Origin of the sequence: Pseudomonas sp. GZD-222 (assembly GCF_049310525.1) — a bacterium.
Taxonomy (GTDB): domain Bacteria; phylum Pseudomonadota; class Gammaproteobacteria; order Pseudomonadales; family Pseudomonadaceae; genus Aquipseudomonas.
Genome location: NZ_JBMOWO010000122.1, coordinates 1 through 57,334 on the forward strand (window position 1 = coordinate 1; position 57,334 = coordinate 57,334).

General features: G+C 59.9%; 47 protein-coding genes, 2 tRNA genes and 4 pseudogenes (1 of these 53 cut by a window edge). 19 read left to right on the forward strand and 34 right to left on the reverse strand.

The window, feature by feature from the left end; genetic code table 11:
• Window positions 1-70 precede the first annotated feature (70 nt).
• The 12 genes from ACO6VD_RS23300 to ACO6VD_RS23355 all read right to left on the reverse strand — a co-directional run bounded on the left by ACO6VD_RS23300 (window position 71) and on the right by ACO6VD_RS23355 (window position 11,919).
• Entirely contained in the window at window positions 71-1,909 is a 1,839-nt protein-coding gene (locus ACO6VD_RS23300) for a prolyl oligopeptidase family serine peptidase (RefSeq protein WP_422422343.1), read from the reverse strand.
• Window positions 1,875-3,035 (reverse strand): pyrroloquinoline quinone biosynthesis protein PqqE, encoded by a 1,161-nt coding sequence (pqqE, locus tag ACO6VD_RS23305; RefSeq protein WP_422422344.1) that lies wholly within the window; start codon window positions 3,033-3,035, stop codon window positions 1,875-1,877. Before pqqE ends, ACO6VD_RS23300 begins: the two co-directional genes overlap by 35 nt.
• Window positions 3,007-3,282, reverse strand: a complete 276-nt coding sequence (gene pqqD, locus ACO6VD_RS23310; protein WP_422422345.1) for a pyrroloquinoline quinone biosynthesis peptide chaperone PqqD — start codon at window positions 3,280-3,282, stop codon at window positions 3,007-3,009. Before pqqD ends, pqqE begins: the two co-directional genes overlap by 29 nt.
• Window positions 3,279-4,034, reverse strand: a complete 756-nt coding sequence (gene pqqC / locus ACO6VD_RS23315) for a pyrroloquinoline-quinone synthase PqqC (RefSeq protein WP_400171041.1) — start codon at window positions 4,032-4,034, stop codon at window positions 3,279-3,281. Before pqqC ends, pqqD begins: the two co-directional genes overlap by 4 nt.
• A gap of 11 nt (window positions 4,035-4,045) precedes the next feature.
• A complete protein-coding gene (gene pqqB, locus ACO6VD_RS23320; RefSeq protein ID WP_422422346.1) occupies window positions 4,046-4,957 on the reverse strand; it encodes a pyrroloquinoline quinone biosynthesis protein PqqB in 912 nt (303 codons plus the stop codon).
• A gap of 68 nt (window positions 4,958-5,025) precedes the next feature.
• On the reverse strand, window positions 5,026-5,097 hold the full coding sequence (gene pqqA, locus ACO6VD_RS23325; protein ID WP_008365141.1) for a pyrroloquinoline quinone precursor peptide PqqA: 72 nt from the start codon (window positions 5,095-5,097) through the stop codon (window positions 5,026-5,028).
• Window positions 5,098-5,254: 157 nt separating this feature from the next.
• The gene (pqqF, locus tag ACO6VD_RS23330; protein WP_422422347.1) at window positions 5,255-7,603 is read right to left on the reverse strand and encodes a pyrroloquinoline quinone biosynthesis protein PqqF; all 2,349 of its coding nucleotides are present in this window, start codon (window positions 7,601-7,603) and stop codon (window positions 5,255-5,257) included.
• 38 nt (window positions 7,604-7,641) lie between these two features.
• Window positions 7,642-8,445 (reverse strand): carbon-nitrogen hydrolase family protein, encoded by an 804-nt coding sequence (locus tag ACO6VD_RS23335; RefSeq protein ID WP_422422348.1) that lies wholly within the window; start codon window positions 8,443-8,445, stop codon window positions 7,642-7,644.
• 13 nt (window positions 8,446-8,458) lie between these two features.
• Window positions 8,459-10,141 carry a flavin monoamine oxidase family protein gene (locus ACO6VD_RS23340; RefSeq protein ID WP_422422349.1) on the reverse strand — a complete coding sequence of 561 codons (1,683 nt, stop codon included), beginning with the start codon at window positions 10,139-10,141 and terminating at the stop codon, window positions 8,459-8,461.
• Between the two features lie 171 nt (window positions 10,142-10,312).
• Window positions 10,313-10,774 carry an Lrp/AsnC family transcriptional regulator gene (locus ACO6VD_RS23345; RefSeq protein WP_400171036.1) on the reverse strand — a complete coding sequence of 154 codons (462 nt, stop codon included), beginning with the start codon at window positions 10,772-10,774 and terminating at the stop codon, window positions 10,313-10,315.
• A 92-nt stretch (window positions 10,775-10,866) separates the two neighbouring features.
• Complete coding sequence (locus ACO6VD_RS23350) at window positions 10,867-11,658, reverse strand: lipopolysaccharide biosynthesis protein (RefSeq protein WP_422422350.1); 792 nt, start codon at window positions 11,656-11,658, stop codon at window positions 10,867-10,869.
• Window positions 11,659-11,839: 181 nt separating this feature from the next.
• Window positions 11,840-11,919, reverse strand: a tRNA-OTHER gene (locus ACO6VD_RS23355).
• A 341-nt stretch (window positions 11,920-12,260) separates the two neighbouring features.
• On the opposite strand from ACO6VD_RS23355, the gene ACO6VD_RS23360 reads away from it, so the two are divergent.
• Window positions 12,261-14,060, forward strand: a complete 1,800-nt coding sequence (locus ACO6VD_RS23360; protein WP_422422351.1) for a DUF4209 domain-containing protein — start codon at window positions 12,261-12,263, stop codon at window positions 14,058-14,060.
• On the opposite strand, the gene ACO6VD_RS23365 is transcribed toward ACO6VD_RS23360, so the two are convergent.
• The 4 genes and pseudogenes from ACO6VD_RS23365 to ACO6VD_RS23380 all read right to left on the reverse strand — a co-directional run.
• Window positions 14,055-15,026, reverse strand: a complete 972-nt coding sequence (locus ACO6VD_RS23365; protein ID WP_422422352.1) for a hypothetical protein — start codon at window positions 15,024-15,026, stop codon at window positions 14,055-14,057. The two genes, ACO6VD_RS23360 and ACO6VD_RS23365, sit on opposite strands and share 6 nt — an antisense overlap.
• Window positions 14,999-15,703, reverse strand: coding sequence for a hypothetical protein (locus ACO6VD_RS23370; protein WP_422422353.1), 705 nt, complete (start codon window positions 15,701-15,703; stop codon window positions 14,999-15,001). Before ACO6VD_RS23370 ends, ACO6VD_RS23365 begins: the two co-directional genes overlap by 28 nt.
• Complete coding sequence (locus tag ACO6VD_RS23375; protein ID WP_422422354.1) at window positions 15,700-16,245, reverse strand: DNA-binding protein; 546 nt, start codon at window positions 16,243-16,245, stop codon at window positions 15,700-15,702. Before ACO6VD_RS23375 ends, ACO6VD_RS23370 begins: the two co-directional genes overlap by 4 nt.
• Window positions 16,242-16,877: pseudogene (locus ACO6VD_RS23380) on the reverse strand (hypothetical protein); the annotation flags it as partial. The gene ACO6VD_RS23375 and the pseudogene ACO6VD_RS23380, both read right to left, overlap by 4 nt.
• Between ACO6VD_RS23380 and ACO6VD_RS23385 the strand changes: the two are divergent.
• The 5 genes and pseudogenes from ACO6VD_RS23385 to ACO6VD_RS23405 all read left to right on the forward strand — a co-directional run.
• Window positions 16,861-17,391: pseudogene (locus ACO6VD_RS23385) on the forward strand (P2 family phage major capsid protein); the annotation flags it as partial. The pseudogenes ACO6VD_RS23380 and ACO6VD_RS23385 overlap by 17 nt on opposite strands.
• The gene (gpM, locus tag ACO6VD_RS23390) at window positions 17,388-18,119 is read left to right on the forward strand and encodes a phage terminase small subunit (protein WP_422422355.1); all 732 of its coding nucleotides are present in this window, start codon (window positions 17,388-17,390) and stop codon (window positions 18,117-18,119) included. The pseudogene ACO6VD_RS23385 and the gene gpM, both read left to right, overlap by 4 nt.
• Window positions 18,119-19,243: pseudogene (locus ACO6VD_RS23395) on the forward strand (phage tail tape measure protein); the annotation flags it as partial. The gene gpM and the pseudogene ACO6VD_RS23395, both read left to right, overlap by 1 nt.
• 2 nt (window positions 19,244-19,245) lie before the next feature.
• Window positions 19,246-19,596: pseudogene (locus ACO6VD_RS23400) on the forward strand (tyrosine-type recombinase/integrase); the annotation flags it as partial.
• Window positions 19,586-20,188 (forward strand): hypothetical protein, encoded by a 603-nt coding sequence (locus tag ACO6VD_RS23405; protein WP_422422356.1) that lies wholly within the window; start codon window positions 19,586-19,588, stop codon window positions 20,186-20,188. The pseudogene ACO6VD_RS23400 and the gene ACO6VD_RS23405, both read left to right, overlap by 11 nt.
• Window positions 20,189-20,257: 69 nt before the next feature.
• On the opposite strand, the gene ACO6VD_RS23410 is transcribed toward ACO6VD_RS23405, so the two are convergent.
• The 5 genes from ACO6VD_RS23410 to rpsU all read right to left on the reverse strand — a co-directional run bounded on the left by ACO6VD_RS23410 (window position 20,258) and on the right by rpsU (window position 28,623).
• Window positions 20,258-20,334 (reverse strand) — tRNA-Ile (locus ACO6VD_RS23410).
• 13 nt (window positions 20,335-20,347) lie between these two features.
• Window positions 20,348-24,091 (reverse strand): EAL domain-containing protein, encoded by a 3,744-nt coding sequence (locus ACO6VD_RS23415; protein ID WP_422422357.1) that lies wholly within the window; start codon window positions 24,089-24,091, stop codon window positions 20,348-20,350.
• 126 nt (window positions 24,092-24,217) lie between these two features.
• Complete coding sequence (gene rpoD / locus ACO6VD_RS23420; protein ID WP_400171024.1) at window positions 24,218-26,065, reverse strand: RNA polymerase sigma factor RpoD; 1,848 nt, start codon at window positions 26,063-26,065, stop codon at window positions 24,218-24,220.
• A gap of 67 nt (window positions 26,066-26,132) precedes the next feature.
• Window positions 26,133-28,103, reverse strand: coding sequence for a DNA primase (dnaG, locus tag ACO6VD_RS23425; protein ID WP_422422358.1), 1,971 nt, complete (start codon window positions 28,101-28,103; stop codon window positions 26,133-26,135).
• A gap of 304 nt (window positions 28,104-28,407) precedes the next feature.
• On the reverse strand, window positions 28,408-28,623 hold the full coding sequence (gene rpsU, locus ACO6VD_RS23430; protein ID WP_002551877.1) for a 30S ribosomal protein S21: 216 nt from the start codon (window positions 28,621-28,623) through the stop codon (window positions 28,408-28,410).
• Window positions 28,624-28,825: 202 nt separating this feature from the next.
• Between rpsU and tsaD the strand changes: the two genes are divergently transcribed.
• Window positions 28,826-29,851, forward strand: a complete 1,026-nt coding sequence (gene tsaD / locus ACO6VD_RS23435; protein WP_422422359.1) for a tRNA (adenosine(37)-N6)-threonylcarbamoyltransferase complex transferase subunit TsaD — start codon at window positions 28,826-28,828, stop codon at window positions 29,849-29,851.
• Between the two features lie 23 nt (window positions 29,852-29,874).
• Here the strand turns inward: tsaD and plsY are convergent, their stop codons facing one another.
• Window positions 29,875-30,444, reverse strand: a complete 570-nt coding sequence (gene plsY, locus ACO6VD_RS23440) for a glycerol-3-phosphate 1-O-acyltransferase PlsY (protein WP_422422360.1) — start codon at window positions 30,442-30,444, stop codon at window positions 29,875-29,877.
• Window positions 30,445-30,518: 74 nt separating this feature from the next.
• Here plsY and folB point away from each other — a divergent pair, with 74 nt between their 5' ends.
• Both folB and folK read left to right on the forward strand, forming a co-directional pair.
• Window positions 30,519-30,872, forward strand: a complete 354-nt coding sequence (folB, locus tag ACO6VD_RS23445) for a dihydroneopterin aldolase (RefSeq protein ID WP_157190930.1) — start codon at window positions 30,519-30,521, stop codon at window positions 30,870-30,872.
• Window positions 30,863-31,372, forward strand: coding sequence for a 2-amino-4-hydroxy-6-hydroxymethyldihydropteridine diphosphokinase (gene folK / locus ACO6VD_RS23450; RefSeq protein WP_422422361.1), 510 nt, complete (start codon window positions 30,863-30,865; stop codon window positions 31,370-31,372). Before folB ends, folK begins: the two co-directional genes overlap by 10 nt.
• A gap of 32 nt (window positions 31,373-31,404) precedes the next feature.
• Here the strand turns inward: folK and ACO6VD_RS23455 are convergent, their stop codons facing one another.
• The 11 genes from ACO6VD_RS23455 to ACO6VD_RS23505 form a co-directional block, all read right to left on the reverse strand.
• The gene (locus ACO6VD_RS23455; protein ID WP_422422362.1) at window positions 31,405-32,634 is read right to left on the reverse strand and encodes a multifunctional CCA addition/repair protein; all 1,230 of its coding nucleotides are present in this window, start codon (window positions 32,632-32,634) and stop codon (window positions 31,405-31,407) included.
• 56 nt (window positions 32,635-32,690) lie between these two features.
• Complete coding sequence (locus tag ACO6VD_RS23460) at window positions 32,691-34,253, reverse strand: SpoVR family protein (RefSeq protein WP_422422363.1); 1,563 nt, start codon at window positions 34,251-34,253, stop codon at window positions 32,691-32,693.
• Window positions 34,250-35,521: a YeaH/YhbH family protein gene (locus ACO6VD_RS23465; RefSeq protein ID WP_422422364.1), complete on the reverse strand. Its 1,272-nt coding sequence runs from the start codon at window positions 35,519-35,521 to the stop codon at window positions 34,250-34,252. Before ACO6VD_RS23465 ends, ACO6VD_RS23460 begins: the two co-directional genes overlap by 4 nt.
• Window positions 35,522-35,625: 104 nt before the next feature.
• Window positions 35,626-37,548: a PrkA family serine protein kinase gene (locus tag ACO6VD_RS23470; RefSeq protein ID WP_400171017.1), complete on the reverse strand. Its 1,923-nt coding sequence runs from the start codon at window positions 37,546-37,548 to the stop codon at window positions 35,626-35,628.
• A 282-nt stretch (window positions 37,549-37,830) separates the two neighbouring features.
• Window positions 37,831-38,160: a thiosulfate sulfurtransferase GlpE gene (gene glpE / locus ACO6VD_RS23475; RefSeq protein WP_422422365.1), complete on the reverse strand. Its 330-nt coding sequence runs from the start codon at window positions 38,158-38,160 to the stop codon at window positions 37,831-37,833.
• Between the two features lie 14 nt (window positions 38,161-38,174).
• Window positions 38,175-39,050 (reverse strand): symmetrical bis(5'-nucleosyl)-tetraphosphatase, encoded by an 876-nt coding sequence (locus ACO6VD_RS23480; RefSeq protein WP_422422366.1) that lies wholly within the window; start codon window positions 39,048-39,050, stop codon window positions 38,175-38,177.
• Complete coding sequence (gene apaG / locus ACO6VD_RS23485; protein ID WP_400171014.1) at window positions 39,050-39,430, reverse strand: Co2+/Mg2+ efflux protein ApaG; 381 nt, start codon at window positions 39,428-39,430, stop codon at window positions 39,050-39,052. The genes ACO6VD_RS23480 and apaG overlap by 1 nt, the downstream gene beginning before the upstream one ends.
• Before the next feature lie 105 nt (window positions 39,431-39,535).
• Window positions 39,536-40,342 carry a 16S rRNA (adenine(1518)-N(6)/adenine(1519)-N(6))-dimethyltransferase RsmA gene (gene rsmA, locus ACO6VD_RS23490; RefSeq protein WP_422422367.1) on the reverse strand — a complete coding sequence of 269 codons (807 nt, stop codon included), beginning with the start codon at window positions 40,340-40,342 and terminating at the stop codon, window positions 39,536-39,538.
• The gene (gene pdxA, locus ACO6VD_RS23495) at window positions 40,339-41,328 is read right to left on the reverse strand and encodes a 4-hydroxythreonine-4-phosphate dehydrogenase PdxA (RefSeq protein ID WP_422422368.1); all 990 of its coding nucleotides are present in this window, start codon (window positions 41,326-41,328) and stop codon (window positions 40,339-40,341) included. The genes rsmA and pdxA overlap by 4 nt, the downstream gene beginning before the upstream one ends.
• Entirely contained in the window at window positions 41,325-42,644 is a 1,320-nt protein-coding gene (surA, locus tag ACO6VD_RS23500) for a peptidylprolyl isomerase SurA (RefSeq protein WP_422422369.1), read from the reverse strand. Before surA ends, pdxA begins: the two co-directional genes overlap by 4 nt.
• A complete protein-coding gene (locus tag ACO6VD_RS23505) occupies window positions 42,625-45,474 on the reverse strand; it encodes an LPS-assembly protein LptD (RefSeq protein ID WP_422422370.1) in 2,850 nt (949 codons plus the stop codon). Before ACO6VD_RS23505 ends, surA begins: the two co-directional genes overlap by 20 nt.
• A 130-nt stretch (window positions 45,475-45,604) precedes the next feature.
• Between ACO6VD_RS23505 and ACO6VD_RS23510 the strand changes: the two genes are divergently transcribed.
• The 3 genes from ACO6VD_RS23510 to ACO6VD_RS23520 are packed head-to-tail and all read left to right on the forward strand — an operon-like array spanning window position 45,605 to window position 48,063.
• The gene (locus ACO6VD_RS23510; RefSeq protein ID WP_422422371.1) at window positions 45,605-46,630 is read left to right on the forward strand and encodes an aminoglycoside phosphotransferase family protein; all 1,026 of its coding nucleotides are present in this window, start codon (window positions 45,605-45,607) and stop codon (window positions 46,628-46,630) included.
• Window positions 46,627-47,298: an N-acetylmuramate alpha-1-phosphate uridylyltransferase MurU gene (murU, locus tag ACO6VD_RS23515; RefSeq protein WP_422422372.1), complete on the forward strand. Its 672-nt coding sequence runs from the start codon at window positions 46,627-46,629 to the stop codon at window positions 47,296-47,298. The genes ACO6VD_RS23510 and murU overlap by 4 nt, the downstream gene beginning before the upstream one ends.
• Complete coding sequence (locus tag ACO6VD_RS23520; RefSeq protein WP_422422373.1) at window positions 47,299-48,063, forward strand: TerB family tellurite resistance protein; 765 nt, start codon at window positions 47,299-47,301, stop codon at window positions 48,061-48,063.
• Here ACO6VD_RS23520 and ACO6VD_RS23525 read toward each other — a convergent pair.
• Window positions 48,060-49,064 carry an alpha/beta hydrolase family protein gene (locus tag ACO6VD_RS23525; protein WP_422422374.1) on the reverse strand — a complete coding sequence of 335 codons (1,005 nt, stop codon included), beginning with the start codon at window positions 49,062-49,064 and terminating at the stop codon, window positions 48,060-48,062. The two genes, ACO6VD_RS23520 and ACO6VD_RS23525, sit on opposite strands and share 4 nt — an antisense overlap.
• Before the next feature lie 94 nt (window positions 49,065-49,158).
• Here ACO6VD_RS23525 and ACO6VD_RS23530 point away from each other — a divergent pair, with 94 nt between their 5' ends.
• From ACO6VD_RS23530 to rpe, 7 genes are all read left to right on the forward strand, one after another.
• Window positions 49,159-51,549, forward strand: a complete 2,391-nt coding sequence (locus tag ACO6VD_RS23530) for a PAS domain-containing sensor histidine kinase (RefSeq protein ID WP_422422375.1) — start codon at window positions 49,159-49,161, stop codon at window positions 51,547-51,549.
• A gap of 7 nt (window positions 51,550-51,556) precedes the next feature.
• On the forward strand, window positions 51,557-52,189 hold the full coding sequence (locus ACO6VD_RS23535; RefSeq protein WP_342625580.1) for a response regulator transcription factor: 633 nt from the start codon (window positions 51,557-51,559) through the stop codon (window positions 52,187-52,189).
• Between the two features lie 201 nt (window positions 52,190-52,390).
• Complete coding sequence (locus ACO6VD_RS23540) at window positions 52,391-53,515, forward strand: ABC transporter ATP-binding protein (protein WP_422422376.1); 1,125 nt, start codon at window positions 52,391-52,393, stop codon at window positions 53,513-53,515.
• Window positions 53,516-53,555: 40 nt separating this feature from the next.
• On the forward strand, window positions 53,556-54,590 hold the full coding sequence (locus tag ACO6VD_RS23545) for an ABC transporter substrate-binding protein (RefSeq protein ID WP_422422377.1): 1,035 nt from the start codon (window positions 53,556-53,558) through the stop codon (window positions 54,588-54,590).
• A gap of 64 nt (window positions 54,591-54,654) precedes the next feature.
• Window positions 54,655-55,902 (forward strand): ABC transporter permease, encoded by a 1,248-nt coding sequence (locus tag ACO6VD_RS23550; protein ID WP_422422378.1) that lies wholly within the window; start codon window positions 54,655-54,657, stop codon window positions 55,900-55,902.
• An 11-nt stretch (window positions 55,903-55,913) separates the two neighbouring features.
• A complete protein-coding gene (locus ACO6VD_RS23555) occupies window positions 55,914-56,741 on the forward strand; it encodes an ABC transporter permease (protein ID WP_400171001.1) in 828 nt (275 codons plus the stop codon).
• A gap of 147 nt (window positions 56,742-56,888) precedes the next feature.
• Window positions 56,889-57,334: the 5' portion of a ribulose-phosphate 3-epimerase gene (rpe, locus tag ACO6VD_RS23560; RefSeq protein WP_157190950.1), read on the forward strand. Its footprint extends 229 nt past the window's final position; only the first 446 of its 675 coding nucleotides appear in the window; it begins with the start codon at window positions 56,889-56,891; the stop codon falls past the right edge of the window.

A 57,334-nucleotide genomic window follows, 5' to 3' on the forward strand; every position in this document is an offset into this window, starting at 1 on the left:
AGGGGGAACGCACCCACCAAAAGAGGATTCGCAACGGTGGGGGGGGGCGTGCTTCCCCCGCGATAGCGATCTAAAGGCCCGCTAGCACTCGACGATAAAAACGCCATTCCTCTTCCAGCGCATGAGCCAGATTGGCTGCCGTGCGAAAGCCATGACGTTCCGACGGGTAGAAATGCCCTTCGGCACGGATGCCATTGGCCTTGAGCGCGGTGAGCATCGAACGGGTCTGTTCGGGGACCACCACGGCATCCAGCTCGCCCTGGAAGAAGATCACCGGCACCTTGATCTGTGAGGCGTGCAGGAGCGGCGTACGTTGCCGGTAGCGCTCGGCATCCTCAAGCGGATCGCCGATCAGCCAGTCCAGGTAATCACCTTCGAACTTGTGCGTGGCCCGGGCCAGCGCCTGGGGATCGCTGACGCCATACAGGCTGGCGCCGGCGCGGAAGACATCATGAAAGGCCAGGGCACACAGGGTGGTGTAGCCACCGGCACTGCCGCCACGGATAAACGCTTGGGTGGGGTCGATCAGGTTACGCCCGGCCAGGTGTTCGACCACGGCGCAGGCATCTTCGACATCGATCTCGCCCCAGCGCAAATGCAGGGCCTGGCGATAGCTGCGACCGTAGCCGCTGCTGCCACGGTAGTTGAGGTCCGCCACGGCAAAACCGCGCTGGGTCCAGTACTGGATGCGCGGGTCGAGCGCCGGGTAGCAGGCCGAAGTCGGGCCGCCATGGATGAAGACGATCAAGGGCGGCCGCTTGCTGCCGTTCATGGCCGGATAGAAGAAACCATGAGCGGTGCCGTCACCGCTGGGGTAGCACAACGACTGTGGGCGGCTGATACGTTCGGCCGGCAAAGGCGACGCGCCACCGGCCAGAACCTGCACGCGATGATCCGTGCGGTCGATGGCAATCACAGCCGACGGGCAGGTAGGCGACGCGGCGATGGCATAGAGATAATTCTGGTCCAGGTCCAGGCAGCGTAAACGGCTGTAGTCGGTTTCGACCCGTTGCCGCGAGCCATCGGCATGGCTCAGGCCCAGCCGACTGAAGCCGTCTTCGAACCAGGTCGCCAGGTAGTGATGCTCACCCAGCGGTAGCCAGGTACAGGCGCCCAGTTGCCAAGGGGCTGCCGCGTGATCAGCGTTCACCGCCGGTAGGGCACTCCAGCCCTGGGCGGTTTCGCCCCAGGGTTGCCAGAAGCCGTTGCGATCGGACAGGCAGTACAGGCGGCCACGTCCATCGAAGCGAGGCTGTTGCAGGGATTGCGCCGGGCCTTCGCTGCCGGCGATGCCGCGTGCCTCGCCCCATTTCCCATCGTCCATGCGCTCGCGGCAGAGCAGGCGAGTGGCGGTCCAGGGCTGATCGGGCCGGCTCCACTCGATCCACGCCAGGCGCGTGCCATCGGTACTCAGGGTGGGGGCGGCGTAGAAGTCTGCGCCCTCGGCCAGCACCTCGCGTTGCTGTGCACTGATTGCTACCAGGCGGTGTTCGACCTGATCGGGCCCATGGGTTTCTTCCACAGCCAGTACCTGGCCCGCGGCCCAGCGCAGATCGCCGTAACGGCGCTCGCCCTGGGTGAGTGGTTGGGGTACATCACCCGACAGGTTCTGGGTGTAGAGCTGCTGGTCGGCTTCGTTGACGAACACCAGGCCCTCATCGCTCAGGCAGAAGCTGCCACCCCCGTACTCGTAGACCCGGCTGCGCACGCTGAAGCCATCTGGCGTCAGGCAATGGGCCTGGCCGTTGCGCCAGTGCCAGACCCGGCAGGCGCCATCGCGGGGACGAAATTCATTCCAGAACAAGCCCTGCGGCCCGACGCGCAATTCGGCGAAGTCGGTGCCGGCAGCCACCGCCTGTTCGGCGCTGAAACGCTCAGCCGCGGACGATGACACGGGAGTTTCGCTCATTGCGGAAGGTCAACTGATCAATGTTCAACTGGGCGTGCTCGGCTTCTTCGCGGGCTTTGAGGATGATGTCATGGTGTGCTGACTTGGCGCACACCGGGTCGGCATTGCTGGCGTCGCCGGTGAGCATGAAGGCCTGGCAGCGGCAGCCGCCGAAGTCCTTTTCTTTTTCGTCGCACGAGCGGCACGGTTCGGGCATCCAGTCATAACCGCGAAAGCGGTTGAAGCCGAACGAGTCGTACCAGATGTGCTGCATGCTGTGCTCGCGCACATTTGGAAACTGCACTGGCAACTGACGGGCACCATGGCACGGCAGCGCGGTGCCGTCCGGCGTCACCGTGAGGAACACGCTGCCCCAACCGTTCATGCAGCCTTTGGGGCGTTCTTCATAGTAGTCAGGGGTCACGAAAATCAGCTTGCACGGATTGCCGGCAGCCTTGAGTCGTTCCCGGTACTCGTTGGTGATACGCTCGGCCCGCTCCAGCTGCGCGCGGGTCGGCAACAAACCGACGCGGTTCAAATGCGCCCAGCCATAGAACTGGCAGGTGGCCAATTCAACAAAGTCGGCTTCGAGGGCGATACACAGCTCGATGATGCGGTCGATCTTGTCGATGTTGTGCCGGTGGGTGACGAAGTTCAGCACCATTGGATAGCCATGGGCTTTGACCGCCCGGGCCATCTCCAGCTTCTGTGCGAAGGCCTTTTTCGAGCCCGCGAGCAGGTTGTTGACCTGCTCGTCGCTGGCCTGGAAGCTGATCTGGATGTGATCCAGCCCTGCCTCTTTGAAGGCGGCGATTTTTGCCTCGGTCAGGCCGATGCCGGAGGTGATCAGGTTGGTGTAGTAACCCAGTCGCCGCCCTTCACCGATCAACTCGGCGAGGTCCTGGCGCACAAGCGGCTCACCACCGGAAAAGCCCAGCTGCGCCGCGCCCATTTCCCGCGCCTCGGCCATTACCTTGAACCACTGTTCGGTACTCAGCTCTTGACCCTGGGCGGCGAAGTCCAGCGGATTGGAGCAGTACGGGCATTGCAGCGGGCAGCGGTAGGTCAGCTCGGCGAGCAGCCACAGCGGCAGGCCGACTTCAGGTTTGGCCGGTACGTCACTCAAGGACGATCCAGTGTTCGGCACGGGCGACCTCCATGAATTGCTCGATGTCGTCACCGAGCTCGGGGACACCGGGGAACTGCTGGTCCAGCTCGGCAATGATCGCTGCCACATCACGCTGGCCATCGATCAGCCCGCCGATCAGGGCGGCGCTTTCATTGAGTTTGATCATGCCCTCCGGGTAGAGCAGGACGTGCCCCTTTTGCGCCGGTTCGTACTGGAAACGATAACCCGGGCGCCATTTCGGGGTGAGTGCGCGATCAAAACTCATAGGGCGATTCCTTTGTGCCAGACCCGTTCACTGGTGACACTGTGATAGGGCGGTCGGTTCAGCTCATAGGCCATGCTCATGGCATCGAGCATGCTCCAGAGAATATCCAGCTTGAACTGCAGGATCTCCAGCATGCGCTGCTGGCCCTCAACTGTAGTGTAGTGCTGCAGGGTGATTGCCAGCCCGTGCTCGACATCGCGACGGGCCTGGCCCAGACGGGTGCGGAAGTATTCGTAGCCGGCCGGGTCGATCCACGGGTAGTGCTGTGGCCAGCTGTCCAGGCGCGACTGGTGGATCTGTGGCGCGAACAGTTCGGTCAGCGAACTGCTGGCCGCTTCCTGCCAGCTGGCGCGGCGGGCGAAGTTGACGTAGGCATCGACGGCGAAACGTACGCCCGGCAGTACCAGCTCCTGGGAGCGCAGCTGGTCGGGGTCGAGGCCGACAGCCTGGCCGAGACGCAACCACGCTTCGATGCCACCGTCCTCACCCGGCGCACCGTCATGATCGAGCAGGCGCTGAATCCACTCGCGGCGAATCTCGCGGTCCGGACAGTTGGCGAGGATCGCGGCGTCCTTGAGCGGGATGTTGACCTGATAGTAGAAGCGGTTGGCAACCCAGCCCTGGATCTGTTCGCGGCTAGCACGGCCTTCATACATCGCCACATGGTAGGGGTGATGGATGTGGTAGTAGGCGCCCTTGGCGCGCAGGGCGTGTTCGAATTCGGCGGGGGACAGCGCTTTGGCGTCGCTCATGTCGGCTCCTGCTAGAGAGTGATGCTCATGCCGTCGAAGGCGACTTCGACGCCACGGCGATCCAGTTCGGCGCGTTCGGCCGAGTCTTCATCGAGAATCGGGTTGGTGTTGTTGATGTGGATAAGCACCTTGCGCTGCGCAGGGAAGCCTTCCAGCACTTCAAGCATGCCACCGGGGCCGTTCTGCGCCAGGTGACCCATTTCCCGACCGGTGCGGGTGCCGACACCGCGGCGCTGCATTTCAGCATCCTCCCACAGGGTACCGTCGACCAGCAGGCAATCGGCCTCAGCCATCATCTGCAGCAGCGTGTCGTCCACCTGGCCCAGGCCCGGGGCGTAGAAGAGTTTGCCCCCGGTGCGCAGGTCTTCGACCATCAGCCCGAGGTTGTCGCCCGGGTGCGGGTCGAAACGGTGCGGCGAGTAGGGTGGTGCGGCGCTGCGCAACGGGAAGGGCGTGAAACGCAGGTTCGGGCAGGCCTCGATGAAGAAGCTACCCTGCAGTTCGATGCGGTTCCACTGCAGGCCGCCGTTCCAGTGGCTGAGCATGGTGAACAGCGGAAAGCCGGTGCTCAGGTCCTGGTGGACCATCTCGGTGCACCACACTTGATGCGGGCAACCTTCACGCAGACTCAGCAGGCCGGTGGTGTGATCGATCTGGCTGTCGAGCAGGACAATGGCGTCGATGCCGCTGTCGCGCAGGGCTCGCGCCGGCTGCATGGGCGCGAAGGCTTGCAGTTGCGCGCGGATATCCGGCGAGGCGTTGCACAGCACCCAGTGCACACCGTCGTCCGAGAGGGCAATCGACGACTGGGTACGCGCCGTGGCGCGCAAGGTACCGTCGCGAAAGCCTTTGCAGTTCACGCAGTTGCAGTTCCACTGCGGGAAGCCGCCACCGGCGGCGGAACCTAGAATCTGGATGTACATGGCCACTCCTGCCGGGTCTTGAAATAAAAAACGCCCCGGCTGACCGAGGCGTTGTAGCGCAGGCAAACTCAGCGGCTGGCGAAGTACATGGTCACTTCGAAGCCGATGCGCAGGTCAGTGTAAGCAGGTTTGGTCCACATGGAATGACTCCTTCCGGATGGGGCTGGGTTGGGCGGTTACTGGTTTAGTCCGCGCGGATGACGAGGGGTTCCACTCGCCGAGATTGCGCTATCTTACTAAAAACTACGTACTGAATGGTTAAATCTAAGATAAATGCCGTTACATATTCGGTAAGAATCACCCGCTAACCCAGGTGCCACCTTCGGCTGCGGGGCCATTGGCCAGGATCAGCCAGCCTCGTTTGGCGTGCAAAAGATCCTCGGCACGCTGTCGCAATTTCGCGTCATCGATGGCGAGAATTTCTGTCTGCAGATCATTCAGCGTCGCCTGGCTGCGGCCCGCCAGCTGTGCCTGCCAGGCCCATTCGGCGACATCGGCATTGCTCATGGCGGCTTCGCTCATTTGTTCGGCAAGGGCCTGGCGCACGTCGGGGCTAACGCTAAGTGTAGACGGCAGGGCAGTGAGGAAATCTTCGAAATGGGCGAGGATCTGCGCGTGGCTGACACTCGGCGACTGCACACCGAACAGCAGGCCACTGACGCCCTGAATCTGACGAAAGGCGCTGAATACCGCGTAGCCCAGTTGTAGCTCGACCCGCAGACGCTGATAGAACGGCCCTTGAATGTGCTGTGCCAGCAAACGGGCACTGGCTTCTTCCGTGATCGTCACGGGGCAGAACAGCAGTAATGCCTGTTCACTGGCCAGGGGTGGCAGGTAGTGCCAGCTGCGAACAGATTCTGCAACTATCAGCTGATGTGTGCCCGGACGCCCGGGGACATTCTGCAGCACAGCGTTGAGCGCGTGTTGCGTGCTTTCGCCAAACCCTGTGGCCATGGCCTGCCATCGAGCATGTTTCCACACCGCTTTCAGGTCGCTTTGCCCGAGAGTACACGCGGGCGAGGGGGCTTGATTTGGGCCGATGATCTGTTCAGGAAGCTGACGGAGCAAGGCGCGAATAGGCATGGCGTCGGCTTCACTCGCAGGCTTCGCAGCCCAGCTGGACGCATTGGGTTGCTGTAGTGCCTCCAGCGCTTCTCGGGTTACGGCGACCACCGTTTCAGGTACACCGGCGCAGCGCAACTGCCAGAACCTGCCACAGGTTTCGAACTGCAACGTCACGCCAGTCCTTGCCGCACGATCACGCAGTGGCTGCAAAGCCCGGTCCAGAACCTGCCAGAGTTGATCGCGTGCGGCCGCCGTCAGCTGCCAGCGCAGATAGACGACACCCTGCTGACGCTCAGGCGGTAGTAGCGGACTCAACTGCAGACCCGTAGGTACCGGGATGGCTGGGTGGTTGGTGTAATGCACGTTGAGCAAGGGTTCTGGGGCAGGTAAATGCCAGTCTTCAGTGCACGCTGGCGTAGCGTCTTGCAGCAGGCCATCGAGCAAACTGTCGAGGGCGTACCGGGCTTGCTCACTCAGTGCTTTATGAGGCCGGGCAGCACTGTCACGACAGGCCAGGTCCAAGGCTGTCGCCGCCTGGGCGCGGCACTCTTGCAGGTGTGCGTATTCCTGGTACAGCCCCGACCGGTCCACATCGCGGAAGAACCTCAACCAACTCTGAACAAGCGCCTGTGCCTGCTCGCTTGAGGCAGCATCCTTGAGCTTCAGCCGGATGTGCAGCAGCGCCTGACCGGCAAAACTGTACAGCGGCGAACACTCAATCGATTGCACTCCGCCGCGCTGACGAAGTGCCGCCAGCAGTCCACCTGGCCGGGCATCGGTCAGCCAGGTGGTGAGAAAGTCGATGGCCTGCTCCATGCCCGCCGGTTGTTGCTCGACGGCATACAGCAGATCCAGTTGCTGAGCGCTCAGTTGAGGTCCAAGCTTTTCGCCGACAAGCGTCGATGGTTGCGCCTGCGTGATCCGAACACCACTGGCCAAATAGCTGGCAGTACCACGGGCCAACGCTTCGAGTTGCTCAAGGCTTTGTGGCCCGCTCAGGCTCAGAATCATCTGGCCTGCCTGGTAGTAGCGCTGGTGGTAACCCTGCAACGCTGTCTGAAAGTCGCGGCTGTGCACGGGGAGGCTGTAGCGGTTGCCGGCCTGGAATCCACTCAGGGGGTGTTGGCTGGATACCCTCTGCAGCAGGGCAAACTGAGTCTGGGCGTGGGGATTGCGCGACCAGGCGATGAATTCGGCATGGATCACTTCACGTTCGCGCAACTGACGTTGCGGATCAAATACCGGCTGCGCAAGCATGTCGCACAGGCGCTCGAGGCCGCCGGCAAATGCCGCTTGCGGGACTTCGAAGAAATAGTCGGTGGTGCGCTCACGGGTGCTGGCATTGATCTGGCCACCATGATGCTGCACGTAGCGCATCAGGCCATCGTCGAGTGGAAAACGGTCGTTGCCGAGAAACAACAGGTGTTCGAGAAAATGCGCGAGACCCGCATAGGCGCGCGGGGCGTCATGACTGCCGGCCATGACCCGCACGGCCGCGGCGCAGCGCTTGAGCTGCGGGGCATGACGCAGGGTGACCTGCAGGCCATTGTCGAGGGTGAAGTGTTGCACAGTGCTGGGCATGACGGTTCCGTTGTAGCGCGAACCGTCATGCTAGCGGATTATTCGCGCGCTCGCGGATTGCCGTAGAGCTCAGGGCGCAAGTCGAGCAGGTAAGGCGTGGTCGCGCGTCCTTCGTGCACCCGTTGCAGTTCCAGGTCTGCCTGCAGCAGCGTGGTATCGCGTCCGGCCATGGCCAGAATGCTGCCGTCCGGGCCGACAATGCTGCTTTGTCCGCAGTAGTGGATCTCGTCTTCGGCACCGCAGTAGTTGGCATAGACCAGGTAGCACTGGTTCTCGTAGGCGCGCGTGCGCACGGTCACCTGTGCAACAAAGTCATAGGGCACCATGTTCGCGGTCGGCACCAGAATCAGCTCGGCACCGGCCAGGGCCAGGCGCCGGGCATTTTCCGGAAACTCGATGTCGTAGCAGATCAGCAAACCCAGGCGCCAGCCGTTCAGCTCCACCACCGGGAAATGGTCTGGTCCCGGGCTGAACATCGCCCGGTCCAGGCCGCCGAACAGATGGGTCTTGCGGTAATTGCACAGGCTGCTGCCGTGGGCGTCGATCAATTGCACGGCGTTGTAGATCCGGCCGTCCTCGGACAGCTCCGGGTAGCCATAGGCAATGGCGATGCGATTGCTCTGGGCGATCTCCACCACGGCCATGGCCGACGGCCCGTCTTCGGCTTCGGCCAGACGCTCCACGGCTTCGCTGCCGATGTTGTAGCCGGTCAGGAACATTTCCGGGCACACCAGCAACTCTACGCCACGAGCGGCGGCCAGTTGCGCCTGCTGGTGCAGGCGCTCGAGGTTGCCGGGTACGTCCAGTGGCTGCGGTGCACCTTGGAACAGCGCGATGCGCATGGTGTTACTCCCGTCAGTCGGCGAGGGCGATCGGTCCGATGTCGTTGAACACATCGCCCGGGCCTGGGTTGTCTGGATGGGTATGCCCACCGAAGTGATTCATGATACCCCACACCGCATTGAGCGAGGTTTGCACCGCGCCTTCGACCCAGGCCGGCGTCCACGACACATCGTCCCCGGCAATGAACATGCCGCGTTGTTCGGCAGGCATGTCCTGCTGCATGAAGTGCGCGTACATGCGCTGGTTGTAACGGTAGTGACCGGGCAATGCACCTTTGAACGCGCCGAGGAAATGCGGGTCGGCTTCCCACGACACGGTGATCGGATCACCGATGATATGGCCGGCGATATCGACCTTCGGGTAGATCTTCTTCAGCGCATCGAGGGCCAGCTTCACGCGCTTTTCCACCGGATGGGGGAGCATCTTCAGGGCATCGCTCATCCACGAGTAGGACAGGCAGATCACCCCCGGCTTGTCGTCACCGTTATCGAACAAGTACGTGCCGCGGGTCAGGCGGTCGGTCAGGGTCATGCTCATCAGGTCGCGGCCGGTCTCTGGGTCCTTGTCCTTCCAGAACGGCCGGTCGACCATGACGAAGGTTTTCGACGACTGCATGTAGCGGGTGCGGTCCAGGGCCATCCACATCTTTTGCGAGAACAGCGACTCTTCGCATTCGATCTGGGTGGTCAGCAGCCAGCTCTGGCAGGTGGTGAGCACGGCGGCATAGTGGCGGGTGTCGCCCCAATTGTCGGTTACCGCCAGGCGCCCGTCGGTGTCGCGGGCGATACTCTTGACCCCTGGCCGTGGCGCGCCACGGTGCAGCGAACTGAGGCTGGTGCCTTGCGGCCAGTGCGCGCAACGCTCGGGGACATGACGCCAGATGCCCAGCGGCACCTGCTCGACGCCACCTACTACCAAATGCTGGTGATCGTCGCAGTTGGTCATGACCACGCGGAAGATTTCCAGCATCGAGTTGGGGAAGTCCGAGTCCCAGCCACCGGTACCGAAGCCGACCTGACCGAAGACTTCCCGGTGCAGGAAACTGAGCTTGGCAAAGGCCTTGGAGGTGGCGACGAAATCGTAGAAGGTGCGGTCGTCCCACAACGGCACCAGGGTGTTCCACAGCTCTTTGAGGCGCGGGACATCGCGGTCGCGGATGGCCTGCTGGATATCGCCGAAGCGCGCGCCGTCTTCAAGGGCATCGGCCCAGGCATCGGCGACTTCCTGGAACAGTTTCGGCAGGTCCGAGAGTTTTTCCGCGTAGTGGGTCTGGCCTTCGAGGTCGATGACCGTGCTGCCGGATGCCGGGGTCAGCGGGTTGGGGAAGGGTTTGGTCTCAAGGCCGAGCTTGTCGACATAGTGATAGAACGCTGTGGACGATACCGGGAAGCGCATGCCGCCCAGCTCGGCGATGATCCCGTCGGTGCCTTCGAAGGTTTGCGAGCGCAGTCGCCCGCCCATTTTCGACGCCTCGTAGACCACCGGCTTGAGGCCCAGCTTCATCAACTCATAGGCGGCCACCAGTCCGGCGATACCGGCACCGACAATCGCCACTTCTTCACCGTGGCGCTCGGCCGGGATACTGCCCAGGCCGGCGGGATGCTCGATCCAGTCGTCAAAGGCGAACGGGAAATCCGGGCCGAAGATAGTGACAGGTTTCTTGCCGTCGGCGGGGTGACGATTGTTCTTGTTCATGGGTGACCTTGCCAGGGCTGCGCAGGATGCGAAGCATGAGTATAGGAAAACGCTGGCGGTCAGTTTAGAGGGTTGGAGTTACGTAATTAAGATGCACAGTGGTGTCGATATGTGCTGTTTTTCGTCATTTTGACTTATATGTGCCGCATATTGACCATCACTGTTACACAGTCAAACCGGCTGGCCACGATCAACCTTGCTGCTGAGGATGATCGAAGTGGTGGTTTTTTCTACCCCTTCGATGCTGCCGATCTGGTCGAGCAACTGGTCCAGTTGCTCCGGCGAGTCACTGCGCAGCCAGGCCACATAGTCGAACTCCCCACTCACTGTACACAGCTGCTGGACCTGCCCCATGGCACTCAGGCGACGCACCACGTCCTTGCCCGAGCGTGGCTGCACCTTGATTCCGACATAGGCCTGCAGGCCGCCATCAATCAGGCGCTGGCCCAGACGCACGCCGTAGCCGCTGATGACCTGGGTCTTCTCCAGGCGCGCCAGGCGCGACGTCACCGTGGTGCGGGCGATACCCAACTGGCGGGCGAGCATGGCCACGCTTTCGCGGGCATTGATCTGCAGCAGCGAGATCAGTTGGCGATCGATTTCGTCGAGGGCGACGGGACGGCTGTCGGACATGGAAACTCTCAGGTGTACGCCGCGTAGAGCGGCGTGTGAAGTGAATGCATCAGCCTATCCACACCTCACTCTAGCGAGCAAGCCGCGCATACTCAGGTGCGTACCAGTGCCTGCACTTCGTCGAGGGTTTTGAAGGGAATCACTGCGCGCGGAAGGCGGGAGGAGGGCGACAGATTGTAGACGGCGAAGTCGTCGCCTACTACTGACTCGGCCAGCAGTTCGAAGGACGGCAGGATTCGCGACTCGAAGTGTTGGTCCAGTCCGCAAGGGGACAGTTTGGAGTGCCTGTTTTCGTAGAACCTGCCAGCATTCTGGTTCAGGTCCACGCCAACCAGAAAGACCTTGTTGAAGCCCGCATGATGGGCAATCTGCAGCGCTACGTAAGCCACCGTACGCGCGTCGAAAAAGCCGCGATGCATATTTTTGCTGAATCCCAGGGGTTTCCTGCGGCTTCCTGGAAAGGGGCGATTGCGGATGAGCTCAGGGTCTCTTCGCAGCAGGTCGGTAAACCTCGCTTTGGGCGCCTTGCGCAGAAAATACAGTTTGCCGTGGGCGGCCACACCGGCGGACTTGTACTGATCTTCCCAGAGCGCAACCCGTTCACTGCGACGCATGGCTTCGGCAAACAGCTCGGGCTGCTGATTAGAAAAATCCTTGTCCGTGCAGACATAAAAGAACGGCTTGATTGGCGTATCGAGGAACATGGATATCGCACCGTTCATCGTGATCATCGGAATATCGGAGAACTCCTTGAAAGGAAAGTCCTTTGCCGAACTACCCGAGGCGATCACGAAAACCGAGCCCGATCCTGCATTGCGGCAATCGTCGAAATGGCTGACGCTCAAAGGCACGTCAGAAATCAACCGTGCTGCAGGAGCGTCCATTGTATGAATCCTTAGCGTGCATCAATGATTGGGGGCTTGACTGGGTGAAGCCCGCGTATTTTATAAGCTTTCCTGTCCTGAATGCTAATAGCCTTATGCAGTGTGGACGGCGAGCGATAAGCCCTTTGCATTTCCTGGTGATAGAAAAGCAAAAAGCCGCGCAATGCGCGGCTTTCATTTTTGGTGGGCCCACACGGACTTGAACCGTGGACCAAAGGATTATGAGCCCTCATAAACGACCTGGCTCCATTGGGGAAACCCAGCATTCACTGTGCTTTCAGAGATATATGAGCCTATTGGTTGCAGGTGTTCGTGCCAGGTGTGGACACGATGTGGACACTCGCCCTGCATCAGGTTCACACGTCTTTGCAAAACCTTGCACAGAGTGAAATGCCCCTATGCCCCACAGGGCCCATGGCAGGCTTGGGCGCGACCTCGATTGCATCGCCCCGGGGCTTTGCAATATTTCGCGACGCAAAGCGCGTCGGCGGGAGGGGGATAAGTGATTTTTCCGAGCTATTTTTTTACAGCGCTTGGCTTTACTGGTAAACCTCTATACGAAATGCTGAGACAGTCTCTTTGAAGAGTGCGAAGGAACGGCCATGCCACAAAAAGAACGTAGTGCATCCCCACTGGAGCTACTAAGTGCGATTGAGAAAATAGACGGCTCTGGATGTATGAAATGCTCAGACTACGCTTTGTTGTTTGGCGAGGATTCCGACGATGATGCAATGGCAATCTTAAGCTGGGCCACTTCAATGATGCTTACGCCCAAAAATCCGAATGTGCCTTTCGTACCATTTTTGCGCTTCGGCGACCAATCTAGCCCAAACATAGATACGTTCAGCCTCACTTCCGTGTTTTGTTTATCGGCCATATCCGGAAATATAAAAGACCCCGAGCTCAGGGCAAGAATAAGCGACTTAATTGCAACAAGGATTCCGCGACTTGTTACACAGGCTCACATCGCTGTTGATGCGTACTTTGCATCAGCGCAGCGCTTAACCGCTGCGGGCGAGCATATGAGCGCTATCCGAAGAGTAGAGCGAGCACTCCGCTTAGGATACAAATATAGAAAGGCTCCTGGGGAACGATACTCATCCATTGCGGAGAGTTTAGTGCAACACATAGAGCAAACTGACAAGATTCAGTTTCCATTTGACGCTATACGATTGGTCTATGAGCTAAGAATCAAAGAGGACAGCTGGATCTATGCGCAGTGTCTAATAATCGCCGAGAGTCTTGCTAAAAAAAAGAGACACAGAATCGCTGTTTCATTACTGGAAGTTGCGGTCAGCTGTGCTATATCACTTAATGATAAAGACAAAGAGCAGGATGTCTATAGGAAGATCGCAGACTGCCATATTGACGAAGCTAAAATTCATGACAGCCTATTGAGCTCCAGCTGCCTTATGGCTGCTATCGAAGCACTAGAAAAAATCCCACAAACACGTGAAGAGAGAGATGCCCTGTACATTGAAATGAGGGGGCATCAAAAAGAATGGCGTCACTTCATGACAACCATATCGATTCCTTCGGGCGACGTCACCGATGTAGTCAAAGAGGCTGTTGAATTAGTACAGGGCGTGGATTTTTTTGACAGCCTTTTCAGACTGATATTATTTGTCAGCCAACCCGCTAAGGTCACATCCCTGAAAAACCAGACACGTGAAATGATGCGGGATAGTATTTTTGCCCATCTCGGAGCTGAGCATTTTGATCATGAAGGAATTCCCGTAGCTACGACACCGGCAATGACAGGCAACAGTGAAAATGATGAAGCCACTTGGGCTCACATGATGCGCATGATGCAAATCGCACACACCTTTGAAGTAAAATCCAGAATACTTCCAGCGTTAGAGAGCATAAATAACAGCTTCTACTGGGATAGCGACTTTTGGAAACCTATACTGAGAAACAACCCTTTTGTACCACCTGGACACGCAGAGTATTTTGAACGCGGGCTAAATGCAGGGTTGCATGGAGACTTCGTTACTTCAACCCATCTCCTAATTCCGCAGATCGAAAACTCCCTTCGATACGTATTAAAACAAAAAAGCAAAGAAACATCGCGAAAATACCCTGACGGCACGCAAGAGCGCGACGGATTAAAATACCTGTTAGACCATCAAGATATATTGGACGCTTTTGGGGAGAACATAATCACTGGCCTCAAGTCTATACTTATAGATAAAGTATATGGCGACCTGAGAAACCAGGTATCACACGGCTACGCCCCAAGCAGCCATATGCATAGTGATCCGGCAATTTTTTTGTGGTGGCAAATGCTATACATAACTCTTAGACCATATGCGAACTTCTGGAAAGAACGGTATGGCGCCAACTTTTCCAAAAAATGGGGTAGACCGAAAGAGCCAGCCCACCCTCCTGAAGATTCATAACTTAATACTATTGAGCAGTCCTGAAAAAGCAGACGCTTGAGTAGCATATTGTGAAAACGTAGCAGCATTCGTCGGCGTCGGGCTGGTCGCATGTGTATGAATAGCCAACTGTATATTCATTAGACTCACAAGATCCAAAAGTTCGGACAGTATCTGAAGCACATTAACACTATCCGATCCCAACCAAGTCTTGGGCGCCTGCAGTCGCTGACTGACTTTGGCCACACTGCGACGCAGACCCTGGATCTGCTCCTGCATATCCCCGCCAACCGTGGCGTTGTGCTTCTGGCCGACCACCAGGTTGTAGTCGCGGCCTGTGGCCTGGTGCAGGTCGTCCACAGCGGCCAGGCTGGCCGATCCTCCGGAAAGCAGCTTCATCGCGCCCAGCGCTTCGATCTTCTTCACCCCGCCAACTGACTCGGTCGAATGGTCGTCCACGTTCCTGGTGTGGCTCTGGAAGCTCTCAGTGTTAGCCATGGCTTGCACCTCGCGCTCGATCGCCTTGTCTTGAATCTTTCCGTCAGTCTGGCGCAGCCAGTTACCGTCGGCGTCAACACGTTGCTGGCAAGCTTCACTGTGCTGCCAGACCTGGTCCCCTTTTGGCACCCGGGGCAAGCTCAACCCATGCGGCAGGATCTGCTGGATAAAAGGCTTGTGCGGCAGGCCATAGGCGAAGCTGACCACCACGGTAGTGCCTTCTTCGGGGAAACCGAACATGCCGGCTTCTTGGCCACCCATGGGCGCCGGCAGTGGCAAGCTGTTGAACACCGGCAGGGCCGGGTCGGGCTCGCCGTCCGGGAGCAGCACCTGGACATCAACACCGAAGCGCGGGCGGAAGTCGTCGCACAGCCCGGGCGCCGCCGGCGCATCCGGTACCGCGACCACGCGACCGAAGCGCGGCAAGTGGTAACCCCCGGTGATTTCGGGGAATTGGCGCTCTACTGCGCGCCGGATTGCATCTTCCATTTGATGGCCATCTGGTTGCCGGCGAGTGCCACATGGGTGACGCGTTCGCCGTGGTTGATCGTTGCACCTGGTCGCATCCCGGGCAGGGCTGCAATCATCGCGCTCTGGTTGCCTTGGTAACTGTCGAAAAGCTCGGTAGGCAGTTGCAGCGCGGGTCGGGCGGCAAAGAAGCTGTCCGCCCAACTGCCCACAAATACCTCTCCATCACCTTGCTGCTGCCAGATAAAGTCAGGAATGTTGAACACCTGGGCCAGACTTTCCATCGCCTGATAGCCAGCGGCCAGGCTGTAGAAAAACGGCGTCTTGGTCGTCGCATAGGAACGTTCGGGTACGCGGAAACTCAGGCCGGTATGTCGGCCTAACTCCTCGAGCACGCCGCGCAAATCGACGTGACGTAAGTTCATAGGCAACGGCTTGGCCAAGATCGCGGCCAGCTCGCGGCAGAACAGAACCTGCTGCACCGCGTTGGCCGCTGTGCAGCGCTCGATGTAGCCAATGAAGTGCCGTTGCAGCGGTTTGTCGTTGTAGCCGACATCCAACGTGACCAGGCCTTTCAGAGGCACACCAGTCTGGACAGTGAAAGTTGCCCGCCCCGGGTTGCGCAGCTCCAGCCGGACATCGGCCTGGACCAGGGCATACGAAACGCCGGCGACGGTCAGCACCTGGTGCAGTTTCATTGCCCGCCCCCAAGCCAGTCATCCACCTTTTTCAACGTCGCTTCAAAGCCGCTCAGGCCTTGGCCCTTGGAGCTGCCCTCGCCGCTTGCACCGTCGGTACCGACTGCTGCCCCGGGCCCGGACTGGGCACTAACGCCATTCTTGGGCCGGCGCTTCTCTACCTTCTCCGGGTTGGATTTCTTTTCGGTCAGTCCGAACTGCACTCGCCAACACTGCAGAATGTCGTCTTCCCGGGCGCTGACCCCATCGGAAAACTGCACCTGTCGCATGCCGAATGCCGCCGCCGTGTCATTGACGACTCGATAGGTCTTCAGTTGGCCGCCGCCTTCGGTGGCCTCCGCCAAGCGCATCAAGGCGCGCAACCAAGGATGATCGACGTAGGGAATGGTCAACGTGATGGTCAGGGTTTTGGGCTTGAATCCCTTGTGCGCCGTCTCGGTGTTGCTGGTCTGCCCCGACAGGTCGTCGCTCTCAATGCGCATATTCGCGGTGACTTTCAGGGTCTTGCCCTGAACCGCTTCGCCGTCCAGTAACAGAGTCATAGGCCCACCAGTTCGCGCACGAAACTCAGTCCTTTCTCGGAGCCGACCAGGAGCGCGCCGGCGCTCATGACCCACTCATGGCCTGGGGTATCGCCCTGCAACAGCTCGCGGCGCAAATCGGCAGCATTACCCGGGCCTAGCATGCGCGCGCGAATGCTGGTATCTGCCTGGCCGTCCTGGAGCAAGGCCTGCAGGTCAGCCAGGCCCTGGTCACGCTCTTGCTGTTGCGTGGCCTTGCGGGTGGCGAGTGCAGCGAGGTCGGCGATCGGCGAACTGTCGGCGGCGTAACTCTCCAGGACGGCGATCTGGCCGGCCATCGACTGCTGGGCCGCCTTGACCACGGTGCAGCGCTCCAGCGGCAAAGTCTGCCAGCGCGGTAACGGCGCGGCTTCGGGAATCACCCACTTTTCCGCTTCCAGCTTCGCCAAGTGGCTCGCCCGGCGTTCGGTGCGCACCAGCTCGGGCAGCGGTATCAAAGCGTTGAAACGGGCCAGGCTTGCGGCCAGATGATCGAATCGGGTCGCCAGGAACATCAGGCACAGGGCGAACTGAGGGCCTTCAGCGCTGGTGAACGTGGCCGCGCCATCCAGTTTGCTGGCCAGCTCCTGGACCAGGTTGCTCCAGGACGTGAACAAAGGCTGGTTGCAGCAACTGCGCGAGCAGGCGCCTCAGCAAGTGCTCAAGGAAGGCAAGACGCCGGGCAAAGTAGTCCTGGGGACTGACGGCGACTACGCCAACCTCGACGCCCTGGTGCATGACACTCTGCAACTGGTGGACGAACGCCTGCGCGACGGCGGCGACCTGGTGGCAATCATCGGTTCCGACCTACTCGCCGCCGACAAGGCAAAGCTGTACGCCAAGCAGGGCGACACCCCGACCGAAAAAGAGCGCATTGAAGATGCCCAGGTGATCGCCACCTACGGCGGTTTGCCAGCTTTCAAAGTGCCGTTCTTCCCGGTGAACGCGGTGCTGGTCACCAGTTGGGACAACCTGTCGATCTACTACCAGGACTCCAGCTGGCGTAAGCAGACTGTGGATAACCCGAAACGCTCCCGCGTCGAGGACTACAACAGCCGTAATGAAGGCTACGTGATCGAGCAGCTGGAAAAGATCGCGCTCACCGAAAACGTGGAGCTTGCGGCGTGAGCCTGGCCATGGCGCACAAGCGCCGCATCCTGGCCTTGGGGGGCGCTGCCGCTGTCGCGGCAGCTGCTGCCCCGGCGGCTTACTCCAGTGCTACGGCCCTGGACAGTCCAGCCAACGCCCGTAAGCACTTGATGCTGATGGAAGCCGCCCTGGACCAGGACCTGGAGCGCTTAAGCGCCACCAAAGGCCTGGCCAGTAAACAGGACCTCAAGCGCGACGAGCTATTGCCCAAATACCAGGAGTACGTCCAGCGCTACGCCGCGTCTGGCCTGGTCATGCCTAACCGGGTGTTGGTCTGCGTGATGATCTGGCTTTTCGATACCGCTGAGTTCGACGACGGCCTGGAGCTTGCCGACTTTGCCATGGAGCAAGGGCAGGCCATGCCGGAGCGGTTCGCCAGGGACATTCCGACTTTCGTGGCTGATGCGGTGATCGAGTGGGCCCAGTCTGAGTATCAGGCCAAGCGCAGTCCTGAGCCCTACCTGTCCGACTTGCTGCCCCGCGTGGATGGCCAATGGAAACTACCCGAACAGATCCCGGCCAAGTACCACAAGTTGATCGGTATTCGCGCCATGGAGGCCAAAGACTGGGCGAAGGCCATCAAGCATTTCGAGCGGGCGACCGAGTTGTACCCACCAATCGGTGTTGGCACTCGCCTCGAAAATTGCCGAAAGGCACGGCGCAAACAAGATGCGGCACCGCACTTGCCGCCACCTGAAAACCCTTAGAGAAGCTGGGCGGCCAGACCGCGCTGGCGGTTCAGCTATTCCGCACCAGCGGCTCGGCGATGAAAGACGCCTTCAAGGAAGCCGGCGCCATTGCTACAGCGTCGGGCGTCGATCTAGCCGAGCAAATGGCCGTTATCGGAACGCTAAGCAGCACCATGGAAGGCGGTGACGCCGGCGGTCGCTACAAGGCCTTCTTTGAGAACATCGGTAATGCCTCGGAAAAGCTGGGCATGAAATTCACCGACAACAACGGCAAAGTGCTGCCCATGCTGGACATTCTCGCCAAGCTTGAGGGCAAGTTTGGCGACCTGAGCAACGCCGCTGCCAACAACAAACTGGTCGAGGCCTTCGGCGGCGAAGGCGCCCAGGTAATCGGTGCCCTGGCCAAGGACACCGGACGCCTGAAAAACGGCATCGAGCAGCTCGGCAAGGTTCGGGGCCTGGAGCAGGCCGAGAAAATGGCCAAGGCCATGGTGGACCCTTGGCAGCAGTTCGGCGCAGCAGTTCAGGCACTACGGATCGCCTTTGGCCAAGCGTTGATCCCAATCCTACAACCGCTGATGGATCGCCTGGTGGGTATCGGTCAGACCTTGGTGCGCTGGACTCAGATCTTTCCCAACATCACCCGTGTGATCGGCATCGCGATCCTGGCCATCCTGGGCATCGTGGCCGCGATGAGCGCGTTAACCCTGATCGTGGGTATCAGCAAAATGGTCTGGATGGCCGCGACTATGGCATGGACGCTGTTCACCTGGAGCGGATGGCGCAGCATTGCCATGTTCATGGTTCACACCGTCCAGGGCGCGCTGTTCATTGCCCGCATCGTGGCCATGATCGCGATTATGGGCGTAGCCAAAGGCGCAATGCTGCTGTGGCAGGGCGCGATCTGGCTGGTGAATGCCGCCATGATGGCCAACCCCGTCGCCCTGGTCATTGTCGGGATCATTGCGTTGATCGCCGTTGTGGTCGCCGTCGTCGCGTATTGGGACGAGCTGACCGCCGCGCTGATGGATACCGCTGCGTTTCAGTGGATCGCTGACCAAGTGCAGGCCTTAGGCGCCTGGTTCAGCTCCATGGGCGGCTGGACCGGGATGGCCAAAGCCGCCTGGGACGGCATCGTCTCGATCTAGTGCACTACAGCAAAACGAAGTCGAGCAAGAACCGCACGGTTCCAGTGGCTCTGGATCTGGAGCAGCGCCTGCATCGTTCGTTGCCGTTCACGGTCAGTTACGAGACTTTCCGCCGTGCAGTGGATGCGATTGAGCTGGACCTTCCTGCGGGGCAGTTGACCCACGTTCTGCGACACACGTTCGCTAGCCATTACATGATGAACGGTGGCGATATCATCACGCTGCAAAAAGTTCTGGGTCACTCCACGCTGGCTATGACCCAGAAGTATGCGCATTTCAGCCCTGGGCATATGGCTGAGGTCGTCAACTTGAATCCTTTGGCGCGTAGGGGGCAGGGTGGAATTTGAATCACAGGAGCAACAGGATCTGTTTGGTGCGATTCAACAAGCTTTGCCAAACTTCCCTCCAGACATTGTGTACCACTGGTTACTCCCTTTCGCCCAGGACATAGGTTGGCCACCAGGGCCCAATGATCTGAAGTTCCATAAGGAAACCAGATGGTCAGGAATCCTCAGGTGGCCAATTCAATTTTGGCAGGCGGTGCAGTGGGAGCTTGTAAAAGCCGACACGCAAACGTTGAAGTTTTCTCGCGAATCCCTGAACGGATTTCAGGACATGGTATCGGGCCATGCGTATGGCCGGCAGACGCTACTGACCATTTTCCTCGGCGAGAACAGTAAGAAGCGGTTTTTCACGCAAGTGTTTTCACTGTTTTCAAATGGCACTTTCGAGCAACCGCCGGTGCTACTTAAAAAAGGCGAGTGGCTTGATGTTGTTGATGGAACTCATCGAATGTCGGCAATGGTCTTGGTCATGAGTGACCCGCGCTGGCGCAGAATCCATGAGGCCAAATATCCATCAGCCCCGCTCTCGAATGCACATAACTTCTGGATCGGAACTCCACCTGTGGACGCTTTGTGGACACATGAAGCCGAGTGATGATCTGACTGAAGGGGAAATAGCAGTGCCTAAAACGACGAAAGCCGCGCAATGCGCGGCTTTCTGTTTTGGTGGGCCCACACGGACTTGAACCGTGGACCAAAGGATTATGAGTCCTCTGCTCTAACCAACTGAGCTATAGGCCCCAGTGGTCGCGGATTATAACGAGGGTTTCCAGGCTGTGCTATCCGAAAGATCTGAAACTGCTATACGAAGAAACGTCGCGGCAAATTCTTCGGGGGGCAGCGGCAGGCTGACGATGTAACCCTGTATCTGCTCACAGCCTTCGGCCTTGAGAAATTGCTGCTGTGCCTGGTTCTCCACGCCTTCGGCAATGATGGTCAGTTGCATGCTGCGGCCGAGGGCAATGATCGCTCGGGCAATGGCCGCATCATGGGGATCGTCCGGCAGTCCGCGAATGAACGATTGGTCGATCTTGAGGATGTCCAGCGGCAGGCGCTTGAGGTAACTCAGCGAGGAGTAGCCGGTGCCAAAGTCGTCGATGGCCAACTGCACGCCAAGATGCTTGAGCTGGTGGAGGATGGCCAGGGCTTCTTCGGCCTGGCTCATGATGAAGTTTTCGGTGATCTCCAGTTGCAGGTCACCGGCTTTGAGCTGGTGGGTCTTGAGCAGTTGCTCGATGCGTTTGATCAGGCTGGGCTGACGCAGTTGAGCGCCGGCGAGGTTGACCGACAGCGGGCCGAAGGCCAGGTAACGTTGCTTCCAGGCCTGCATTTGCTTGCACGCTTGCTCGAGCACCCAATCACCCAGTTGCAGGATCATGCCGTTCTCTTCGGCCAGGCCGATGAAATGTTCCGGAGGTACTTCGCCGAACAGCGGGTGAGTCCAGCGGATCAAGGCTTCAGCGCCAACCAGGCTCTGGGTTTTCAGGCTGAACTTGGGCTGGTAGCACAGGCTCAGCTCATTACGCTCTATTGCCCGGCGCAATTCGTGTTCCAGGGCAATGCGTTCACTGGCCTGGGCCGTGAGGTCGCGGGTGTAGGACTCGACCCGGTTGCGGCCTTTGGCCTTGGAGCGATACATCGCGGCGTCGGCATTACGGATCAGTGAGGCCACATCGGTGCCATCCTGCGGATACAGGCTGGTGCCAATGCTGGCGCTGGTGAAGAACTCGTGTTCGCCAGCCTGGAAGGGGGCGCTGAAACAGGCCAGCAGCTTGTTGGCTATGTGCCCGGCGTCGCTGGGTTGGTGCAGGCCAGGCAAGAGGATGATGAATTCATCGCCGCCCAGGCGCGCCACGGTGTCGATATCGCGCACCTGCTCTTTCAGGCGCTGGGCAATACCCTTGAGCAGCAGGTCGCCGACCGGATGGCCCAGGCTGTCGTTGATGTGTTTGAAACGGTCCAGGTCGAGGAACAGCACCGCACCCTGACGTTTGGAGGTTTGCGCGCAGTTGAGCGCGGCTTGCAGGCGGCTCTCGAACAGCGTGCGGTTGGGTAGGCCGGTCAGCGGGTCGTGGTGGGCCTGGTAGTCGAGTTTCGCCTGGGCATGTTTGAGGCTGGAAATATCGGCGAACACGGCGACAAAGTGGGTGATGCTGCGGTCGCTGTTGCGCACAGCACTGATGGTCAGCCAGCTGGGATACAGCTCGCCGTTCTTGCGTCGGTTGTGGATTTCGCCTTGCCAGTGCCCTTCGGCGGTCAGCTGATGCCACATGGCGGCATAAAACGCGCTGTCGTGTTGCCCCGAGGCGAGCAGACGCGGTGTCTGCCCCAGGGCTTCGAACTCGCTGTAGCCGGTGATTTCGCTGAATGCCCGGTTTACTGCACTGATGCGTTGCTCGGTGTCGGTGATCAACACGCCTTCAGCGGTGTTTTCGAACACCGTGGCGGCCAGCTGCAGTTTTTCCTGCATCAGATGGCGTTCGGTGATGTCCCGGGCGATGGTCAGCATGCAATCGACGCCGCCAATCGGTAGGGGGCGGGCAGAGAGTTCACACAGGCGTATTTGTCCGTCGCTGCGGCGGATATGGCAGCTGAAATCGCGGACGAAGCCATCTCGTTTGAGCATTTCCAGCAGGCGCCGACGTTCGTTGAGGTCCACCCAGATGCCCAAATCCAGGGAGGTGTGATCCAGTGACATGTGGCTGTCGAAACCGGTGAGGCGGCAGAAGCCTTCGTTAACCTCAAGCAGTAAGCCATCACTCTGACGCGACAGCAGCAGACCATCCGGCGAGGCGTGGAAGGCCTTGGCGAATTTCTCTTCGGAGGTTTGCAACTGCTCCTGGGTTTCTTTGAGCTGACTGATATCGCGCACGGCCACCACCAGAGCAGGTGTGCTGTCGAGCTCAAAGGTCTCCGCCGAGATCAGCCCGGTGAAGAGCTGGCCGTTGCTGCGTCGGAACAGCGTTTCCAGGTTGCGGATGCTGCCGGACTGCAGGCGCAGAAGCAGCCCCGGGCCGATGCCGTTGATTCCCCAGATGTTCAAGTCGGTGGCCGTATGGCCAACGACTTCTGCCGAACTCAGGCCCATTTGTTCTTCGAACGCTTCGTTGACCTCCAGCAGGCAGCCATCACTAAGACGGGCGATCAACAAGATGTCCGGGCACTGCTGGAATACTGAAGCAAATTTCTGCTCCGAGAGACGCAAGGCGCCCTCGGCATTCTTGGTTTCGCTGATATCGATCATCAGCCCGCGCATCACTGGCTTGTGCCCGTGTTCGATCAGGCTGACGATATCGCGCACCCACAGGCTACGGCCATCGGCGCGAATTACCCGGTATTCGAGGCTGTGGTCGCGCCCGGCAGCGGTTTCGCTGTCACAGAAAGCCTGCGCCCAGAGCGCGTCGTCGGGATGAATGATGCTGCGCCAGAAGCCTGGACGCAGCCACTGGCTAAGCGGGTAGCCGAGCAGGTCTTCGGCATGAGGTGAGACGTAGCTGTAAGTGAAATCGTTGGCATCGGCTTCCCAGGCGATGGCCGAGAGGCTTTCGACCAGGCCGCGGTAGTGGTACTCGCTGCTGCGCAGTTCCTGCTCGAGAGCGATGCGTCGGGAAATTTCCGAGCTTAAACGCCTGTTGACCCGAATGACTGCGAACAGTATTGCCACCAACACCAAGATGCCGGGCAGTCCGTAGATCAATAGATCATTCCAGAGGGTGCGGTGATCCAGAACATTGCCAACCCAGCGTTCCTGAATGTTGCTGATTTCCCCCGGGCTCATGTCGGCCATGACTTTGTCGAGGATGCCGACGAGGATCTTCTGTTCCCGCGGAACCGCCATCGCCAGTTGGTAGCGGTAGGAAGTCTCGCCGCTGACGTACAAACCGTCCAGTTTGAGCTGGCGTAAGCTCCAGATACTCGATGCCAGGTCGCCGACAACGGCGTCGACTTCATCGGTAGCCAGTGCTTGCAGGGCCGAGCTGACGTTGGGCAAGGCGACCAGGTTCAGGTCGGGGTGATGCGTACGCAGCAACTCATGGGGCGCGTAGCTTTCGACCACGGCGATCTTCAGCCCGTAGAGGTCCTTGAGGGTACGTGGCTGCGCCCCGCCTTCATGGGCAAGGATGACGATCGGGAAATCCAGGTAGGGGCGGGTGAACGCCAGAAAGCCCTGACGCTCCGGCGTCGACATGATGCCGGGGAGCAGGTCCAGCTTGTTTTGCTTTGCCTGTTCAAGCACAGCCGTCCAGCTGGTCGGCTCGACCGGCTTGAACTCGACGCCCAGTCGTTCCTGGACAAGGGCAATATAATCGGCAGCCAATCCCTGGTAGCGGCCGTCCTGGTCACGGTATTCGAATGGTGGCCAGGATGCGTCGACGCCCAGACGCAGCTGCGGGTGAGCGCTGAGCCAGGCTTTTTCTTCGTCGGTCAGGGTCAAGGCGCCGGCCGTTGCACTCCAGAACAGCTGAAGCAGCAACAGAAGGGCCGGCATTCTGGGCATATCGGCCTCGTCATACAGATGAACTGTTTCGAGTGTAGACGGGCATTTCTGCGAGAGGGTAAGACGCGGGCGTTAAAATGCTTGATGGCAGAAAAGAAAAACCCCGGCCTGGGCCGGGGTTCGTCATCACTCGTCGAGGAAGGAGCGCAGATGCTCGCTTCGCGTCGGGTGGCGCAGCTTGCGCAGCGCCTTGGCTTCAATCTGACGGATCCGCTCACGGGTCACGTCGAATTGTTTGCCGACCTCTTCGAGGGTGTGATCGGTGTTCATGTCGATACCGAAACGCATGCGCAGCACTTTGGCTTCGCGTGCAGTCAGACCGGAGAGCACGTCTCGGGTTGCTTCCTTCAGGCTTTCAACCGTGGCCACATCGATTGGCGACTGCATGGTCGAGTCTTCGATGAAGTCTCCCAGATGCGAGTCTTCGTCATCGCCGATCGGGGTTTCCATGGAGATCGGCTCTTTGGCGATCTTCAATACCTTGCGGATTTTGTCCTCAGGCATTTCCATGCGTTCGCCCAGCTCTTCCGGCGTCGGTTCGCGACCCATTTCCTGCAACATCTGCCGGGAAATACGGTTGAGCTTGTTGATCGTCTCGATCATGTGCACCGGAATACGGATGGTGCGGGCCTGGTCGGCGATCGAACGGGTGATCGCCTGGCGAATCCACCAGGTGGCATAGGTCGAGAACTTGTAACCACGACGGTATTCGAACTTGTCCACCGCCTTCATCAGGCCAATGTTGCCTTCCTGGATCAGGTCGAGGAACTGCAGACCGCGGTTGGTGTATTTCTTGGCGATCGAGATAACCAGACGCAGGTTGGCCTCGACCATCTCTTTCTTCGCCCGACGAGCCTTGGCTTCACCGATCGACATGCGACGGTTGATGTCCTTGATCTCGGCGATGGTCAGACCGGTTTCCGTCTCCAGGTCGATCAGCTTTTGCTGGCAAGCGACGATAGCGTCGTTTTTCTCGCCCAGCGCTGCCGCCCACTTGGTGCTGCGCTTGGAGAGATCGCCGCTCCAGGTCTGGTCGGTTTCGTTGCTCGGGAACAGGCGCAGGAAGTCGGCGCGAGGCATGCGTGCGTCACGGACACACAGTTGCATGATTGCGCGTTCTTGCTGACGCAGACGATCCAGGGCACTGCGAACGCGTTCGACCAGGACTTCGAACTGCTTTGGCACCAGCTTGATCGGCATGAACAATTCTGCCAGTTCAAGCATCGCCTTGAGGCTGTCCTTGTGCTGGCGGCCGTTCTTCTTCAGCACTTTGAGGGTAGCGTTCAGTTGTTCCTGAACGGCACCAAAGCGCTGCTGGGCGATGACCGGGTCGGGACCGCTTTCGGCCTCTTCCTCTTCCTCTTCACCTTCCTTCTCTTCGTCTTCGTCGTCAGCGTCGGCCTTGGCCGGTGCTTTCGGATCGACAGGCGGCGGCACTTCGGCCGGCGGGGCAATGCCGTCGTCCGGGTCGATGTAGCCACTGAGAACGTCGGACAGACGGCCGCCTTCGGCGGTTACGCGGTCGTATTCGCTGAGAATGTAGTCGACAGTACCCGGGAAGTGGGCGATAGCACCCATGACTTCGCGAATACCTTCTTCGATACGCTTGGCGATTTCGATCTCGCCTTCGCGGGTCAGCAGCTCGACGGTACCCATTTCACGCATGTACATGCGCACTGGGTCAGTCGTGCGACCGATATCGGTTTCCACAGCCGCCAACGCTGCTGCGGCTTCTTCAGCTGCGGCTTCGTCGGTATCGGCTTCGGCCAACAAAAGGGCATCCGCATCCGGAGCACTCTCGAATACGTTGATCCCCATGTCGTTGATCATGCGGATGATGTCTTCCACCTGCTCCGGATCTGAAATATCCTCAGGCAGGTGGTCGTTGACCTCCGCGTAAGTCAGGTAACCCTGCTCACGACCGCGGGTGATCAACTCTTTGATGCGAGACTGCTGTTGCGCTTTTCCGGACATAACACCCTATCCACTGAAGGTCTTGGCGGGCAAAAAACAAGCCGAGGATTATACCCGAGCTAGGACCTCACGCGCCAGTTGAGGTCGGGGTTTGTGCGGGAACATTCCGGCTTAACAGGTCGCGCAGCTGATTTTTTTCCTCTGCGCTCAACTCACTTTGACGTGCTTTCCTGAGCAGATGTTCCAGGCTTCGCTCGCGTTGGCGAGCGGACAAGCTAGTTATAGTGTCGAAAAACTGTTGTTCAAGGTTGTCGGCATCGATCAGCCATTCCTTTTCCGCCAATGCCCGCAGCAAGCGACCTTGTTCGGTGCCATGCCAGCGCGCAATCAGCTGTAGTGAGCGTAGCTCAGGATTCTTTTGCAACGCTTCGAGCAGCGCCACCAGCAGCTGCGCGTAGACGTGTTCTTCGGCCGCGAAATGGCCGGCGTCTTCGACTTTTTTGGCCAGCTGCGGATGGTGCAGCAGGGTGCGCAGAGCGCTCAAGGTCGGGGGCTCCACCGAAGTCGGTACCCGCGGCGGTGGATCCTGGCGTTGACCATTGCGCTCCCAAGGCTTGCCCTTCTTGTCCCACGGTTTGCCTTCCCATTTCTTCTTGCCGCCCTTGTTCGGCGTCCACTGCTGTTGCGGCGGCGCGTACTCGGGTTGGTGGAAGTCGCCGTAGTCCGGGGTGTAGTCGGGGATGGCGTCGTAATCGATGCCCGGGTCGTAGCTGGGCGGCGCTTCGGCGGGTGCGCTGTGACTCAGTTGCTCGACTTGCTGGTTGTCGAGCCCGGTGATTTCCTTGAGGCGATTGCGCATCAACGCGCGCAGGTTGGCGCCGGGCACTTTTTCGATCAACGGTGCTGCCAGGGTGGCCATGTGCGCCTTGCCCTCAAGCGAGCGCGGGTCGGCTTCTTCGGTCAGTTGCTGGAAAAAGTAGTCGGCCAGAGGCTGGGCATGCTGGTTGATGCGAGCACGGAAGGCGTCAGTGCCTTCGGCGCGGATCAGGGTGTCCGGGTCTTCACCCTCGGGCAGGAACAGGAAGCGCGCCTTGCGGCCGTCCTGCAGGCTCGAAAGAGTGGCCTCCAGGGCGCGCCAGGCGGCATTGCGGCCAGCCTGGTCGCCGTCGAAACAGAACAGCACGCTGGGTACCACACGAAACAGGCGCTTGAGGTGTTCTTCGCTGGTGGCGGTGCCCAGGGTTGCCACCGCGTTGCGCAGGCCTTGCTGGGCCAGGGCGATGACGTCCATGTAGCCTTCGACCACGATGATTTCATCGAGGTTGCGGTTGAACTTGCGGGCCTCAAAGAGCCCGTACAGTTCCTGGCCCTTGTGGAACACCGGGGTTTCCGGGGAGTTCAGGTACTTGGGCTTGTCGTCACCCAGTACCCGGCCGCCGAAGGCGATGACTCGGCCGCGACTGTCGCGGATCGGAAACATGACCCGGTCACGAAAACGATCGTAGCGCTTGCCGGACTCGGCGTTCTCGATCAGCAGGCCGGCATCGATCATGGCCTTCTGCTGCAGGGTGTCGCTGCTCAAGTGTTTGAACAGGTTGTCCCAGCCGGGTGGGGCGTAACCCAAGCCGAAATCACGAGCGATTTCGCCGGACAGGCCGCGGCCTTTGAGGTATTCGACGGCTGAGCGGCGGGTCGGGTGGCTTTTCAGGGCCTGGCGATAAAATTCGGCAGCCGCTTCCAGCAGGGGGTACAGCGGCGAATCGGTGGGTTGTCGGGGCTTTTGCCCGCGTCCACCTTCCTCGCGCGGGATTTCCATCCCGGCCGCCTTGGCCAACTCTTCGACAGCCTGGGGAAAGTCCAGGTTGTCGTGGTCCATGATGAAGCCAAGGGCATTGCCGCCCGCGCCGCAGCCGAAGCAGTAGTAGAACTGCTTGTCGGGGCTGACGCTGAAGGACGGGGTTTTTTCCTTGTGAAACGGGCAGCAGGCGGTCAGATTTTTGCCGGCCTTTTTCAGTTGCACGCGCGAACTCACCACATCGACGATGTCGGTACGGTTGAGGAGGTCGTCAATGAAACTTTGGGGAATCAGCCCGGCCATGGCACTCTCATCATCAGGCGATAAGCAAGTGTAATCGCTAATGCTGCGGGAACGGCTGCGCGTTCGAGCGATGTCGAATGGCGTAACACAAAATTCGGAAAGACGTGCTCGTCTGTAGCCGGTGAGGGCTCGTCAGTAATGACGTGCACAGCTGGCGTTGAGGCCAGTTCTGACGTTTCAGGCAGGTTGTCCGCACTGCAGGGCAATGGGACGCCTCGGGCACAAAGGCCTGAGGATCAAGCAACGACTGCCGGCAGCCCGGCTTTGGGCCGGGCGAGGCAGAAGCTTGCGACGGACGTCTGTATTAGTACAGACGAACGGCGCGGCGCTGTTCGCGCTGAACTTTCTTGGCGTGACGTTTAACAGCGGCTGCTGCTTTGCGCTTACGCTCAGAAGTCGGCTTCTCGTAAAATTCGCGGCTACGAACTTCAGCCAGAACACCGGCTTTTTCGCAGGAGCGCTTGAAACGACGCAGAGCTACGTCGAAGGGTTCATTCTCTTTAACTTTGACGGCTGGCATCCAGAGCTACCTTCATTCATTACCGGGGGTCAACGAACTCGTGGCAAAACTGTGCACTGGAGAACGTCGGTTTTTAAGGGTTGCGGATGTTAACCCTTAGCCAGCAGGAATGCAAAGCCTCTGATCGAAAACCGCTGGTCGGCACCGGGAGTGGGGACTATCATGCGCGCCTTCGAATTCAGCCTCCACAAGGCGCAGACCCATGCTAGTACTGGGATTGGAAACATCCTGCGACGAAACCGGCGTCGCATTATACGACAGTGAACGCGGTCTTTTGGCCGATGCATTGTTCAGTCAGATCGACCTGCACCGTGCCTATGGCGGTGTCGTGCCGGAGCTGGCCTCACGTGATCACGTCAAGCGCATGCTGCCGTTGATCCGTCAGGTGCTGGCCGAAGCCGACTGTGTCGCCACCGAAATTGACGCCATCGCCTATACGGCAGGTCCCGGCCTGGTCGGGGCGCTGCTCGTGGGGGCGTCCTGCGCCCAGGCCCTGGCGTTTGCCTGGGGCATTCCGGCGTTGGGCGTGCACCATATGGAAGGCCATTTGCTTGCGCCGATGCTCGAGGAGCAGCCGCCCGAGTTTCCGTTCGTCGCCTTGCTGGTGTCCGGTGGACACACCCAGTTGGTACGCGTGGACGGCATTGGTCGTTACGAGCTGCTCGGGGAAACCCTCGATGACGCAGCGGGTGAGGCGTTCGACAAGACCGCCAAGCTGATGGGGCTGAATTATCCGGGGGGGCCGGAAATCGCCCGCCTGGCGACCCAGGGCGTGCCTGGCCGTTTCGTTTTCCCGCGGCCGATGACTGATCGCCCGGGCCTGGACTTCAGCTTCAGCGGCCTTAAAACCTTTGCCCTGAACACCTGGCAGCAATGCCAGAAAGCTGGAGACGACGGTGAGCAAACCCGTTGCGACGTGTCTCTGGCCTTCCAGCAAGCGGTGGTGGAAACTCTGACCATCAAGTGCAAGCGTGCCCTCAAGCAGACCGGCCTCAAGCGTCTGGTGATCGCTGGCGGTGTCAGTGCCAACAAGGCCCTTCGCACCTCGCTGGAGGAGATGCTCGCGGGTCTCAAGGGCAACGTGTATTACGCCCGGCCACAGTTCTGTACCGATAATGGCGCCATGATCGCCTACGCCGGTTGCCAGCGACTGGCTGCGGGGCAGCAGGAAAGCCTGGCGATCAGCGTGCAGGCACGTTGGCCGATGGAGCAGTTGGCGCCGCTGTGATGAGTGGCGTTCATGCTGAAGATTCAGAAATGCCGTTCGCGGCCGGCAAAAAGGTCGCGTAAATTGCCACGGTGACGCCAGACGATCAGCACGGTCAGCACACTGATCGGCAGTAACGCTTCCGGCTCGCGCCAGGCCAACAGCGGCAGGGTCAGAGGCGTGGCGATCAGCGCCGCCAGTGAGCTGGTGCGGGTCAGGTAAAAGGTCAGCAACCAGGCACCAATGGCCAGCAGTGCTGCCGGTGGGTAGAGCCCCAGCAGCAGGCCGGCAGCGGTCGCGACACCTTTACCGCCACGAAAGCAGAAGTACACCGGGAACAGGTGGCCGATGACTGCGCACAAGCCGATCCAGGCCTGTTGTTGCAGGTCAAGGCCAGCAAATTTGGCGACGAGTACTGGCAGCAAGCCTTTGAACACGTCGCCTAGCAGGGTCAGGACCGCCAGTTTGCGGCCGGCCAGGCGCAGCATGTTGGTTGCACCGGCATTGCCAGAACCGCTCATGCGCGGGTCCGGGCTGCCATTGAGGCGGCTGAGGAGAATGGCAAAGGACAGCGAGCCAAGCAGGTAGGCGAGCAGCGCCAGTAACCAAAACATGCTAACTATTCCGGGCGAGGACGCCCTGATTCTAACGGCGCCAGTCGCCCTTGTCGTGCAGTGGAGAGAAGTGCTTGGACAGAGTGTTCATCGAGGGCCTGGAAGTCGATACCGTCATCGGTGCCTATGACTGGGAGCGGGGCATTCGCCAGTGCCTGCGTCTGGACCTGCGTTTTGCCTGGGATAACCGCCCGGCAGCGGCGGGAGACGACCTGACCCTGGCGCTGGATTACGCCAGTGTCACCGCACGTATCCAGGCATTTGCCGAGCAAGCGGAGTTTGAACTGGTGGAAACCTTTGCCGAACGCCTCGCGGCAGTACTGATGAGCGAGTTCCAGATTCCCTGGCTATCCCTCAAGTTGACCAAGCCCGGCGCCATTGCGGCCGCCACTGGAGTGGGCGTGGAGATCGAGCGCGGATGTCTCTGAACCGGGTTTACCTTGGCCTCGGCAGCAATGTCGAACGTGAGCGGCATCTGTGTGCAGGGCTGGATGCGCTGGCCGGTTTTCTTCAGGACATGCGCTGTTCGGCGGTGTTCGAAAGCCAGGCGGTGGGGATCAAAAGTGGTCCGTTCTTCAACCTGGTAGTGACTGGGTTGACCGATTTGCCGTTGATGGAGCTGGACCGCCGGCTCAAGTTCATCGAAGCCGACAACGGCCGATATGCCCCTGAGCGCAAGGGCCTGCCGCTGGACATCGATGTGCTGATGTACAACGACCTGCATGGCAGTTTTGATGGCTTGGTGCTTCCGCGGGCCGAGATCCTCAAGAACGCTTTTGTGCTGTGGCCACTGTCGTTGATTGCACCGCAGCTAGTGCATCCGGGGACTGGGAAAACCATGAGCCAACTGTGGGAAGAGGCGCAAATCGACCAGGTACTCGCGCCAGTTTCGTTCGAGTGGCGTGGGCAGCAGTTGACTGGTCTCTAAGGCCCAATCGCGGGGCTTACCCCGCGATTGTTTCAGCGCTCGACACTGTTCTTGTAGGCTTTCAGCGCCTTCAAGCGCTCACCTTTGAGCGCTTCACCCAGTGCCTGGCCTGTGAGCCCCTGCTGCACCAAAGGCTGCACCTGGACAGCCCGCGCTGCGCTAACAGCGCCGCGCAGGTAGCTGGCCTGTGGATACTCGCGCTGCTCCAGCCCCAAGCGCCCGCGGGCATCCATTTCACACGCAGCAATGAACTCCTCGAAACGCTGCGGCCGGCGATACACATCGAAGCTTTGCAGTAGCTCAAGCAGGGTTGAAGCCTTGAGCTCCAGGGCGCGATGGCAATGGGTGTGATATTCACCAACCAGCATCGCCAGTTCCTGGCAGTCGCGGGGCACCTTGAAGCGCTGATTGACCGCCTTGATCAGCTTGAGTCCGCGATGCTCGTGAGCGATGTGCCGAGGCCACTCCTCTTCCGGGGTCAGTCCCTTGCCCAGATCATGCAGCAGGCAGGCCCAGCGCACGCTAAGTGGTTGTTGATGCCGTGCGGCTTGCTCGAGCACAGCGAGGGTATGGATACCGCTGTCGATCTCGGGGTGGTGGGCGGGTGGCTGCGGTACGCCGAACAACGCATCGAGCTCCGGGATCAGTTCCTTCAAGGCGCCGCAGTCGCGCAGCACCTGGATGAACACCTGGGGCTGATCTTCCATCAGTGCCCGGGCAATTTCCTTCCAGCTACGTTCGGCGGTGAGTGCCTGCAGTTCGCCAGATTCGCTGAGCTGGCGCATCAATTCGAGGGTTTCTGGCGCGACCTTGAAACCCATTCCGGCGTAACGCGCGGCAAAGCGGGCGACACGCAGGACTCGCAGGGGATCTTCGGCGAATGCCGGGGATACGTGACGTAAGATGCGGGCTTCTAGATCTTTCTGGCCGCCATAGGGGTCGCTGACGTTTCCCTGTTCATCTTCGGCCATGGCGTTGATGGTCAGGTCGCGTCGGATCAGATCTTCTTCGAGGGTAACCTCGGGGCTGGCATGGAAAGTGAAACCGCCATAGCCACGTCCGCTCTTGCGCTCGGTGCGCGCCAAGGCGTATTCCTCACCACTTTTGGGATGGAGAAACACCGGAAAGTCGGCACCCACGGGACGATAACCGAGTGCCTGCATCTGCTCTGCGGTAGCGCCGACCACGACCCAGTCGATATCACTGACCGGCTGGCCGAGCAGGCGGTCGCGTACGGCACCGCCGACTTTGTAGATCTGCATGTAAATCCTCCGTTGATGCCACAGGATACCCTGTCTGGCAGCAACGGAGGGCTGGGCTAGAGGTGAACGACTGCCAGGTCCAGGCGCCCGTACTCGGCGTCTCCGTGTTCACCCTTGGGCGGTACATGGTGGGTTTTCATGATCTGTTCACCCTGCAGGGTTTCCAGATGGATATCGAAGCCCCAGAGACGGTGCAGGTGCTTGAGAACCTCCTCGGTCGAGTCGCCCAGTGGCTTGCGGTCATGCTGCTGGTGGCGCAGGGTCAGAGAGCGGTCACCGCGGCGATCGATGCTCCATATCTGCACGTTGGGTTCACGGTTGCCCAGGTTGTACTGGGCAGCCAGGGTTTCACGGATGATGCGGTAGCCGCTTTCGTCATGGATGGCTGGCACCAGCAGGTCATCGCGCTGGTCGTCGTCGAGGATGCTGAACAGCTTGAGGTCACGGATCACCGTGGGGGACAGGTACTGGAGGATGAAGCTCTCGTCCTTGAAGCTGCTCATGGCGAACTTGATGGTCGACAGCCAGTCGCTGCCAGCGATTTCCGGGAACCAGCGACGGTCCTCTTCAGTGGGGTTTTCGCACATGCGCCGAATATCGCGGTACATGGCAAAGCCCAGGGCGTAGGGGTTGATGCCGCTGTAGTAGGGGCTGTCGAAACCGGGCTGGAACACCACGCTGGTGTGCGACTGCAGGAACTCCATCATGAAGCCTTCGGTGACCAGGCCTTCATCGTACAGGTCGTTCATCAGGGTGTAGTGCCAGAAGGTTGCCCAGCCTTCGTTCATCACCTGGGTCTGGCGTTGCGGGTAGAAGTACTGGGCAATTTTGCGCACGATGCGCACGATCTCGCGTTGCCAGGGTTCGAGCAGCGGTGCGTGCTTCTCGATGAAGTAGAGGATGTTCTCCTGCGGCTCGGCCGGAAAGCGGGCGTTGTCGCGGTCGCTGTTCTTGTCGGCGCCCTTGGGGATGGTGCGCCACAGGTCGTTGATCTGCTTCTGCAGGTGTTCTTCGCGCTCTTTCTGCCGACGCCGTTCTTCCTCGGCGGAAATCGGATAGGGACGCTTGTAGCGGTCGACCCCGTAGTTCATCAGGGCGTGGCAGGAGTCGAGCAGGTCTTCCACGGCATCGATGCCGTGGCGCTCCTCGCACTGGGTGATGTACTGCTTGGCGAACACCAGGTAGTCGATGATCGAACTGGCATCGGTCCAGGTGCGGAACAGGTAGTTACCCTTGAAGAAGCTGTTGTGGCCATAACAGGCATGCGCAACCACCAGGGCCTGCATGCAGATGGTGTTTTCTTCCATCAGGTAAGCAATGCAGGGGTCGGAGTTGATCACGATCTCGTAGGCCAGGCCCATCTGGCCGCGGCTGTAGGATTTCTCGGTGCTGAGGAAGTGTTTGCCGTAGGACCAGTGGTGATAGCCCAGTGGCATGCCGACAGACGCATAGGCGTCCATCATTTGCTCGGCAGTGATCACTTCGATCTGGTTGGGGTAGGTGTCCAGGGCATAGCGCTCGGCCAGGCGGCTGATTTCCCGGTCATAGGCCTGGATCAGTTCGAATGTCCATTCGGACCCGGTGGATATGGGGTGGCGCTTCTGCTCTCTAGCGGTCATGTCACTAACCTGCGCTGGAAGAGTTCACGGAAGACCGGATAGATATCACCGGCCGACACCAGCTGTTGCTGGGCGAACGTGTCGGCAAAGGCTTCGCCGATCCGCTCGTACTCGTACCACAATGCCTGATGTTCGCGGGGGGTGATCTCAACGTAAGTGTAGTACTGGACGAACGGCATGATCTGCTTGGAGAGGATCTCGCGGCAGATCGGTGAGTCGTCATTCCAGTTGTCGCCGTCCGAGGCCTGGGCCGCATAGATGTTCCATTCATTGGCCGGGTAACGCTCGGCCATGACCTCCTGCATCAGCTTCAGGGCGCTGGAGACGATGGTGCCGCCGGTTTCCCGGGAATAGAAGAACTCCTCTTCATCGACTTCGCGGGCACTGGTGTGGTGGCGGATGAAGACCACTTCAATCTTGTCGTAATTGCGCTTGAGGAACAGGTACAGCAGGATGAAAAAGCGCTTGGCAATGTCCTTGGTAGCCTGGGTCATGGACCCGGAGACGTCCATCAGACAGAACATCACCGCTTTGGAGCTGGGGTTGGGTTGCTTGACCAGAAGGTTGTATTTGAGGTCGAAGGTATCGAGAAACGGCACCCGGTGAATACGCGCGCTCAATCGTTCGATTTCGCTTTCGATTTCCTGGATATCGCCGAAGTTGTCCGGTTCTTCCCGCTTCAGCCGTGCCAGTTCCTCCTGGGCCGCGCGCAGTTTTGCGCGGCTGCTGCCGGACAGGGCAATTCGCCGGGCGTGAGCTGAGCGCAAGGTGCGGATGATGTTGATACGCGAAGGATTGCCTTCGTTGCTGATACCGGCGCGCACGGTCTTGAAGGTGTCGGTGCCGGTCAGGTGGCGCTTGACCAGGTTGGGCAGCTCCAGGTCCTCGAACATGAACTCGAGAAACTCCTCCTGGGTAATCTGGAAGACGAACTCATCCATTCCCTCGCCGGAATTACCCGCCTTGCCGCGACCACCTCCGCCGCCCCCGCCTTGTGGCCGGGCGATGTGCTCGCCAGCGGTGAATTCCTTGTTGCCGGGGTGCACTACCGTCTGCTTGCCACCGCGGCCATGATGCAGCACCGGTTCGTCGATATCCCGACCGGGAATGCTGATCTGCTCACCATGCTCCATATCGGTAATGGAGCGGCGACTCACGGCCTCCTCGACGGCTTTCTTGATGTGGTCACGGTAACGCCGCAGAAAGCGCTGGCGGTTGACCGTGCTCTTGTTCTTGCCGTTCAGGCGTCGGTCGATCACATAGCTCATAGGCCCCTCCGGGGAGCTGAAGACTCAAGCTTCAAGCCGCAAGCCGGGCCAGGCTGTGTGCAACTGCCTGGCGTAGTGCTTGCGGCTTGCCACTTACAGCTCGGTCACTGCGATTTTCTGACGCGCAGGTACCATTCCGAGAGCAGCCGAACTTGCTTGTCTGTGTAACCGCGTTCCACCATTCGAGTGACGAAGTCGTTGTGTTTCTGTTGATCCTCTTTGCTCGCCTTGGCGTTGAAGCTGATGACTGGCAGCAGGTCTTCGGTGTTGGAGAACATTTTCTTCTCGATCACTACCCGCAGTTTCTCGTAGCTGAGCCAGGTCGGATTCTTGCCATTGTTGTTGGCCCGGGCGCGCAAGACGAAGTTGACGATCTCGTTGCGGAAATCCTTCGGATTGCTAATGCCTGCGGGTTTCTCGATTTTTTCGAGTTCTTCGTTCAGGGCGATGCGGTTGAGGATTTCGCCGGTTTCCGGATCGCGGTATTCCTGGTCCTGGATCCAGAAGTCGGCGTACAGCACATAGCGGTCGAAAATGTTCTGGCCGTACTCGCTGTAGGACTCGAGGTAAGCGGTCTGGATTTCCTTGCCGATGAACTCGATATAGCGCGGTGCCAGGTATTCCTTCAGGTAGCGCAGGTAGCGTTCGCGCACCTCGGCCGGAAATTGTTCCTGCTCGATCTGTTGCTCAAGCACGTACAGCAAGTGCACAGGGTTGGCGGCAATCTCGTGGGGGTCGAAGTTGAAGACTTTCGACAGGATCTTGAAAGCAAACCGGGTCGAAAGACCGTTCATGCCTTCATCGACGCCCGCTGAGTCGCGGTACTCCTGGATCGACTTGGCCTTGGGATCGGTGTCCTTGAGGTTCTCGCCGTCATAGACCCGCATTTTCGAGTAGATGTTCGAGTTTTCCGGCTCTTTGAGCCGCGACAGCACGGTGAACTGGGCGAGCATTTTCAGTGTGTCAGGCGCGCAGTGGGCCTTGGCCAGCGAGCTGTTGAACAACAGTTTGTCGTAGATCTTGATCTCATCGCTAACCCGCAGGCAGTAGGGCACCTTGACGATGTAGATCCGGTCGATGAACGCCTCGTTGTTCTTATTGTTACGGAAGCTGTGCCATTCCGATTCGTTGGAGTGCGCCAACAGGATTCCGGAGTAGGGGATGGACCCCAAGCCTTCGGTACTGTTGTAGTTACCTTCCTGGGTGGCGGTCAGCAGCGGGTGCAGGACCTTGATCGGCGCCTTGAACATCTCGACGAATTCCATCAGGCCCTGGTTGGCCCGGCACAGGGCGCCCGAGTAACTGTAGGCGTCGGCGTCGTTCTGCGGGAACTCTTCAAGTTTGCGGATATCGACCTTGCCCACAAGCGCGGAGATGTCCTGGTTGTTCTCATCGCCCGGTTCGGTCTTGGCCACGGCGATCTGATTGAGGATCGACGGGTACAGTTTGACCACCTTGAACTGGCTGATATCGCCCCCGAACTCGGCCAGTCGCTTGGTCGCCCAGGGCGACATGATGGTGTTCAGGTAACGCCGGGGAATGCCGAAATCTTCTTCGAGAATGGCGCCGTCTTCGGTGGCATTGAACAACCCCAGCGGCGTCTCGAACACGGGCGAGCCTTTGATGGCATAGAAGGGTACCTTCTCCATCAGTTGCTTCAGTTTTTCCGCCAGGGAGGATTTGCCGCCACCTACGGGACCGAGCAGGTAGAGTATCTGTTTCTTCTCTTCCAGGCCCTGAGCGGCATGGCGGAAGTAGGAGACGATCTGATCGATGCACTCCTCCATGCCATGGAAGTCTTCAAAGGACGGATAGCGGCGGATCACCTTGTTGGAGAAGATTCGCGACAGCCTTGAGTTGTTCGAGGTGTCGACCAGTTCCGGCTCACCGATGGCCATCAACAGGCGTTCAGCCGCCGACGCGTAAGCACTGCGATCCGTCTTGCAGAGCTCAAGGTACTCTTGCAGCGAAAGTTCTTCCTGACGGGTGGACTCGAAACGTTGTTGGAAGTGGCTAAAAATACTCATGACGTCACCTCGCTCGATACGTGGAGCCGACGCCGGATCAGTCAGCTGATGCTGGCATGCAGTCGACGAATGCCAACTGCTGTTTACCCCCCAGAACACCTGTAACTCGCTACCGATGACCCGCACGCCGGTGTACCGGCTCTCCCCTTTTTGGATGGCCTGGGCTTAAGGATAGTTCGTAATCGGGGAGGTCAAGGGTGGTTGGATGAATTGTTGCTGGCGACCGTTCGTCAGGTCATGCGCAAGCCCGCACAGGACGCGGGCTGCAGGAGATGAAAAAAATTATTCGGGGGTACCTTGGGCGGTTTCTGCCGGGTAGGTACCACGCCACAGCTCGAAACCACCGTCGAGACTGTAGACGTCGGAAAAGCCCTGGCTGACCAGATACGCAGCCGCGCTCTGGCTTGAGTTGCCGTGATAGCACACTACTACAGTAGGGGCATCGAGGTCGGCGCCGCGGATGAAGTCTGCAACGGAGTGGTTATCCAGGTGCGTGGAGCCGGCAATGTGGCCGAGGGCATAGGTTTGCGGGTCGCGAATATCGACCACGACCGCACCTTGCTCACGCAGCGCCTGGGCTTGCTCGGGAGGGATGCGTTTGAATTCGCTCATGGGTACGGTTTCCTTCAGGACTGGTCGCTTATTCTAGCGGGTTGTGGCGGTGCTGGCTGAGGGCGAGGGGTTCCTTCGTCGGTGCAGTCGCAACGATGGAACTCGCCGCTGTCGACATTGTACAGCGTCATCGCACCGCCCCAGACGCAGCCGGTGTCCAGGGCAATCACGCCGGGCTCCTTGCAGCGGCCTTCAAGTGCCGCCCAGTGGCCGAAGATGATCTTCACATGGCGCGAGCGACGCCCTTTGTGGGCGAACCAGGGCTTGTAGCCGGGTGGGGCGGTCTCGATACCTTCTTTGCCCTTGAGGTCGAGCTTGCCTTCACTGGTGCAAAAGCGCATGCGGGTGAAGTAATTGGTGATCACCCGCAGGCGCGTCACACCACTGAGGTCCTTGCTCCACTTGTTTGGCTCGTTGCCGTACATACCGTCCAGATAAGGCTTGAAGCGGTTGTCGTCGCGCAGCACTTCTTCGACTTCGCCGGCCAGCTCCAGGGCCTTGCCCAAGGTCCACTGCGGCGGGATGCCGGCATGAACCAGGACTACGCCGCGTTGTTCGTCGTAGTGCAGCAGCTTTTGCCGGCGCAACCAGTCCAGGAGTTCGTCAGCGTCCGGCGCCTGGAGAATCTCGCGCAGGGTATCGCTCTTTTTCAGGCGCTCGATGTTATGCCAGGCCGCCAGCAAGTGCAGGTCATGGTTGCCCAGGACGCAGACCAGCGACTCACGAATGGAATACAGGAATCTCAGGGTTTCCAGCGACTCGGGACCGCGGTTGACCAAATCGCCCACCAGCCACAAACGGTCTACAGCCGGGTTGAAGTTGACCCGTTCGAGCAGGCACTTCAGCGGCTGCAGGCACCCTTGAAGGTCGCCTACTGCGTACACCGTCATCAGTGCAGGGCTCCGGGAACGGCCAGGCGAAACGGGGCAATCGTGGCGTCGAAGCGTTTACCGTCTTCGGCAACCATCTGATAGGTGCCCTGCATGGTGCCGACCTGGGAACTGATGACTGCACCGCTGCTATAGGTATGGCTCTTGCCGGGTTCGATCAGCGGCTGCTGGCCAATGACACCCGCGCCTTTTACTTCTTCAACCTGGCCATCGCCATTGGTAATCAGCCAGTGACGCGACATCAGTTTGGCCGGCAACGATCCGTTGTTCTGCACGGTAATGGTGTAGGCGAAGGCGAAACGTTCGTTTTCGGGGTCGGATTGTTCTTTGAGAAAGCGGGTCACGACGCTGACGTCGATCTGGTAACGGGGATCTGACATGCAAGGGGCCTTGGAAACAGACGCGGATACGGCAATGGCGTTCAGTCTAGGCTATTGGCGGGGTTGCCGGCCAGTCATGCGGGCATGACTGACCGATGCAGCAGCTTAGTGACTGCCTTGTTGCTCGGCCAGCTTGTCAGCGAGGCGGACAAAGGCGGCCAGGTCCAGTTGTTCCGGGCGCAAGCTGCCATCAACACCAGCGGCTTCGATGGCGTCGCTGCTGAGCAGGGCCTTGAGGGTGTTGCGCAGGGTCTTGCGGCGCTGGTTGAAGGCTTCGCGAACGATGCGCTCAAGCAGGCGGTGATCCTTGGCCGGGTGCGGCAGGGTCTCGTGCGGGACCAGACGAACGATGGCCGAGTCGACCTTGGGCGGCGGGTTGAATGCGCCAGGGCCGACGTTGAACAGGTGTTCGACCCGGCAGTGGTACTGCACCATGATCGACAGACGACCCCAGTCACCGCCGCCAGGGCCGGCGGCCAGGCGCTCGACCACTTCCTTCTGCAACATGAAGTGCATGTCGCGGATCAGCTCGGCATTGGCCAGCAGGTGGAAGATCAGCGGTGTGGAGATGTTGTACGGCAGGTTGCCGACCACACGTAGGCTGTTCGGCGCTGCGCCCAGGCTGGTGAAGTCGAACTTCAGCGCGTCGCCCTGGTGCAGGCGGAAGTTGTCGCGGCCAGCGAATTGCTGGTTGAGGATCGGCACCAGGTCCTTGTCCAGCTCGACCACGTCAAGCTGGGCGCCGCTGTTCAGCAGGCCTTCGGTCAGGGCACCCTGGCCCGGGCCGATTTCCAGCATACGGTCGCCCGCCTTGGCGTGGATCGAGCGCAGGATGCGGTCGATAACGCCAGCGTCGTGCAGGAAATTCTGGCCGAAGCGCTTGCGCGCCCGGTGTTGGTATTGCTCACTCATCGTCGGGTCTCGGCCATCTGGTAGGCGGTTTCCAGGGCGACTTGCAGGCTGCCGGTGTCGATCTTGCCGCTGCCGGCCAGATCCAGGGCGGTGCCGTGGTCGACCGACGTGCGGATGATCGGCAGGCCCAGGGTCACATTCACTGCGGCGCCAAAGCCCTTGTACTTGAGTACGGGCAAGCCCTGGTCGTGGTACATCGCCAGCACTGCGTCACAGTGCTCCAGATATTTTGGGGTAAACAGGGTATCGGCAGGCAGGGGGCCACGCAGGTCCATGCCTTCGCTGCGCAAGCGCGCCAATGTGGGTTCAATGGTGTCGATTTCTTCATGGCCCAGGTGGCCACCTTCGCCGGCGTGCGGGTTCAGGCCGCAGACCAGGATGCGCGGATTGGCGATGCCAAATTTTTGCTGCAGGTCGGCATGCAGGATGCGCGTGACCCGTTCCAGGCGTTCCGGGGTAATGGCGTCGGCGACATCGCGCAAGGGCAGGTGAGTGGTCACCAGGGCTACACGCAGGCCACGAGTGGCCAGCATCATGACCACCTGTGCGGTGCTGGTAAGGTCAGCGAGGAACTCGGTGTGGCCGGAAAAGGCGATACCGCTCTCGTTGATCACGCCCTTGTGTACGGGCGCGGTGATCATTCCGGCAAAATGTCCGTCCAGGCAGCCCTGGCCAGCGCGGGTCAGCGTGTCCAGCACAAAAGCGGCATTGGCTTTGTCCAGCTGACCAGCCACCACCGGGTTCTGCAGCGGCGTATCCCAGACATACAGGCTGCCGGCTGGAGCAGGCTGGTCGGGAAAGGCAGCGGGCGTCACTGGCAACAGGCTGACAGCCACGCCCAGTTGCGTGGCCCGCTCGGCGAGCAGGTCACGGCTGGTGATGGCAATCAGGGGGTGAGGCTGGGCTTGCGCGGCAAGCAGCAGGCACAGGTCAGGGCCTATGCCGGCCGGCTCGCCGGGTGTGAGGGCGAAGCGCTGAAGTTTCACTGGGAGGCCTGATCGGCGCCAGGAAGCTTGATTTCAACGTAGGCTTCGTCACGGATCTGACGCAGCCAGGTTTGCAGCTCTTCATCGTACTTGCGGTTACGCAGTACGTTCATCGCTTGTTGCTCGCGAGCCTGTTCGGTGCTGTCCGTGGCGCGACGGCCAAGGACTTCCAGAACGTGCCAGCCGTACTGGGTCTTGAACGGCTTGGTCACCTGGCCTTGCTGGGCAGCGGCCATTTCCTCGCGGAACTCGGGCACCAGTGCGTTCGGGTCGATCCAGTTCAGGTCGCCGCCGTTGAGGGCAGAACCCGGGTCTTCGGAGAAGCTCTTCGCCAGCTGGGCGAAGTCTTCGCCGTTCTGGATGCGCTCGTAGAGTTTTTCCGCCAGCGCCTTGGTGGCCTCTTCGCTGCGAATCTCGCTTGGCTTGATCAGGATGTGACGGACATGTACTTCGTCACGCATGGTGGCTCCGCCGCCGCCACGTTTTTCCTGCATCTTGATGATGATGAAACCGGTTGGAATACGCAGCGGTTGAGTCACTTCGCCGACGCTCAGACCACTGAGCAACTTGGCGAAGTCAGGCGGCAGTTGACCGGCTTTACGCCAGCCCATGTCGCCGCCTTCCAGGGCGTTTTCGCTGGCGGAGTTGGCGATTGCCATCTGGCCGAAGTCTGCGCCGCTCTTCAGGCGTGTGTACACCTCGCCGGCCTTCTGGGCCGCCGCCTGGATTTGCGCCGAGTTGGCGCTTTCCGGCGTCGGGATCAGGATGTTGGCCAGTCGCCATTCTTCCGACAGTTGCATCTGGCCCTGGTCCGAGGCGAGGAAGTTCTTCACTTCCTGCTCCGAGACCTGGATACGCTCAGCCACACGGCGCTGACGTACGCGGCTGATGATCATCTCGCGACGCACCTGCTCACGGGCATCCTCATAGGACAGACCGTCATGGGCCAGAGCTGCGCGGAACTGCTCAAGGCTCATCCCGTTGCGCTGGGCAATGGTACCGATGGCCTGGTTCAGTTCCTCATCAGTGATGCGAATGCCGGAACGATCGCCGATCTGCAGTTGCAGATTCTCGACGATCAGGCGTTCGAGCACCTGCTGATCGAGCACGCCAGCGGGTGGCACGGAGCCGCCACGCTTGGCGATGGTCTGCTGGACTTCACGCACGCGGCTGTCCAGTTGGCTCTTCATCACCACGTCGTTGTCAACGATGGCCACAACGCTGTCCAGGGTTTGCACGGCGGCATGCGCCGTGCCGGTCAGCAATACAGCGCCCAGCAACAGCGGGCGCAGACAATCAGTAAGCTTGGTCTTCACGTGTACGATAACCTTGAATGCCCTGGTCGAGGAAAGACTCGACCTTGTTGCCCACTACGCCGCCGAGGCCTTTCAGCACAATCTGCAGGAAGACGCCGTGGTCGCCTTTTTCGTTTTGCGGAGTTGCCTGGCTGAAATCGTCGTAATCAATCCAGTAACGGTTGATCAGGCGCAGTTTCCAGCAGCAGTTGTCGTACTCGAAGCCACCAAAGGCTTCCAGGGTACGATTGCGGTTGTAGTCGTGCTGCCAGCGAGCGATCGCGGTCCACTGTGGAACGATCGGCCACATGACCGAGAAGTCATGTTGCTGGATCTTGTAGTAATCCTTGACGTAGTTTTCGCTGCCTGGGGTCCCGTAGTCGCCGCCGCCTACTTGCCATTGGCCGGTAGTACTGTTGTAGGAGACCGTGTCATTACGGTAGCGGTAACCAAGGTTCACGACCTTGTTCACGTTGTCTTCAGGCTGGTAGTGGAACATCGCGCTGCCCGAGCGGGTGCTGCGGCTGTCCGGGTCCCAGTTGAAGTCGGAGTTGAAGCGCCAGTCGCGATTGAAGCGGTAGGCGTACTCAAGTGCGTAAGGCGATACATCCGACTGGGCGTCATCGCGGGTTTTCCAGTCGATACCTGGAAGCTGGACTTTGCGGTCTTTGAAGTACAGTGCCTGGCCAATGCTGAAGGTTTGACGCTCGAAGCCGTTTTCTTCGATCCAGCGGTTGGTCACGCCCAGCGACAGCTTGTTCTCGTCGCCAATCCGGTCAACACCAGAGAAGCGGTTATCTCGGAACAGCGAACTGTAATTGAATGTGCTCTCGCTAGAGTCGAAGATTGGAATGTCCTTCTGGTCTTCATAAGGCACATACAGGTAATACAGGCGTGGTTCCAGGGTCTGGCGATAGTTTTTGCCGAACCACTGGGTGTTGCGGTCGAAATACAGGCCGCTGTCTACGCTGAAAATTGGCACATTGCGGTTTTGGGTGCCTTTGAAGTCACCCTGTAGATCAACAAACTCAGGGCTTGCGGTCGCCAGGTCGTTCTTGCCTTTACTGTCCAGGTCAAGATCGTAATGAGTGGTCATGTACTTGATTGACGGCGTTATGTAGCCGTAGGTCGCGGAAAGCGGCAGGCTGATTTTAGGCGCTGCATTTAACCGGGTGCCGTTTGCACGGGCCAGACCGAAAACGTTTTCGTCAAGCCTTCTGCCACCAATGACATTGCCGTCCGCATCTTGCACGACACCAGCAGAAGTATCGGGCTCGCCATCCTCGTTGAACACAAGATCGTTTTTCAGATCACGATCAAACCGGACAGCTTCCGTTTCGTAACTGAGGTCCAGGCCGCCCGGATGAAATGGCAGCATCCCGGTAAGGGTCAGCTGCGGCAACTTGTCATACGGAGTGATCTGCGAAATGGTTGCCAGCTCATAAGCCTGCACGTTCAAGCGCGCGGTGTAGCTGTCGCCACGCCAGGTCAATGCACCTTGCTGGTTGATGAAATCCTTGCTCTCGACACCAATCTGATCCGATTCCAGATCCTGGAAGTAGAACGGGTCGCTGATATCGGTGTAATCGACTTCAGTCATCAGGCGCTCATCAAGACCGCCCTTGTGCTGCCAGTTGACCATCCAGCGCTTTTCTTCGTAGTCCGTCTGCAGCTTGCGTTCATCTTCCTTGTCATTCAGGTAGGCGCCGCCGAACTGACCTTCGCTGGACTTGGTCAGGTAGCGGAACTCGCCTTCCATCAACAGGCCGCGTTTGGCCATGTAGCGTGGATACAAGGTGGCGTCGTAGTTTGGCGCCAGGTTGAAGTAGTACGGCGTGACCAGCATGAAACCGGTGTCGCTGCTGGTGCTGAACGACGGCGGCAGGAAGCCGGACTGGCGACGGTCGTCGATCGGGAAGTAGATATAAGGTGTGTAGAACACCGGAATATCCTTGACCCGCAGGGTGACGTTGGTCGCGGTGCCGAAGCCGGTGGCCGGATTCAAGGTGATGTTGTTGCCCTTGAGCTGCCAGGCGTTGCTGTTCGGCTCACAGGTGGTGTAAGTACCATCCTTGAGGCGAATAACGGCGTTTTCGGCACGCTTGGCGTACAGCGCGTTACCGCGGATACGCGACTTGTGCATCACGTATTCGGCGTTGTCGACCTTGGCTTCACCAGTGTCGAGCTGGATGTCGGCATGATCGCCGACCACCAGCGAACCGTTGTCACGGATCTTGACGTTGCCGCTGAGTTCGCCGCGATTCTCGGCCTGGTACAGGTTGGCCTCGTCGGCTTCGACCTGCATGCTGCCCTGGCGCATGACCACGTCACCGGCGAGGGTGGCGATCTGCTGCTCCTGCTGGTAGCGGGAAACCTTGGCACCGATGAAGGTCGGAGCTTCATCCTTCGGCGTGGTGTCATCCATGCCCGGACGGGTCGGCTCGATATAGGCGCCGGCACAGTACGGCCCGGTTTCGGCGAGCTGGGCTGGGGTCAGCTGATCACGCGGGACCCAGTCCAGGTGGCTGTAGTCAGCACTGCGGGACTTGAGGACACGGCCTTTGCTTTCGGTAACGAGCATCGGTGCCTTGCCGGTTTCAGCAACGGTTTCGCCGGCCTCACCGCTGGCTTCGCCAGTCGAGCTGGCAGCAGCACCCGGGTGCACCGGGCGTGGCGGCAGTGCGGCGGCGTTGGTCTTGGGCTTGCAGTCCCAGCCTCCGGCAGCGGACACTTGGCAGTCGAATTGCTCTGCGGCGACCACGTACGAGGTGGCCAGAGGTTGCAGCGCCAGCAGACCGCCGGTGACCAGCAACGGGAATTTTTTACGAAACGCGGGGGATTTCAATGCCATCTTATTAGTCCGGGCTTCCTGCGTGCCATCTGCCCGCGTGTGGGGCCGCACGCCTCTCGATGGTCTGAAAAAGATGCTGGATAATAAAGCATGACCCGCTTGACGGCTAGCGCCGTCGGAGACCCTTGTAATGCCTGATCAAGATGTACGCCTGCAACACCTCACTGTCTGGCTCGAAGAACAACTGGCGAATCTGTTTAAGACGCAGGGCTGGGGCGCTGTTCCGAGCGGCAGCCTGACTGCTGCCAGTAGCGACGCCAGCTTCCGCCGCTATTTCCGCTGGCAGGCTGAAGGCCGCAGTTTTGTGGTAATGGATGCTCCGCCACCGCAGGAAAACTGCCGTCCTTTTGTCGAAATCGATCATTTGTTGGCCACTGCCAAGGTGAATGTACCGGTCATTCATGCACAGGATCTGGAGCGCGGATTCCTGCTGCTCAGCGACCTGGGCACCCAGACGTACCTCGATGTGATCAATGCCGACAATGCCGACGGCTTGTTCAATGACGCCATCGAAGCCCTGCTGGCTTTCCAGCAGTTGCCGATGGACGCGTCGTTGCCGAACTACGATGTTGCCCTGCTGCGCCGCGAGCTTGAGCTGTTTCCCGAGTGGTATGTGGGCCGCGAGCTGGGACTGGGCTTCACCGACGCGCAACTCGCCGCCTGGCAGCGTATCAGCGGCCTGCTGATCGACAGCGCCCTGGCCCAGCCGAAAGTGCTGGTGCACCGCGACTATATGCCACGCAACCTGATGGACAGCGATCCCAATCCGGGTGTCCTGGATTTCCAGGATGCGGTGTACGGCCCAGTCAGCTACGACATTACCTGTCTGTTCAAGGATGCTTTCCTGAGTTGGCCGCAAGCGCGGGTAGAGCACTGGCTGAAAGATTACTGGCAGCGAGCCCGGGCCAAAGGCATCCCTGTGCAGGCTGACTTTGCAGACTTTCACCGTGCCAGCGACCTGATGGGCGTTCAGCGCCACCTCAAAGTCATTGGTATTTTTGCGCGGATTTGCCACCGGGATGGCAAACCTCGCTACCTGACCGACGTACCGCGCTTCTTTGCCTATATAGACGAAGTGATTGCCCGGCGGCCGGAGTTGGCCGAGCTCGATGATTTGATCGAGAGCCTGCAGGCTTCAGCGGGAGCGCGCCCATGAAGGCGATGATTCTGGCTGCAGGCAAAGGCGAGCGGATGCGTCCGCTGACCTTGCACACCCCAAAGCCACTGTTGCCGGTGGCGGGTGTGCCATTGATCGAGTATCACCTGCGCGCCTTGGTGGCAGCGGGCTTCAAAGAAGTGGTGATCAACCATGCCTGGCTTGGTGCACAGATCGAAGCTCATCTGGGCAATGGTGCCGGTTGGGGCTTGAGCATCAGCTATTCCCCGGAGGGTGAGCCGCTGGAGACCGGAGGCGGGATCTTCAAGGCGTTGCCGTTGCTGGGTAATGAGCCTTTTGTACTGGTCAACGGTGACGTCTGGACTGATTACGACTTCAGTCGTTTGCCGCAAAAGCCGGTCGGTCTTGCCCATCTGGTGTTGGTTGATAACCCCGGCCATCACGGCAAAGGCGACTTCTGCCTGCAGCAGGGGCGGGTCAGTGACGGCAATGAGGGAGCTGCCACCCTGACTTACAGCGGTATCGCTGTCATCGACCCAGCGCTGTTCGACGGCTGTACGGCGGGCGCCTTCAAGTTGGCCCCACTGCTACGCGAAGCCATGGCATCGGAGCGGGTCACGGGTGAGCATTACCGCGGCCATTGGGTGGATGTCGGCACGCAGGAACGTCTGGCTGAAGTCGAACAATTGATCAAAGGACGCCGCTAAATGTTGTGGCCGAGCACAGTGATTGGTGCCGGGGCCGGCTTCGCCATTGCCAGCATTCCCGGGGCATTGCTGGGGGCGTTGCTGGGTCAGGCGATGGACCGCCGTCTGCAGTTGCACAGTTGGGCGCATGTGCGCGAGCGCCTGGGTGGACGTCCGGTGTTGCGAGACGATGAGGTGCTGTTCGTTCTGCTTGGCCGCCTGGCCAAGTGTGACGGGCGGGTAGTCGACGGGCACATTCAGCAGGCGCGTCAGGAGATGCAGCGCCTGGAAATGAGTGAGCCGGCGCGGCGCCGGGCGATTGCGGCGTTCAACCGTGGCAAGAGTGGCAAAGACCGCCTGGGCGCCTACCTGCGTCGCTTGAAGCAACAGCCCCATGCGGCTGAAGGGATGCTGCGTGCTTGCTGGCGCATGGCCTGGGCTGATGGCCGGGCAGGTCGCCACGAGCGCGAGCTGTTGCTTGACTGGGGCCAGCAGTTGGGGTGGTCGGCGCCCAAGGTCCAGGCATTGGCGCTGGAGTACGAACCGCAGCGGGCTGCGCTCTCAAGTACCAGTCTCGGTTACCAGGATGCCCTGCGCTTGCTCGGCGTAGAGGCCCACGCCGAGCCGGGCCAGATCAAACAGGCTTATCGGCGGCTGGTCAGCCGCCACCATCCGGACAAACTGGTCGGTAGTGGTGCCAGTCCGTCCCAGGTGCGTGAAGCGACTGACCGCACCCGTGAACTGCACCAAGCCTATGCGATCATTCGCCAGCGTCGTGGTTTTTAGTTGTTTGTTTCCGGGCTGAGCCAGCCTCGGATGCGCCGAAACAATTGCTCTTGTTCCGCCGTGCTGTTGCCGGGCATGGCGGTCAAGCCCACCTGACGATAGTTGTTACCCTTGAGTCGTTTGCTGGCTTGCAAGCGTTGCTCGGCAGCGCGTCGGGCTTGCGCCTGGTTGGTGTAGAAAAAATCAGCCGTGGGGACTTTCAGTGTGGGCGCCAGGGCGTCCAGGCTCTGTTCGGCCTGCGCCGGTGCCTGCGCGGCAACCATCACCAGCTTTTGCACCTGTGCCGGTTGCCGTTCACTGAGGTAGCGAGCAGCCCAGTAGGCGCCGCTGCCATTGCCCAGCAAAACGATACTGCGGGCATTGTGTTGCTGGGCATAAGCCACTGCTGCATCCAGGCGGGCGAAAATGCGTTCGGCATCAGCCTTGTCATCGTCAACTGGAGGCTGGGCCTGGGCTGCGTTTTCACTGGCTTCACCCTCGACCGCCGTGGCTTGCTCGACACTGGCATTGGCGTTGTCAGGCGTGTCCTTGGCAGGTGCGCTCTGGCCTTGTGCCACTGGCTGGCTCGGGGTTGGCGCGGTTTCGACGCGCGCTCGTGGGCTATCAGCCAGCAGATCGGGCAGGCTCAGGCTCAGGCTATGCCAGCCTGCGTCTGGAAACTTGCGGCGCAACGGGCCGACCGTCTTCGGCCAGTCCGCCGTTTCGCCTGCGCCGGCGAGGATGATCAGTGCACCCTCGGGCTCGCTGGTGTTGGCAGGCTTCCAGAGGGCGAGGAACTCGTCGCTGCCGGCTTGCAGCATTTGTCGTTCGGCTTGAGGAACTTGCCGCTCCAGCGCCAGCGCATCTTCCTGGCTGCGCTCCATCAGCGGTTGGCGCTGGACGGCTGCCGGCGGAGCGTCGGTTGCTGCTTCTGGTGTTTCACCTGTGGCCGCTTGTGCGCTACAAGGTAGTATCAATGACAGGCAAAACGCAGGAAGCGCCGTGCGATAAAGTGCGAACATGGAGTGGTCCATACCAGAATAGTACCGGCAGCCTAATAGTATTTGTCCGGGACGGCCATGCTCGGTGGCCATCCATTCTTTGATGAGCGATTAGATGAAGTCAGTGCGCTGCCTGTTGGTTATCGGCTGTTTCTGCTGGTCCTTGATCGTTTGGGCGAGCCCTTCAACCACGCCTTTTGCTGTAAATCTGGAGCCTGCACAACAGCAGTGGCTGGAGCAGCATCGTAGTCTGCGGGTCGGGCTGGTGTTACAGGCGCCGTTTGCCCAGTTTGATCGCCGCTTGCAGCAGCTCTACGGGGTCAATGTCGAACTGATGAACTGGTTGGGCCGCTCGCTGGGGCTAGATCTGACCTGGCGTAACTTCCCTGATCAGGCTGCTCTTGAGCGGGCGCTGGTGGCGGGCGAAGTCGATCTGGCTCCCGGCCTGACCCAGACACCGGCGGGTCTGCGCTTGTGGCTGTTCAGTGACCCCTATATGCGTGTACCCCAGTTGATCGTAGGTCCACGCAGTGGGGCGGTGGCAGTGGACCTTGAAAAGCTCACTGGCAATGAGCGGGTGGCGGTGCGCATGCCCAGCGCAGTGGCGGACTATCTGCGCGCTACGTATTCGAACCTCAATTTGCAAGGCGTTCCCCGGGAGCGCCAGGCTTTGCAGTTGGTGCTCAGTGAACAAGCCCGTTACGCGGTGGTGGATGAAGCGCAGTTAAGCCAACTGTCGCGAGAAAACGAGTTCAGCGACCTGGCCGTCGTCGGTGACATTGGTCTTCCCCAGTTGCTTCGTGTCGCCTCGCGGCGCGACTGGCCGCAGTTGGCGGACATTCTTGAACGCGGTCTACAGGCCATTCCGGCCAAGGACCTGGAACAGTTGCATCAGCGCTGGCTGGAACCCAAGTATCCGCGCTTGAGCGAGTCGCCGGGATTCTGGCAGAACCTGGGTTTACTGCTTGCCGCTTTGTTGTTCAGCAGTATGGCCATCGTCATCTGGCAGCGACGCCAGTTGCGTCAGCTGGAGCACAACCTGCTGAGTGCCCGGGAGACCATCAACCAGCGTCAGGCGCGGGAAGAGGCCTTGCGTCTGAGTCAGTTCTCCATCGACCAGAGCACGGTGGGTATTCTCTGGGTCAACTGGGACAGTCATGTGCGTTATGCCAACCGGGCTGCCGAAGGTATGCTCGGGTACCCTGCCGGTGCGGTAATCGATCGGCCGCTGATCGATTTTGAACCCGGTCTGCATATGGACCGCTGGCTTGAGCTGTGGAAAAGCGCCCGGGCCAGCAACGATGTTGCCCAGCATTTTGAAACCCAGTGTCTGCGCGCCGACGGCAGCCTGCTACCGGTGGATGTGTCGCTGAGCTTTCTGCGCTTTCGCGATGCCGAGTACCTAGTGGTCTTTCTCACCGATGTAACCGAGCGTCGTCGGGCCCTGGCGGCCTTGCGTGAAAGCGAAGCCAGGCTCAAGGGGATTGCCGGCAACGTTCCGGGCCTGGTGTTCCGCCTTGAGCGCAACCCGGCTGCAGGCGAACTGGAGTTTCCCTATATCAGCGAAGGCAGCGAGGCATTGGTCGGTTATAGCCCAGCCACCTTGCAACACCCGGACATGGGCTTGCGCAACCTGGTTCACCCGGATGACCGGGCCGACTACCACAAGGTTCAGGACCTGGCCCTGGCCACCGACCGCGACTGGTCCTGGCAGGGGCGCATCCTCACGCGTGATGGCGAGCAGCGCTGGGCTGATATCAAGGCCAGTACCCGTAGCCTGGGTGATGGCCGCGTGGTGTGGGACGGGGTGGTCTGGGACATTACCCAAAGCAAACGAGCCGAGCTTGAGCTGGCGCGCTCCCAGGAGCAACTGCGTGATCTTTCCGCGCACCTGGAAAGTGTTCGTGAAGAAGAGAAAGCCCGTATAGCCCGGGAAGTACATGACGAACTGGGGCAGATGTTGACCGTGCTCAAACTGGAAACGTCCATGTGCGAGCTGGCCTATGCCGATCTCGATCCTGGCCTCAACGAGCGTCTGGCCAGCATGAAACGCCTGATTGCCCAGCTCTTCCAGCTGGTTCGCGATGTCGCCACAGCGCTGCGCCCGCCTATTCTGGATGCGGGTATTGCCTCGGCAATCGAGTGGCAGGCGCGGCGATTTGAGGCACGCACGCAGATTCCATGCCTGGTTCAGGTGCCGGAAAACCTGCCGCCGTTGAGCGATGCCAAGGCCATTGGCCTGTTCCGCATCCTGCAGGAGGCGTTGACCAATGTCATGCGTCATGCCCAGGCGCATACTGTTCAGATCAGCTTGAGTCTGGACGGTCGTACCTTGCGTTTGACTGTGATTGACGACGGTATCGGCTTTGCGCTGGATGAAAGCCGCCCGGCCTCCTTTGGCCTGGTCGGGATGCGTGAACGCGTACTGATGTTGGGTGGAAAAATGACCCTGGAGAGCGAACCTGGCGAGGGCACCAGCCTGAGCGTGGGAATTCCCCTGAAATAGGAGCGGTATTGTGATTCGAGTTCTGGTTGCCGAAGACCACACCATCGTCCGCGAAGGCATAAAGCAGTTGATTGGCCTGGCCAAGGATATGCAGGTGGCGGGGGAGGCCGGTAACGGCGAGCAACTACTGGAGACCCTGCGTCATACCGACTGCGAAGTGGTGTTGCTGGATATCTCAATGCCAGGGGTCAACGGGCTTGAGGCGATTCCGCGGATCCGTGCCCTGAACAACCCGCCGGCGATCCTGGTGCTGTCGATGCATGACGAAGCACAGATGGCCGCGCGGGCGCTGAAGGTCGGTGCTGCCGGCTACGCGACCAAGGACAGCGATCCGGCCTTGTTGTTGACGGCCATTCGGCGGGTAGCTGGCGGCGGTCGTTACATTGATCCGGACCTGGCTGACCGCATGGTTTTCGAGGTTGGATTGACTGATGCCCGGCCCCTGCATTCTCTGCTGTCGGAGCGCGAGTTTTCGGTGTTCGAACGTTTGGCCCAAGGGGCCAATGTCAATGACATTGCCCAGCAGCTGGCGCTGAGCAACAAGACCATCAGCACCCACAAAGCGCGTTTGATGCAGAAGCTCAATGTGAACTCACTGGCGGAGCTGGTGAAGTACGCCATGGAGCACAAATTGCTCTGAATGTTCTGTTTGCGACATCGCGGGGCTGTGGAAGCGGGCTTGCCCCGCGATGTCATACCCGTAAACGCCATCCTTGTAGGGCAATCCCTACCCCAAGCCTTCCATCCTGCTGATACCAATCTCTCTCCACCCCCGATTTGCGCCGCCTCGCCCCTTCACTAGGCTGTCAGCACGGCAGTCATCCAATAAGAAGGTACGGGTATGAGTGAGGTGAATTCGAGCGCTGCAGCCGGCGAAGTGCTGGTCAGCTTCCGCGGTGTGCAGAAGAGCTATGACGGCGAAACGTTGATCGTCAAAGACCTCAATCTGGATATTCGCAAAGGCGAGTTCCTGACCTTGCTCGGCCCCTCCGGCTCCGGCAAGACCACCAGCCTGATGATGCTGGCAGGCTTCGAGACCCCGACAGCCGGCGAGATCCAGCTGGCCGGGCGCTCGATCAACAACGTGCCACCGCACAAGCGCGACATCGGCATGGTATTCCAGAACTACGCCCTGTTCCCGCACATGACCGTGGCCGAGAACCTGGCCTTTCCCTTGAGTGTGCGCAACCTGAGCAAGACCGACATCAGCGAGCGGGTCAAACGCGTGTTGAACATGGTCCAGCTCGATGCGTTCGCCAAACGCTACCCCGGTCAACTGTCTGGTGGCCAGCAACAGCGTGTGGCCCTGGCCCGGGCGCTGGTGTTCGAGCCGCAGCTGGTGCTGATGGATGAACCGCTCGGCGCGCTCGACAAGCAACTGCGTGAACACATGCAGATGGAGATCAAGCACCTGCATCAGCGTCTGGGTGTCACTGTGGTGTATGTGACCCATGACCAGGGCGAAGCGCTGACCATGTCTGATCGCGTGGCGGTATTCCACCAGGGCGAGATCCAGCAGATCGCCGACCCGCGCACCCTTTATGAAGAGCCGAAGAACACCTTCGTCGCCAACTTCATCGGTGAAAACAACCGTATCAATGGCCGCCTGATCAGTCAGGACGGTGAGCGTTGCCTGGTGCAACTGGCCCGCGGTGAGAAGGTCGAGGCATTGGCAGTCAATGTCGGCCAGAGCGGTGAACCGGTCACGCTTTCGATTCGCCCCGAGCGCGTACGCCTGAACGGTCACAGCGAAAGTTGCGTTAACCGTTTCTCTGGCCGGGTAGCCGAATTCATCTACCTGGGCGACCACGTACGGGTCCGCCTGGAAGTCTGCGGCAAGGCCGATTTCTTCGTGAAGCAGCCGATTGCCGAACTCGACCCGGCCTTGGCCGTGGGCGATGTGGTACCGCTTGGCTGGGAAGTGGAGCACGCCCGCGCGCTTGATCCGATCCAGGAAGCCAACTGAAGGTTTGCTTCACCAACCCTGTACTGTGGAGAGAATAATAATGCTAAAGCACTTGAAGTTGACCGCGCTGACCCTGGGGCTGTTTGCGGCGGGCCAGGCCATGGCGGCGGCCGACCTGACCGTGATCTCGTTCGGTGGCGCCAACAAGGCAGCCCAGACCAAAGCGTTCTACGAGCCATGGGAAAAGGCCGGCAACGGCAAGATCGTTGCGGGTGAATACAACGGTGAAATGGCCAAGGTCAAAGCCATGGTCGACACCAAGAGCGTGTCCTGGAACCTGGTTGAAGTCGAGTCGCCAGAGCTGGCGCGCGGCTGTGACGAAGGCATGTTCGAGGAGCTCGATCCGGCGCTGTTCGGCGACGAGGCTGACTATGTTCCAGGTGCCATCCAGCCGTGCGGCGTGGGCTTCTTCGTGTGGTCCACGGTGATGGCCTACAACGCCGACAAACTGAAAACCGCACCGACCAGCTGGGCCGATTTCTGGGACACCAAGCAGTTCCCGGGCAAGCGTGGCCTGCGCAAAGGCGCCAAGTACACCCTGGAATTCGCCCTGATGGCCGACGGTGTTGCGCCGAAAGATGTCTACAAGGTACTCGGCACCAAGGAAGGCCAGGACCGCGCCTTCAAGAAACTCGACGAACTCAAGCCAAGCATCCAGTGGTGGGAAGCCGGCGCTCAGCCGCCACAGTACCTGGCCTCGGGTGACGTGGTGATGAGCTCGGCCTACAACGGCCGGATCGCCGCAGTGCAGAAAGAAAGCAACCTGAAGGTGGTGTGGAACGGCGGTATCTACGACTTCGACGCCTGGGCCATTCCGAAAGGCGCGAAGAATGCTGAAGACGCCAAGAAGTTCATCGCTTACTCAGTCCAACCTGAGCAGCAGAAGACCTACTCGGAAAACATCGCCTACGGTCCGGCCAATTCCAAAGCGGTGAGCCTGCTCTCCGACGAAATCAAGAAAGACATGCCGACCACCCCGGAAAACATCGCCAACCAGGTGCAGATTGACGTCGCCTTCTGGGCTGACAACAGCGAGCAGCTGGAGCAACGCTTCAACGCCTGGGCTGCCAAGTAAGGTCGGCTGATGGAGCGTCGGTGTGTGGCCGACGCTCCCTGTTCTCAAGATTTCGGAGTTCGCTATGGCCATCGCAGTGCCCCTCAATGAAGGCGCCGGTTCCACCCTCAAGCAGCGTCTGGCGCGTGCCGAGCGGGTCAACCGCTGGAAGGCGCAAGCCCTGATCGCGCCGCTGGCGCTGTTCCTGCTGCTGGTTTTCCTGGTGCCGATTGCCGCGCTGCTCTACAAGAGCGTCGGCAACCCGGAAGTGGTCACCGGCTTGCCGCAGACCGTTACTGCGGTAGCGCAGTGGGACGGTAAGGGGCTGCCAGGTGAGCCGGTGTACAAGGCACTGAGCGAAGACCTCGGCCAGGCGCGCAAGAACCAGACCCTGGGTGACACCTCCAAGCGTCTGAACATGGAGCTGGCCGGCTATCGCAGCCTGCTGGCAAAAACCGCCCGAGCCTTGCCGTTCAAGACCGAGCCGGCTTCCTATAAAGAAGCACTGCAGGAACTGGACGAGCGCTGGGGCGATCCGGCCTACTGGCAGGCGATCCGCCGTAACACCAGTAGCGTCACACCGTTTTACCTGTTGGCGGCCCTGGACCATCGTATTGATGACCTCGGCGAGCTGGCCAAGGCCACCCCGGACCAGTCCATTTACCTGGATATCTTTACCCGGACCCTGTGGATGGGCTTCGTCATCACCGCCATCTGCCTGGTGCTGGCCTACCCGCTGGCGTACCTCCTGGCCAACTTGCCAACCCGGCAGAGCAACCTGCTGATGATCCTGGTGCTGCTGCCGTTCTGGACGTCGATCCTGGTTCGGGTTGCCGCCTGGATCGTGCTGCTGCAATCGGGCGGCTTGATCAACAGTGCACTGATGGCCCTGGGCATCATCGACAAGCCGCTGGAGCTGGTGTTCAACCGCACCGGTGTGTACATCTCCATGGTGCACATTCTGTTGCCGTTCATGATCCTGCCGATCTATAGCGTGATGAAGGGCATCTCGCCCACCTACATGCGTGCAGCCATCTCGCTGGGCTGCCACCCATTCACCAGCTTCTGGCGGGTGTACTTCCCGCAGACCTATGCAGGTGTAGGGGCGGGCTGTCTGCTGGTGTTCATCCTGGCCATCGGCTACTACATCACCCCGGCGCTGCTCGGCAGCCCGAACGATCAGATGGTTAGCTACTTCGTGGCGTTCTACACCAACACCAGCATCAACTGGGGCATGGCTACAGCATTGGGCGGCTTGCTGCTGCTCGCTACCGTGATTTTGTACCTGATCTATAGCTGGCTGGTCGGCGCCAGCCGCCTGCGTCTGAGCTGAGGAGCGTTGTCATGCTGAGCCCTTACATGTCACCCGTCGAACGGGTCTGGTTCTACAGCTTGCGCATCCTCTGCGGGCTGATCCTGTTGTTCCTGGTGTTGCCGGTGCTGGTGATCATTCCACTGTCGTTCAACTCCGGCAGCTTCCTGGTCTACCCGCTACAAGGTTTTTCGCTGCAGTGGTATCACGACTTCTTCGCCTCAGCGGAGTGGATGCGAGCGTTGAAGAACAGCATTATCGTCGCCCCGGCGGCGACCGTGCTGGCGATGATCTTCGGTACCCTGGCCTCGATCGGCCTGACCCGCGGCGATTTCCCGGGCAAGTCGCTGATCATGGCCCTGGTAATTTCGCCGATGGTGGTGCCTGTGGTGATCATCGGTGTGGCCAGCTACCTGTTCTTCGCCCCGCTGGGCATGGGTAACAGCTTCATTTCGCTGATCCTGGTGCATGCGGTGCTGGGTGTGCCGTTCGTCATCATCACCGTGTCGGCAACCCTGCAGGGCTTCAACCACAACCTGGTGCGTGCGGCGGCCAGCCTTGGCGCCTCGCCACTGACCGCCTTCCGCCGGGTGACCTTGCCGCTGATTGCCCCCGGGGTGATTTCCGGCGCGCTGTTTGCCTTCGCCACCTCGTTCGACGAAGTGGTGGTGACCCTGTTCCTTGCCGGCCCTGAACAGGCAACCCTGCCTCGGCAGATGTTCAGCGGTATCCGCGAGAACCTCAGCCCGACCATTGCCGCGGCGGCGACCCTGCTGATCGCGTTCTCGGTCCTCTTGTTGCTGACCTTGGAATGGCTACGTGGGCGTAGTGAAAAACTGCGGACTCAGCAGCCGGGTTGAATTTATCGCGGGGCAAGCCCGCTCCCACCGGGGGGGGGGGGGGGGGGGGTTTTCCCCCGGTGGGCTGAACTTTTTGTCACGGTCAGCCGGTGACCGTTTCCCTGAGGTACAATGCGCGCCACCGTGATTCTGCCCTACAGGTGCGCCATGCAGCCCTACGCTATTGCCCCCTCGATTCTTTCTGCCGATTTCGCTCGCCTGGGTGAGGAAGTCGACAATGTGCTGGCCGCTGGTGCCGACATCGTCCACTTCGACGTAATGGACAACCACTACGTACCGAACCTGACCATCGGCCCTATGGTCTGCACCGCATTGCGCAAATACGGCATCACCGCGCCGATCGATGTGCACCTGATGGTCAGCCCGGTCGACCGCATCATCGGCGACTTCATCGACGCTGGCGCCAGCTACATTACCTTCCATCCGGAAGCCACCCTGCACATCGATCGTTCACTACAGTTGATTCGTGACGGTGGTTGCAAGGCCGGCCTGGTGTTCAACCCGGCAACCCCGCTCGACACCCTCAAGTACGTGATGGACAAGGTCGACATGATCCTGTTGATGAGCGTCAACCCAGGCTTTGGTGGTCAGAA

Coding starts and splice junctions, on each gene's coding strand:
- ACO6VD_RS23540 (WP_422422376.1), top strand. CDS start 52,391: ATGAGTGAGGTGAATTCGAGCGCTGCAGCCGGCGAAGTGCTGGTCAGC.
- ACO6VD_RS23525 (WP_422422374.1), bottom strand. CDS start 49,064: ATGTTCGCACTTTATCGCACGGCGCTTCCTGCGTTTTGCCTGTCATTG.
- dnaG (WP_422422358.1), bottom strand. CDS start 28,103: ATGGCCGGGCTGATTCCCCAAAGTTTCATTGACGACCTCCTCAACCGT.
- ACO6VD_RS23545 (WP_422422377.1), top strand. CDS start 53,556: ATGCTAAAGCACTTGAAGTTGACCGCGCTGACCCTGGGGCTGTTTGCG.
- rpoD (WP_400171024.1), bottom strand. CDS start 26,065: ATGTCCGGAAAAGCGCAACAGCAGTCTCGCATCAAAGAGTTGATCACC.
- ACO6VD_RS23350 (WP_422422350.1), bottom strand. CDS start 11,658: ATGGACGCTCCTGCAGCACGGTTGATTTCTGACGTGCCTTTGAGCGTC.
- ACO6VD_RS23335 (WP_422422348.1), bottom strand. CDS start 8,445: ATGCGCATCGCGCTGTTCCAAGGTGCACCGCAGCCACTGGACGTACCC.
- murU (WP_422422372.1), top strand. CDS start 46,627: ATGAAGGCGATGATTCTGGCTGCAGGCAAAGGCGAGCGGATGCGTCCG.
- tsaD (WP_422422359.1), top strand. CDS start 28,826: ATGCTAGTACTGGGATTGGAAACATCCTGCGACGAAACCGGCGTCGCA.
- ACO6VD_RS23375 (WP_422422354.1), bottom strand. CDS start 16,245: ATGACTCTGTTACTGGACGGCGAAGCGGTTCAGGGCAAGACCCTGAAA.
- rpsU (WP_002551877.1), bottom strand. CDS start 28,623: ATGCCAGCCGTCAAAGTTAAAGAGAATGAACCCTTCGACGTAGCTCTG.
- ACO6VD_RS23340 (WP_422422349.1), bottom strand. CDS start 10,141: ATGAACAAGAACAATCGTCACCCCGCCGACGGCAAGAAACCTGTCACT.
- pqqD (WP_422422345.1), bottom strand. CDS start 3,282: ATGAGTTTTGATCGCGCACTCACCCCGAAATGGCGCCCGGGTTATCGT.
- ACO6VD_RS23460 (WP_422422363.1), bottom strand. CDS start 34,253: ATGACCGCTAGAGAGCAGAAGCGCCACCCCATATCCACCGGGTCCGAA.
- folK (WP_422422361.1), top strand. CDS start 30,863: ATGTCTCTGAACCGGGTTTACCTTGGCCTCGGCAGCAATGTCGAACGT.
- ACO6VD_RS23470 (WP_400171017.1), bottom strand. CDS start 37,548: ATGAGTATTTTTAGCCACTTCCAACAACGTTTCGAGTCCACCCGTCAG.
- ACO6VD_RS23455 (WP_422422362.1), bottom strand. CDS start 32,634: ATGCAGATCTACAAAGTCGGCGGTGCCGTACGCGACCGCCTGCTCGGC.
- plsY (WP_422422360.1), bottom strand. CDS start 30,444: ATGTTTTGGTTACTGGCGCTGCTCGCCTACCTGCTTGGCTCGCTGTCC.
- ACO6VD_RS23510 (WP_422422371.1), top strand. CDS start 45,605: ATGCCTGATCAAGATGTACGCCTGCAACACCTCACTGTCTGGCTCGAA.
- ACO6VD_RS23505 (WP_422422370.1), bottom strand. CDS start 45,474: ATGGCATTGAAATCCCCCGCGTTTCGTAAAAAATTCCCGTTGCTGGTC.
- ACO6VD_RS23365 (WP_422422352.1), bottom strand. CDS start 15,026: ATGGAAGATGCAATCCGGCGCGCAGTAGAGCGCCAATTCCCCGAAATC.
- ACO6VD_RS23555 (WP_400171001.1), top strand. CDS start 55,914: ATGCTGAGCCCTTACATGTCACCCGTCGAACGGGTCTGGTTCTACAGC.
- pqqC (WP_400171041.1), bottom strand. CDS start 4,034: ATGAGCGACGCCAAAGCGCTGTCCCCCGCCGAATTCGAACACGCCCTG.
- apaG (WP_400171014.1), bottom strand. CDS start 39,430: ATGTCAGATCCCCGTTACCAGATCGACGTCAGCGTCGTGACCCGCTTT.
- ACO6VD_RS23360 (WP_422422351.1), top strand. CDS start 12,261: ATGCCACAAAAAGAACGTAGTGCATCCCCACTGGAGCTACTAAGTGCG.
- ACO6VD_RS23480 (WP_422422366.1), bottom strand. CDS start 39,050: ATGACGGTGTACGCAGTAGGCGACCTTCAAGGGTGCCTGCAGCCGCTG.
- pqqF (WP_422422347.1), bottom strand. CDS start 7,603: ATGCCCAGCACTGTGCAACACTTCACCCTCGACAATGGCCTGCAGGTC.
- ACO6VD_RS23415 (WP_422422357.1), bottom strand. CDS start 24,091: ATGCCCAGAATGCCGGCCCTTCTGTTGCTGCTTCAGCTGTTCTGGAGT.
- ACO6VD_RS23300 (WP_422422343.1), bottom strand. CDS start 1,909: ATGAGCGAAACTCCCGTGTCATCGTCCGCGGCTGAGCGTTTCAGCGCC.
- ACO6VD_RS23550 (WP_422422378.1), top strand. CDS start 54,655: ATGGCCATCGCAGTGCCCCTCAATGAAGGCGCCGGTTCCACCCTCAAG.
- ACO6VD_RS23530 (WP_422422375.1), top strand. CDS start 49,159: ATGAAGTCAGTGCGCTGCCTGTTGGTTATCGGCTGTTTCTGCTGGTCC.
- ACO6VD_RS23345 (WP_400171036.1), bottom strand. CDS start 10,774: ATGTCCGACAGCCGTCCCGTCGCCCTCGACGAAATCGATCGCCAACTG.
- rsmA (WP_422422367.1), bottom strand. CDS start 40,342: ATGAGTGAGCAATACCAACACCGGGCGCGCAAGCGCTTCGGCCAGAAT.
- glpE (WP_422422365.1), bottom strand. CDS start 38,160: ATGAGCGAATTCAAACGCATCCCTCCCGAGCAAGCCCAGGCGCTGCGT.
- pqqB (WP_422422346.1), bottom strand. CDS start 4,957: ATGTACATCCAGATTCTAGGTTCCGCCGCCGGTGGCGGCTTCCCGCAG.
- ACO6VD_RS23370 (WP_422422353.1), bottom strand. CDS start 15,703: ATGAAACTGCACCAGGTGCTGACCGTCGCCGGCGTTTCGTATGCCCTG.
- ACO6VD_RS23465 (WP_422422364.1), bottom strand. CDS start 35,521: ATGAGCTATGTGATCGACCGACGCCTGAACGGCAAGAACAAGAGCACG.
- ACO6VD_RS23520 (WP_422422373.1), top strand. CDS start 47,299: ATGTTGTGGCCGAGCACAGTGATTGGTGCCGGGGCCGGCTTCGCCATT.